Raw genomic sequence first — 57,671 nt, 5'->3', positions numbered from 1 at the left:
ATTTATGAATTTGAATCAGAGGATGACCTGCGCCTTACACTGGCACATGAACTGGGTCACGCCCTAGGTCTACAACATACCGATGATCCCCATGCACTGATGCATCCAGTCATGAAAGATCAGGATATTGCCCACTTTCGTTTAACCCAGGCAGACCGCGACCTACTGCTGGCAAGATAATCACCGCATAGTCCAACTCTATTAAAGGTGGAAATAGCTTAAGATTTTGGTGGACTTTAAATGTCACAAATAGGCAATATTTCACCAAAAAGTAAAAAATTATGCTGTTTTAAAGATAATTTACAAAAGTTAACAATTGAACGTTTTTTTGTTTTTTCAGCCAAATTTTTTCTTAATTTTTTCCACAACTCAGTTTAATCGCTTGATATTTTTCCAGTTATGATTAAAAAAGCAACCCTATTGCTGCTTTTTTAATTCTGTAAACCATCCAATTCATTTTTTTATTTATTAGAAAAAAATCACACTTTTTAGTTTTATTTATTAAATAGATAGCATTTTGACCTTTTTAAAATATTGCTCAAAAATAAGCCATATTTTGAGGAGTCTGGCTTATGCGTTATCTCAGTGTTGCGATGGTTACCGCGTGTTTATGCATGGGCTCCACCCAGTTCAGTTATGCTCAAAATGATCTACACAACATAAGTTCTCATCGCCATGAGGTGGTAAAAAAACCACTGTATTATCGTATCGCTGAAGTTGATCCACGCTTTAATTTAACTACCCAGCAGTTATTGGAACTCACCCAGCAAGCCGCAAAGATTTGGGAACAGGAGACAGGGCAACAGCACTTTATCTATGACCCTCAAGCTGAGTTTAGCATTAACTTGGTGTATGACGAGCGCCAGCAACATAGCTCAAATCGTATTCAGGGCCTGAATCAACTGAAACAGCAACAAAAGCAATGGGAAAACCAGAACCAGCAGTTGCAGCAGATCAAGGATGAGGTGCAAAGAACCACGGCTTTGATTGTCAGTAAGCAATCCCAGCTTACTGTCCAGTTTCAACAATACAACATGGAAGTGCAGCGTTTTAACCAGCAACGCTCATCCTCTAAAGATATGGCTGAGCAATTCAATCAGCGACAGCATGCGCTTGAACTCCAGTCTGCGGCACTACAGCGTGAAATCCAGCAACACAATCAAAAAACACAGCAACTCAATCAGGAAATTATACGTTTAAACCACAACAATCAGCAGTTGGTTGCATCGGCAAATCAATTTAACCAAGTCTTCCATCCTCGCCTATTCCATAAGGGCCTTTTTAATGGCAGACAGATTACGGTTTATGAATTCTCCTCTCTTGAGGACCTGCGCATGACCCTCGCACATGAGTTTGGCCATGCCTTGGGCCTACCCCATACCGATGATCCAAGCTCCTTGATGTATCCCGTCATTCAGAAACAGAATATCCAGAAATTCTCGCTCACTGATTCAGATCGGGAATTGGTGAAAGCAAGCTTGTAAAGCATAATTTTTACCAAATATCAGCCGTCAATTACTGACAAAAAATGACAGATTAGTATATTTTTCGTGCAAATTTAAAAAATAATTATGTGAAAAATATTATATTTTTACAATTATTTACACCTCTTGTTTATGTGAATTTTTATATAAATTAACAAGAATTCACAAAACAGCTATAAAAAATAAACATTTGTTCTGCCTCATTTTTTGATTATTTATTAGTCAACATCTGATTATTTATTCAACTTTTTTGCTCTATTTCCCTATGGGTATTTTTATTAATTTTCCAGAAATATTCTTCAAATTGATGATTTGTACAAAAATATATCAGTTTGACTCATGTATAAGTTTGGTTAAAATACGATCGTTTTCAAGCTTTTTTTTGTTTTTTATTATGCGCCTATTCTCTCTCCTATTGGCTACATGCTTATCCATGTTGGCCCATACAGCGGCTTGTGCCCAGGTTTCGCCCCATGCCGAATTCTCACCAGTGCGTTATAGTTCTGAGAATCCATTACGCTACCGCATTGCCGACCTTGATCCACGCCTAAATCTCAGCCAGCAGCAAATGGTTGAGCTGAGTAAACAAGCCGCCGCCATTTGGGAAAAAGACACAGGACAGAATTATTTTGTTTATGATCCTGAAGCGAAATTTGCCATCAACCTAGTGTTTGACCAGCGCCAGATTCGCAGCATGAAGCGTTCAGAAAACCTGAACCAACTGGAGCAGGAACAGCAAAACTGGCTGAATGAAAACCAGCAGTTAAAAACATTAAAAGATAATCTAACCCAATCGCAAACACAGCTTGAATTGCAAAAGAAAGGCTATGAAAGCCAGGTTCAGCAATATCAGCAGGCATTGGCGCAATTCAAGGCACAAGGTTCTCGTTCTGAGTTCGTGGCTGGACTTCAACAGCAGCAATCTCGTCTGGAGCAGCAGGCAGCCCAGTTACAGAGCCATATTGCGCAACACAACCAGCAGATCCAGCAATTTAACCAGCAAACAGAAAAACTTAAAAAGCTTCATCAACAAATGGCTGAGTCTGTTGCCCAGTTTAACCAGACCTTTAAGCCTGAAGTGCTTCACAAGGGACAGTTTGAGGGAAACCAGATTTCTATTTATGAGTTTTCCTCAGTTGATGACCTACGTTTAACGCTTGCACATGAATTTGGTCATGCATTGGGACTTAAACACACCCACGATCCAAAGTCCCTCATGTATCCACGTATCAAGGAACAGGATGCCAAGGACTTTCAGCTAACAGATACCGATCTAGAATTACTGGGTTTGTCCCGATAAGCCTAGTCCAAAAGTATCATGGATTTCCCGAATGATGTTTTTGAACAAGATAACAAGAATGGGTCGATTCTTTTGATTTATTCATGTTATTGTGTCGATAAAACATCATTTTAGTCTTAAGCGGAGATCAACATGAGTTATTATCATATCCTGATTGAGGTGAACGATCACATCAGTACGATTGAGCAGACTCGTGATATTGAAATCCTGGATATTCAGGATATTAGCCCTTATCTCCACTCTATTTTAATCCCTTATTTCAATGAGCAGGAAATCGAGCTTGAGGACGAAAACGTTGCTTATGACGAAATCCTGCATCTGGAAGTGAAACAGACCCTTTTACCCATTGAACACTTGATTGAAGAAGAACAAAAACAGTTGCCAAGTGACACTGATGTGACCATCACGGCCTATGAAATTTTTAATGACCGTGATTTAAGTCAGGATGTGACCGCGGTGATTTTTGACATTCTGGAAGCGGTTAAACTGGACGATGCGCCATAAGTAAAAAAGGTCTGCATTGATTTGCAGACCTTTTTTGATGAAAACATTATTATTGCATCATTTGTTTAGCTTGTTCCTGGCGAAAAGCACGGAGAATCTGCAGACCTGCCCGTCCTGTAGGGTTTAAGCCTAAACGGCTTTGTTCCTTTTGAATGGCCTGACGGCTTTTATCACCAATCAAACCATCTACGGCCCCAATGTCATAGCCCCGCTGAATCAGGAACTGCTGGATTTCACGACGTTCTGCACGTGAGGTGCCAGCATCATCTGTTGGCCAGGCAGTTAAAAACGGTGTTCCACCCCTTAAACGGTCGGATAGATGCGCAATTGCCAATCCATAGCTTTCCGCTGCGTTATAGCTATAAATCGCATCAAAGTTTTTAAACACCAAAAATGCTGGGCCATTGGCGCCCGCTGGTGTAATTAGCCCTGCTGGTGTGCTGCCTGACAAATTGCCCTGAATCAATGCCGTACCATCCGCACGGGTTACGCCCTGCGCAATCCAGCTATTCAGTGACCTTTTATTACGACGGCTTTCGCCTGCAACCGACATACCTTGTGGAATTTTCACCTCAAAGCCCCACGGCATACCTGTTTGCCACCCTGCCCGTTTTAGGAAGTTGGCAGTTGAAGCCAGAGCATCTGTGGTGCTTGAAACTAAATCACGGCGGCCATCCCCATCAAAGTCCACCGCCAGACGCTCATAGGTGGATGGCATGAATTGAGTATGACCAAAAGCACCTGCCCAGGAACCATAGAGTTGATCCTGGGTTAAATCACCGCGTTGTAAAATCCGCATGGTGGCAAAGAACTCGCCACGGAAATAACTTTGGCGGCGGCCCTCACAGCTCAGTGTCCCCAAAGCCTGCAATAAAGGATATTTACCTGAAATGTCTCCATAATTACTTTCCACACCCCACACGGCTACCACCGTTTCAGCAGGAACACCATAGGCCTGCTCCACACGGTTGAGTACCGCACGATGCTGGGCCAGTTTCTGCTGCCCAGCCTGCACACGCTCGTTATCCACAAGCCCAGACAGATAATCCCAGATCGGGGTCGAAAATTCAGGCTGATAATTTAATTTATCAATGACCGAATAGTCTGGTGCCAAATTTTGCGTATAACGATCATAGGTTAAGCCAGAAACACCTGAGGCAATTGCCTGGGAGCGTAAATTTGCCAGACAACCCTGAAAACTGGAATTTGACGTATAGCTGCCTGTTACAGGTGCCGCTGCCGTTGTGGTGCTCGCCACCTTTGCACCATTAATAATGAGTTCTGCGTGTGCTTGATTAAAGAAAGCAAATAAGGCAGTGCCTATAAATAAAGAAAAATGATGTTTCATGTCTTAACCAGAGTTTTTAAATTTAAATTTCTTGTTCACCTTAACATGCAACTGCACCATGTTCCGTTTGCAATCGTAACTTTGAATTCATTTATTGTCTTTTAAATTTAAAGTTCTCATTTTAAATTCAAAACCTGCAATCATTTTTGAATTCAAAATAGCCACAAACCAATTTATAAGTTTTAAATTCAAAAATACAGCCTACTTTTAAATTCATTTATAGAGTTCAATCTTTCTCAACCAAAGCCTGAACTCTTATGTTTTATAGAAACTTAGTTAATTTTTCTTGTTATAGGAGAAAACATAATCCACAAGCTGATCATTTAAATTCAAATAAAAGCACAAGCTAATTTTAAATTCAAAAGCCAACAGATTTTTTGAATTCAAAACTTATACAAAGGCATGTTGAATATCTTGAATTCAAATTTTATCCCGTACTTTAAATTCAAAAACACAAAATAAAGTTATTCACAATCCAGACAAAGCCCTAAATATGAATGTTCAACACCAAAAAGCAAAGCTTTTATCAAGCGTAATCCGAATAGTTTGAGTGAAGTTCACCTTGCAAAGCTTTAATTACTCACCATATAGATGGCAAATTTTTTCTTGGGTAATGTTGTAACTCATTTAGATAGTGACTCCTTTTTAGAATTAAAATATAAATTTAAAACATTGAAAATTATATTATTTTTATGAATTAACAACCTACTGCATACAAAAAAATAATTTTTATGATTTATATCAACTTATCCAATTTTTCTTGATACGGAAAGATATTCCCAGACTAATCACTTAACCTCAAATAAAAACACCATCCTGATTTTAAATTTAAAAACTGACAGATATTTTGAATTTAAACTGCAAATGATCCACTTTCATCGTTTTGAATTCAAATTACGCTCTCGGTTTTAAATTCAAATTTGTAAAAGAAACTTATCCACAAACCCAATATTTTTCATCCTTTTATGGTTTTGAATTTAAAACTTTAAATTTAAACATCAGCCAATAAAAAAGCGACCCGAAAGTCGCTCTGATTATAAAAATGAATTTAAATTTTCATTTCATCAGTCAGTGCCAATGGCACAGGTAGAATTTTGGCAAGTTGACGACACAGGTCCGTTAAATCATCACGGTTATTCGGCATCAACGTAATATGTCCCAGCTTACGGCCAGCACGTTCAGACTTATTGTAAAGATGTAAATGTGCGCCTTTGAGGGCCAGCACATCTTCCGATTTTGGATGCTGACCAATGATATTCACCATCACAGTTGGGCGAACCACATCAGTTGACCCCAATGGTAAACCTGCAACTGCACGGATATGGTTTTCAAACTGTGAGCAAATTGCGCCCTCAATCGACCAGTGACCCGAGTTATGCACACGACACGCCATTTCATTGGCGTAGAGGCCTTGTTCTGTCACAAACAGTTCAAGCGTCAGCACACCAACATAGTTAAGATGGTTGAGCAGACGGGTGATGTAATCCTGCGCGACAGGCTGTAAATCTGTGCTGTTTGGTGCAGGAACGATGGAGTGGGACAAAATGCCATTGTGATGGTGGTTTTCAGCAAGTGCCCAAGTTTTGACATCGCCATCCTGTCCACGCACCGCAATGATTGACACTTCACGGCTGAATTTCACAAAACTTTCAGCAATCAAGCTTTTAGCGGGACCAAGCTCAGTCCAAGCGGTATCAATCTGATCTTCGGAACGCAATACAAACTGGCCCTTGCCATCATAGCCACCTGTTACGGTTTTTAAGACGATTGGCAAGCCCAGATCAGCCACGGCCTGTTTTAAGCTGTCCAAGCTATCTACAGCACGGTACGGCGCAACAGGAATCCCTAGCTCATCGAACAAGCCTTTTTCAGCCAAACGGTTTTGGGCGGTTGCCAAAGCAAGGCGGGGAGGGTGCAATGTCTTGCTTTGTGTAAGCACATCCACATCGGCCACAGGCGTATTTTCAAATTCAAGGCTAAACACATCCGCACTGGCGATGAAATCCTGTAAACCCTGTGCATTTTTGCTTGAAAATACGGGTCCCAAAATCGCAGCAGGGCAATCGGTTTCCGCTTCAAAGAATGTGCATTGAATATTAAGTGGCAAAGCCGCTTGCGCCATCATGCGTCCAAGTTGCCCACCACCAAAAATGCCAATGGTTTTATTCATGATCAACTCCGTTAAACTTGACCAGGAATATTATTGCTCGACACTTTTTCGGTCTGTGCAGTACGGAAATCAGCCACATTTTTAGCGATATTTGGGCGAGTTAAACCTAAAATTTGTGCCGCCATAATCGCCGCATTGGTTGCACCTGCCTGACCAATTGCCAGTGTTCCCACTGCAATGCCTGCTGGCATCTGCACGATGGAAAGCAATGAATCAACACCATTTAAGATTGAGGATTTCACAGGCACACCCAGTACAGGTAAATCGGTCTTGGCTGCACACATGCCAGGTAAATGCGCCGCACCACCAGCACCCGCAATAATCACCTGAATGCCACGATCACGCGCTGTTTCCGCATATTCAAACAAACGGTCTGGGGTACGGTGCGCAGAAACCACTTCAGCTTCAAAAGGAACACCCAGTTGTTTGAGCATGTTCGCGGTATGTTCGAGTGTTGCCCAATCGGATTGAGAACCCATGATAATCCCGACTAAAGGTTGGCTATCTGTTGCGACCGCATTCATTGGCTTTTCCAAAACATGATAAAAATAGGGGAATGTCTCGACTCGCGCCAAGCACAAAGGAATAAATTGGCAAATATTATAGCGGTTTTTTCAGGCATCCCCAAATAAAGAACATCTGGGCAGTGTCCGAAAAATTAGCTTTGGTTACGGAACACAAAATAGACACAGCCCATCAAACAAAACATCGCCCAGACATAATCCAGTTTAAAAGGCTGCTTAAACAGGAAAATCATAAAAGGCACAAACACCAATAAAGTGACGACTTCCTGTGTAATTTTCATTTCCCCCAGACTCCAGCCATGCTGACTTAACAGTTTGGTTGCAGGAATCATAAAACTGTATTCCAGCAGGGCAATACACCAACTGAACAGGATCGCTTGCCAAAGTGGGGCATCATGTAAAATTTTAAGATGCCCATACCATGCCAAAGTCATAAAACAGTTGGAAATTATCAATAGGCATAACGCCAGCAGAGGGAAGCTCAACATAATGTCCTTTTATAGGAATACTATTTTAAAAACACTGGAATTTTATCATTCCTCAACGTCATTATAAGTAAAGAACAACAACGAATTTTGACTATCTTTTCCATAGCAGCCTTGCTATCTTTTGAGGCAAATTTTTAACTGCATAACACACGTTTTACGTGAATGAATAAAGCGAGATACAACATGCATCTGCATATTTTGGGTATTTGTGGCACGTTTATGGGGTCTTTGGCTCTATTGGCACGAGATTTAGGACATAAAGTCACAGGTTCAGATGCCAATGTTTATCCACCAATGTCAACCCAACTGGAAAATGCAGGCATTGAGCTGATGCAGGGCTATGACCGCAGCCATTTGCAGCCGCATCCTGATCTTGTGATTGTGGGCAATGCCATGAAACGTGGTATTGATGCCATCGAGTATATGCTAAACGAGGGTTTACCTTATGTTTCTGGCCCACAGTTTTTGGCAGATCATGTCTTGCAGGGCAAGCATGTGCTTGGTGTGGCGGGGACACATGGCAAAACCACAACCACGACCATGCTGGCTTGGGTGCTGGATCAGGCAGGTTTAAATCCTGGCTTTTTGATCGGTGGCGTACCGCTTGGTTTTAGCGAAAGCGCACGTTTAGGTGGTGGAAAATATTTCTGTGTGGAAGCGGATGAATACGACTCTGCATTCTTTGATAAGCGTTCCAAATTCGTTCATTACCACCCTAAAACAGCGATTTTAAACAACCTTGAATTTGACCATGCCGATATTTTTGATGATCTAGCTGCAATTCAAAAACAGTTCCACCATTTAGTGCGTACCATTCCAAGTGAGGGTCGTATTATTGCCCCGATTACTGAAACCAATATTGATGAAGTACTAGCACAGGGCTGCTGGACACCTGTAATTCGTACCAGTCTTGAAGCAAATAATCAAGCCGCTTTATCTGCTGAGTTGGTCAGTGCCGATGGCAGCCACTTTAACGTGCTGGAACATGGCAAGGTGATTGGCGAAGTGAAATGGAACATGACAGGGCAGCATAGTGTTGCCAATGCCTTAGCCACCATTGCCGCAGCCCAGCATGTGGGTGTAACGATTGAACAAGCCTGTGCAGCTTTATCCAACTTCGGTGGGGTCAAACGCCGTATGGAGCTATTGGGAACAGTTCGTGGCATCGAAGTCTATGATGACTTTGCCCATCACCCAACCGCAATTGAAACTACACTTGACGGCGCACGTAAGCGTTTACGCGAGCGTAAACTGTGGGCGATCATTGAACCACGCTCCAACACCATGCGTATGGGCAGCCATAAAGATGGGTTGGCACATTCTGCACGTTTAGCCGATGAAGTGATCTGGTATCAACCAGAGGGACTGGACTGGGATTTACAGCCCGTGATTGCAGCTTCATCAAACAAGGCCGAAGTCAGCCGTTCTTTAGACGAGATCATTGCCCGTGTGGTGAATGAAGCAGGTGAGGGTGATGCTGTGGTGATCATGTCCAATGGCGGGTTTGGTGGATTGCACCAAAAATTAATTACGGCTTTATCGTAATCGAGCTTTTCATAATTTTAGAACGGTATTCACTATCGTGACAGGCGGCATGGATGCCGCCCGTTGGACTGTGGTATAAGGATATACCATCAGTCCAACAAAGGATTTTTGTTACTTTTCATCCCTGAAAAGTAAGGAAATGCCTATACAAAAACAATTAAACCTATTCAGCCTATATAAGGCTGTGCAGCCTTTTCCAGATGAAATATATCCAAACTATTTATTGTAATTAACTCAATTTATTCACGAGTTTTAACGGCAAAATCTTCATGGCAATCCCCATTGGCAACCACGGCCACTGCGGTACATACGCTTTTACAGGTGCTTTTTCAATGGCTTTGACCAAAGCCTTGCAACCTGTTTTCTCATCCACCTCAAATGGCAGTTTTTTCGCACCCTCATTCATCTCGGTACGAATATAGCCTGGAAAAATAGTGGAGACCTTGATTGGCGTATTGAGCAGTTCCGCACGAATCCCCTCTGCCAAGTGTGCAACCGCCGCCTTACTGGCCGCATAGGTCGATAAATGCTTCGGCAAACCACGTAGTGCGCTCATTGAGGAAATCACCACCAAATGCCCTTTATTCTGCGCCCTAAAGATTTCAACAGCAGCCTCACACTGCGCCAATGCCGAAATAAAGTTGGTTTCTGCTGTTGCTCGGTTCACTTCAAAATTGCCCTTACCAATACGGCGACCATCACCCACACCCGCATTGACAATAATACGGTCAATCGTCCCGAACTCTTGCTGAAAGGCTTTAAACACCGTAAAAACATCATCGTAATGCGTCACGTCCAGTACCTTGATACCGACCTGCACCGAATGCTGGCTTTGTAGCTCCTGTTTGAGTGTTTCCAAACGTTCCAGCCGCCGTGCACACAACGCAAGATTATAGCCTTTGGCAGCAAACTCACGTGCCATACCTGCACCCAAACCTGAACTTGCACCAGTAATTAAAATCGTCTTTGCCATGTCTGCCACCTATTGTTTTTTTAAATCCATGTTAAAAGTTCAGCATCATGTGCCTTTAAGTAGTGATGCTCATTAAAACTGAGTAATTGCAAACGCCCATCCACCCAACGCAGCGTGGTGATACTGGCATTGGTGATGGACCAGTTCAGTGCAAAAATTTGTTTGGCATGCAAACCCAAGACCTTGCCCACAGCCACAGAAATCACGCCACCAGAACTAAACACCACTGCCTGACGCTGTTGGGTTGCATCAAGATGCTCACACAGGGTTTGCAAAGCAGTTTCTACACGGGTCTGAAAGCCCAACCAAGTCTCATGATATTCATGGTCATATTGCTCTCCAATCCAGCGATCTATCGCGCCATCAAAAATTTTGGCCAGATAGGCACGAGGATTAGCAACCAGTTCAACATCCTGTTTTAACAATTCAGGCTGATTAAAACGTGGTTCATATTGGGCAAACACATGCTGGTGATCAAACTCATTCCATGCCGATTCGGTTTGAATCAATGCATCATGGAAACTTTTCGACAAGGCCAACTGTGCGGTTTGCTGATGACGCTGCATTGAGCCCGCCACCACCAACGGTGTATGTTTCAGCGTTTGCTTAAAAAAATCACCCACCACCTGTGCCTGCTGTTCACCTTTGGCCGAAAGCTGGTCATAACTTGCCGCACCAAATGAGGCCTGTCCATGTCGCACCAGATAAATTGTGCTCATCGTTTTAAAATATCCTGTAGTTTTGCGCCATATTCAAGAATCAATTGCTGTGCTTCAGCATTGTTTGCTGCAATCAGTTTTAACGCCCGAATATGCAAAGCATGAATCAAAATCCAGAAATCCTTAAAGGCAGGATTATCGGTTTGCTGGTGGTAATAACGATAATAAATCTGCTGTGCAATCACCGCCAAACGGAACAAGCCAAACACTTCATAGAAAGCCCAATTTTCTGGTTGTAGGCCTGTTTTATCCAGATAGTAATCGACCACTTGCTGACGAGTCAGCATGCCTTTTAAATTGGTTGGCTGACGACGGCTGGATTTCATCAGGGCATCGTCATCATCCTGAATCCAGTAGGCAAGGGCGCTGCCCAAATCCATCAATGGATCGCCCAATGTCGCCATTTCCCAATCCAGTACACCAATCACTTGGGTCGGCTGGTTTGGATCGAGAATGACATTATCAAAACGCCAGTCATTATGAATCACACAAGTTTTAGAATCGGCTGGAATATGTTGCTGTAACCACTGACGCACAAAGGCAAAATCAGGCACATTCGGCGTTAAGGCTTTGGCATAACGACCATCCCAACCCTCCACCTGACGGCGGCAATAGCCATCGCCCTTACCCAGTTTTTCCAGCTCAGTTCCCTGATAAGGCACTTGATGCAACTCAATCAGCTTATCCAGCACATTCAAACACAGTTGCTGAACCTGTTGCTCATCCAGTTGTAATTCTTTGGGTAAATTGGCACGTGGAATAATGCCTTCAATCCGTTTCATCACATAGAAATCACAGCCAATTACACTGTCATCCTGACACAGTGCCAGCATTTCAGGCAAAACTGGATAGAATGGTGCAAGATAGTTCTGAACGTTATATTCACGTGCCATATCATGTGCTGACTTGGCTTTGGTGCCTTTCGGTGGGCGGCGTAAAATCAGGTCGGCGTTGTCATATTGCAGACGATAGGTCCAATTGGATGCGCCACCCGAATACTGGGTGACTTGTGCTTGCCCTTGTAAAGACACACCCTGATTTTTTAACCATGTTTCAACCACTGCAATATCCAGTTCCTCACCATGACGAACCTGACCACCCACATCAATCACTGTCATTTTCTTATATCCTTATCCACGACCATAACCACGTTTTTTAAGTTCCAGTTTGGCAATCATGCCTTTATGTACTTCGTCAGGTCCATCGGCTAAACGTAAACTACGTGCCTGATTAAAGAACGCAGTGAGGGGAGTATCGCGTGACACACCTTCTCCGCCGTGAATCTGAATTGCCATATCCACCACATTTTGTAGGACTGTCGGCGCAACCACTTTAATCGCAGAAATTTCGGTGAGTGCTGCCATATTGCCCAACGTATCCATCTTATAGGCTGCATACAGCGTCAATAAACGGGCTTGGTCAATTTGCACACGGGCTTCTGCCACACGTTCTAAATTCCCACCCAACTTTAATAGTTCTTTGCCAAAGGCTTTACGGGACATACCACGATCAATCATCAACTCTAACGCTTTTTCTGCTGCGCCAATACAACGCATACAATGATGAATGCGTCCTGGCCCTAAACGCCCTTGTGCAATTTCAAAACCTTGTCCCGCACCACCAATGAAGTTACTCACTGGCACACGCACATTGTCAAAACTGACCTGCCCATGTCCATGTGGCGCATCATAATCACCAAACACAGGCAACATTCGTTCAATGGTCACGCCTTGCGTTTCAATCGGCACAAGTACCATCGAATGTTGATGGTGACGGTCTTTGCTTGGGTCTGGGGTATAGGCCATAAAAATAATCACTTTGGCATTGGGATCACCCAAACCAGACGACCACCATTTACGCCCATTCAGTACAATTTCGTCCCCATCCACCACCGCGGTGGCCTGCATATTGGTGGCATCACTGGACGCTACCGCAGGTTCAGTCATACAGAATACCGAACGAATCTCTCCAGCGAGTAAGGGTTGCAGCCATTGTTGTTTTTGCGCTTCACTGCCATAACGCCATAATACTTCCATGTTGCCACTATCAGGCGCATTACAGTTAAAAACCGTTGGCGCGAGCAAACTACGTCCTGTCAGCTCAGCGATATGCGCATATTCCTGCACCGACAAACCTGTACCCAACTCAGCATCTGGTAAAAACATATTCCATAAGCCTGCGGCTTTGGCCTTATTTTTCAATTGTTGTAATTGTTCAGGCCATTGCCATTTGGTCCAGTCACCATCCACATTTAAATGATGCACCTCATCCCCAAATGCTTTTTCAATGGGTTCGATTTCTTGTTGAATAAAGGCTTGCGTTCGTGCAATAAAATCCTGTGCGCGTTCGGATAATGCAAACATCATCAGTTCCCTCAATGTAAAATATGGCGAATATTGATTCGCTGCTTTACATCACCATAAGCGAAATTTTATTATGAATGAAATGATTTTATTTTATGCATAACTATGAATCATATTCATAATACCAGCCCACTGGAAGTGGGACATTTTCATCGGATTGACATTAATCTCTATCCGCTTTTTATTGCCATTTTTGAACAAAAAAGCATTTCCAAAGCGGCGCAACTACTGTGTATCAGCCAGTCTGCGGTTAGTCATGCCTTACAGCGTCTACGCACACAGCTTGATGATGAACTGTTTGTCCGCAGTGGCCAGAAAATGCTGCCCACACCCTATGCCGAACAGATTTATCAGCCGATTCAAACCGCCTTATTGACTATTCAGGGTATTGCAGTGCCGCAACAGGACTTTGACCCAAGCATGCTACACAGCCTGAAAATTGCCATTCACGATGAAATCGAACCGATTATTTTTCCCCAGTTGGTGTATCACTTTACCCAACTCAATCTGGATATTCAGTTTTTGAGTTCCAAGCTGGACCGTAAAAATATGCTGGCTGATCTTGCAGCCCAGCAAATTGATTTTGTTATTGATCTGGTACAGCCTTATCAAGAAAACTTACAGTTTGAAAACCTGATTGAAGACCATTTTGTAGTGTGTACCCCACAGGCTGAAATGGATTTATCGCTTTATCTATCCTCACCGCATATCGGTGTATCCTCACGGCGTACAGGGCTGTTACTGGAAGATATTTATCTCAACCGCCAACAATTGTCCCGTCAAATTTTCCTGCGTTGCCAGCACTATGCAACCGCCTTGCAGGTACTGGCGCAATATCCGAATGCCATCCTGACTATTCCACAAAGTATCCTCAAACATCTGCATTATTCAACGGATTTGCATATCCATGCCTTGCCGATTGAACTGCCCAAAATCAGGATGGGCATGTACTGGCATGAGCATGTCAAACACAATCCACGACACCAGTTTTTACGAACTGAGATCTTAAAGATTTTTAATCCTGACTTATTTGATAGAGATTTGCACATTGTTTAAAAGTATGTAATTCTATGCACATCTTTGGATGTCATCATCCATACAGAATTTGACAAGGGGAGTAGCCTCCTCCAAATCTCAGTGCTGAAATCGTGGTACTCAGGTGTCAGAGCTCCGTCATTACACTTTGCAAAAAGTCGGACTCTGAGCATCATCCTTTAGGGTGATGTAGGCAAGACCTTGATCATGTTGAAACAGATGTTTTATTTAATTCATCTGGCAACTGGTCAAGGTTTTTTTATGTCCATTTGCCAGATAGGGAGTTGTGATGGAAACTATCGGCAATCTATGGCTGTATGTGGTGTTCTTCGGCATTGTGGCGGTCATGCTACTGGTCGATTTTTTAGGCTTTAAACAAAAACAGGATCAGGATGTCCCGATCAGGCAGGCTGCCTACTGGAGTGTGGCCTGGGTCACTGTGGCGGTGCTGTTTGGCGGGGGTTTGTGGCTCTATCTACAGCAAACCATCGGAACAACCATCGCCAATCAAAAAACCATGGAGTATTTCGCAGGTTATTTACTGGAAAAATCGCTGGCGATTGACAACGTCTTTGTCTGGCTGATGATTTTCGCCGCATTTGCCATTCCACCTGCACTGCAACGTAAAATCCTGCTGTATGGGGTACTCGGCGCAATTGTCCTAAGAACCATTTTTATCTTTATTGGGGCCTGGTTCGTACAGGAATTTTCCTGGGTACTGTATATTTTCGGTGCGTTCCTTGTCTATACAGGCTTTAAGTTCCTGAAAGGGCAGGATGAAGAAACCAATATCGAAGATATTAAATTACTTAAATGGCTGCGCGGGCACATGCGGATTACCCCACAGCTTGAGGGCAACAAGTTCTTCGTGCGTCAGAATGGCCTACTATGGGCAACGCCATTGTTTCTAGTCTTAATCCTGGTTGAGGCATCCGATGTGATTTTTGCGGTGGATTCCATCCCTGCAATCTTTGCTGTCACCAGTGACCCGTTCATTGTCCTGACCGCAAACCTGATGGCGATTCTAGGCCTACGTGCCATGTTCTTCCTGCTGGCTGGTGCCGCAACCAAACTGCATTACCTACCGTATGGACTGGGCATCATCTTATTGTTTATTGGTGCAAAAATGTTATTGCTGGATGTATTCCACATGCCAATCTGGATTTCATTGGGCTTTATCGTACTGGTACTCAGTATCACCGCTTATCTATCATTACGTCATAATAAAAAGCAGTTGCAATCTTAATCAGTTGAATTCAGGCATTTGATAAATTCAGGTGCCTGAACAGTTAAATCATAAAAATAGACTGTACATTAAAAAAACAGATCAATATCATATGGCGGCTTAAAGCTTTTATCTTTCCTAATCAGAAACATAATAAAACAAGGGCTGTTCACATCAATGTCGTTCAGGCCAATTAAAATGAGTGGGGTCTCATGCGTTCTAAAAAAATTAATCTTGTGGTGGTGCCATTGCTACTCAATGCATGTAGCCACAATGATGGCCCATTGGTGCAGGATGTCTACAACAACCAATATGACTGTGCAAGCGACTGGAACACTGAAACCTGTGAAGAGGAAAATAGTTCGGGTAGCGGTGGCTCAAGCGCTGGTGTGCGCTACTACGGCGGTTTTGGTTCTGGACGTTACCTCGGCCCACAGTATTATCAGGGCAATCGGGAAGTGTCTTTTCGCGGCAGCAGCCTACGTCCGCGCAGCAACCTCAGTGTTGGACAACCCATGATTTCGACCACAGCAAAAAGTTACTCCGCCTCCTCACCTGTTCGTGGTGGTTTTGGCCGCGGCGGTTCTTCATTTGGTGGCTGATCAGGAAAACTGAAATTTTGTATGAAAAGAAAAATCCTCGCACCGCGTACCGACTGGCAGTTTGAGCACCAAAAGATTGGTTTTGACTACTTTAACTTACCCTCACTGGATGGCTCAATTTATTGGTCAGAGGGCATTGCCTACGAATTTACCCTCAGGCAGATTGAACAGCTTGAAGATGCGGCCAATGAACTGCATCAAATGTGTTTATCTATTGCTGGCGACTTGATTCAGCGCGGTAACTATCCTGATTATTTCCAGATTCCACAGGCAGCGATTGCTCACATTGAACAGTCATGGCGACGCAATGCACCGATGCTGTATGGGCGTTTTGACTTTGCCTATGATGGACGCAACATCAAAATGCTGGAATACAATGCCGATACCCCGACAGGCCTGCTGGAAGCCTCTGTGGCGCAATGGCTGTGGATCGAACAAGTCTCAGGCATTCCCAACCGTGACCAGTTCAACAGCATCCATGAGGAATTGATCAAGCGTTGGCGAACCATTCTGCCAAGAGGTAGCCATGTGCATTTTGCCGCCTGTCAGGAAGCAGGGCGAGAAGATTGGGGCAATCTGGAATACCTGATGGATACCGCTTATCAGGCCCAACTACAGGTCTCTGAACTGTCGATGGAGAATATCGGCTGGGATGGGCAGGGTTTTGTTGACCTGAACAATCGCCCGATTCACAACCTGTTTAAGCTTTACCCATGGGAATGGATCTGGGAAGAGTCATTTTCAAAATATCTGACAGCACAAAGCAACTGGATTGAACCCTGCTGGAAAATGCTGCTTTCCAACAAGGCCATCTTGGTTGAGCTGTGGAAACGCTATCCACACCATCCGCTTTTGCTTGAAACCCGTGCCTTTGACCCTCAGCAACACCTTGCTGGCAAATGGGTGAAAAAGCCGATTTTGGCGAGGGAGGGAGCCAATATTCGCGTGTTGCAGGATGGTCAGGACCACGGCGCTGCATCTGGCAGTTTCTACTTTGATGACTATGACAAATACGGCTATATAGTACAGAAATGGGTGGATACGCCATTATTTGCAGGGCAGTTGCCCACCCTCGGTTTATGGATGGTTGGACATCAGTGTGCAGGCATGTCGATTCGTGAGGACTGCTACGACATTATTGGCAATGATGCCCATTTTGCCGCGCATTATTTTGTGGAGTAATTTGCAGATTGAATCATTCAAGCCTTAACATGAACTATAAGAACAATTTCCCCTTATGAAAATATTCTTTACCCTTAAATTTTAAAAAGGAAGAATAATTATCATCAATCATGATTCGAAGTGGCGCAGAAAAATACAAATCATCAAAGAATCCCATATCTTTACTTCTAAAGTATTGGAGTTTTCCTTGAGGAAATAAATGGCTTAAATTGGTCGGATAGCGATAGCTTACTTGCTCCATGGCTTGCCAGTACTCAATAATTTCTTTATAGGATTGATATGGGGCATACCACAATGCACCTTCTGCCCCGTAATCCAATTGAATCGGAATAATTAAAAATTTACTCATATCTTTTAATTCTTTAAATCTTATGCGCCGCCACTCGTTTCATATACGACACCAAACGTGTAAAGAATAAAATTTGCAAGAAAATCGTAAAGGCAGAGACACACCATTCATACCACATCTCAAATGCGGTCTGTGCCAAGCCAAAATATTGGTAAATTCCCAGTAACACCAGTCCAAAGACAACCCCAAACACTGTGTTCTGCATCAGGATGGGAAATGATAGGGCAGTGATCCGATTCAGGAAGTTCATCCCCTCATCGCCACCATTGGCCTGATAGGTACGCTGAATGCCGATCACCATAATCACCAGTGTCAATGCAGCCTCAACCCCAATCACGCGCATATCATAATAAGGGGAATACATACCGTAGTAGTACACCACACTGACAACCAACGCCGCCGCAAGATAATAGTTTTTATAGTGTTGCCTGCTCAAGGTATCTTCAGCCAGCTCATGCGCCAAAGCCTTGGTATTCCAGTAATACATATGTATTTTTCTCAAAAAAGTAGGGTCTGTTGACATTTCAGCCATGCATTGCGTTATAGGCTAAAACAACTTAAACAAGGCATGAAACGTAGGCAATGGCGACTCCCTTGTCAAGTTTCATAACGAAGTTTGGGGCAGTTTTAGCCATAACCCAGTGGGACAGGGACATTTTTTGCCGCTACTGCGTTATGCCTTACTCATTTAGAATAGCTAAATTTCATAAGTCATGCCTTGTATCGTCTAAAAAATGTCCTCTGTCGCAAGCATCTGTGAAATATCAACAGACCCTCATTATTGCTGACAATTTACCCATTTCCACTCAAAAGTAAAGTGAATTGATTCAATCCATTACTCACATTTATATACGTTTTAATGGCCTAAATTAGGCGAATAATCCAGTAAGCTGAATAAAATCGGGTACAATCAACGAAAAACATTGTAGGTTGTTATGACTTTGACTACTCCCATCACGGTCGTTCGTGGTCGCTTCTTGGATATCCAAAAAACCGTTTCCCAGGCAAAAGATATTATTGATCAGGTTCGTTATATCGAAGACGGCGTGCTGATCGCTGAACAGGGTAAAATTCGCTGGTTTGGCAGTTGGGATGATGCCCAAGCGCATTTACCTGCAAACGTTGAAATTCAGCATTATCCTGAGCAATTGATCATTCCAGGTATGATCGACACCCATATCCACTTCCCACAAACTGAAATGGTCGGAGCCTATGGTGAACAGTTGTTAAGCTGGCTGAACACCTATACTTTCCCCACTGAAATCCAGTTCAAGGACAAGGTCTATGCACAACAGATTGCAAAGTTCTTTGTACAGGAACTGCTTAAAAATGGTACAACAACTGCACTGGTGTTCTGTACCGTGCATCCTGAATCGGTGGATGCCTTGTTTGAAGCCGCAGCACAGCAGCAGATGCGCTTAATTGCGGGCAAGGTGATGATGGACCGTCATGCACCAGAAGCACTGTGTGACACGGCCGAGAGCGCCTATGACGATTCCAAGGCATTGATTGAAAAATGGCATGGTCAGGGGCGTGCCTTATATGCGATTACCCCACGTTTTGCACCAACCTCAACACCTGAACAATTAGAGCGGGCAGGGCAGTTAAAAGCCGAATTTCCTGATGTGTATGTGCATACCCATTTAAGTGAAAACAAGGATGAGATTGCATGGGTCAAGGATTTGTTTCCTGAGCAAAACGGCTATCTGGATGTGTATCATCATTATGGTTTAACAGGCAATCGTTCGGTGTTTGCACATTGTGTGCATTTGGAAGATCAAGAATGGCAATGTATGCATGATACCGACTCTGCAATTGCCTTTTGTCCAACCTCAAACCTGTTTTTGGGCAGTGGCTTGTTTCCATTGAAAAAAACATGGCAGCAGCAGGTTAAGGTCGGTCTCGGTACCGACATTGGGGCAGGGACCTCGTTTAGCTTGTTGCAGACCGTCAATGAGGCCTACAAGGTGCAACAGTTGCAGGGTGATAAATTGTCCGCATTTGAATCGCTATACCATGCGACACTGGGCGGTGCAAAAGCCCTCGACTTGGATGACAAACTCGGTAACTTTAATGTAGGTAAGGAAGCTGATTTTGTGGTGTTGAATCTCAAGCCAACCGCATTGCAGCAACTGCGTCAGTCACGTTCAAAATCAATCGAAGATAGCCTATTCGCCTTGTTTACCATGGGCGATGACCGAAATATTGAGGCAACCTATATCTATGGACAAAAAGCCTATAGCCAAAGCTAAAGTTTTGAATAAACGAAAAATTGGGTGGATATTATTGGCCATCGGCGGTGCTGTGCTACTGAGACGTGACAGCCATCAGCCGAAAAATGATACATTTTCTGAACCATCAAAAGGTGCATGAACGGTGATTTTGTTTTAAAATTCGCATATTCGCTCAAGATTTCGAGGTGTTGCAGGTCAACACCTTTTTTATTTCCCATTTTTTACGTTTTAGGAATCTGCCAATGACCATTGCAATGCGCATTATGATTTCCAGTGAAGAGATTCAAGCCAAAGTGAAACAACTCGGTGAGAAAATCAATGCACACTATGCTCAAAGTGACAAGGAACTGGTATTGATTGGTTTACTGCGTGGTTCAGTGATTTTTATGGCCGATTTATGCCGTGCCATTGAAAAACCGCATGAACTCGATTTTATGACCGTGTCCAGCTATGTCAACGGAACAACAGTTTCATCACGGGATGTTAAAATTTTAAAAGACCTTGATGGAGAAATTCGCGGTAAAGATGTGTTGGTCGTGGAAGATATTATTGATTCTGGACACACGCTAAGTAAAGTGATGGAAATTCTACAAACCCGTAATCCAAACTCAATTGAACTGTGTACGCTGGTAAGCAAGCCATCACGCCGTGAGATTGACCTGGAAGTGAAGTTTTTAGGCTTTGAGGTTGAGGACCGTTTTATTGTGGGTTATGGCCTCGACTTTGACCAGAAATACCGTCACTTGCCATTTATTGGTGAGATTGGTCTTTAAATCCATATTCCTGTGCGCGGCCAAAGGCCGTGCTCTACTCAGGGGCTGAAAAGCTCCTTTTTTTATATCGCCGCATTAATCAAACCCTGCTAAAGACTGCACAAAAATACGACATAAGTAGGCAATCCACTACAGACAAAAGCTGCTCTAATCAAGCAGGATAATTATAAATACCGTTGTTAAAACAAGGAGAAAAGACAATGTGGTCTCTAATTGTGGCAATTGTAGTGGGTTTCTTTGCGGGTCTGATTGCCCGTGCGTTACACCCAGGAGATGATAAGGCGGGCTTTATCGTGACCACCCTACTGGGTATCGCAGGTTCGTTGTTGGCAACCTACGGTGGCCGCTTGCTGGGCTTATACGGCGAAAATTCGGTGGCGGGATTTATTGCCTCCGTTATTGGTGCGGTGATTATTTTATTTATCTACAACCTGATCAGCAAAAAAAGCTAAGCCCATTGATACTCCCAATTCATGTTGTAATGGATTGGGAGCTGTTTTATTTATAATCCCAGTTCTTTCCAGATCAGCTGAATTTCCTCTGCACTGCGTCCTCCCGTCAGTTTAAAACCCGTCTCAAAAATCAGGGTAGGGGTTCCCTCAACACCCAGTTTGCGTCCCAGCGCCAGATTACGCTCAATTGGGTTGGCACAGGTTTTTTCTTTAGGCTGAACATTTTTTTGCAGCAGGTTTTTCCATGCATAGGCCTGATTCGGGTCACACCAAACTTGCTTAGACACTGCAATGGATTGGGATTTTAATGGATAGATAAAGGTGTAAATGGTTACATCATTCAACTTGTCCAGCTCCGCCTCCAGTTTTTTACAGTAAGGACAATTCGGGTCTGAAAACACGACAAGCTGACGTTTTCCTGTCCCCTTAACGGTTTTGATCGCATCCTTGAATGGAAGCTGCTTCCAGTCCACCGAGTTTTGCTGGAGCAGTAAATCCTTGGTCAGGTTCTTCTGGTCTTTTAAACGCACCATTGATCCAACCAGCATATATTGCGCATTTTCATCCAGATAAATAATCTGGTTATCCAGACTGGCGCTGTATAGACCTGGCATTTCCGTGGCCTGAATGTTGCTGACCTGAATATTGGGATAATGCCTGCTTAAATTGCTTTTTAATGTCTCCACATTGGCTAGGCTGATGGCTGAAACACAGCTCAATAATGAAAACATGGCAATTTTTTTTAACATGGATATTCACTCAGGCACTGTTACGCTGGTTATTGTAATCCAGCTCCATTTCACAAACAGCCAAATTTACCGAGCAGCAACCAAAAACCAAACAGGAACATCAAGGTTTCACGTGGAACGTTGCATCTGCTTAAATCCGTCCCACCTCAAAATAGGGAATTCGTGCAAGGTCAAACAATGGTCTTGGGTCTTGTTGATAGCTTAAAAAACCATGCATGCCAGTAAGCAGTTCACCCTTATAAAACTGATTCAGTTTCTGACGTGGGTCCTGATGCGACAGGGTAAATGAAATGCAGCCAACGCCTTGTTGTCTGGATAATTTTAACGCATCCCTCAACATATGGTCGTGCAGGAGGAGATCATTGGGATTGCATAACAGTGAATGCAGGGCATGATATTTAAATGATTCACCAATTTTAGGCAGGGTCATGAGTCCAGCCCATCTCGCCAAAAAATTATATAGTGGTCTCATCAAACCGATTGACCAGTGATAATGCAGAATCTTGCTTTGCTTGAATGCAGACTGTTTCCATAAACCAAACATGCCAACGATTTCACCGTCCAATAGGTAAAGCTGAAAGTCGTGTAGGCTTAAGCCCTGAAAATATTCATTTTTTAGTAATAGACCATAAAAATCATAGGCAGGAATAAAGTTATAGAACTGCGCCATTTTTTGCACAAACTCATTCATTTGCTCAATATACTGTGGCTGTGCAGTGACTCGTTTCACCCTGGAAAAATCAAGCTGACCCGCTGTCTGTGTCTGCATAATCTCTGGATACTGGGCTGTTTTAAATCCTGTCAGGGTCAGCGTTTCCACCAATCCCTCATCATAATAGTCAGGTAATCCTGTCCTACCTGTCTGCAAGGCGGTACGTGCGGCATAATTGTCATTAAAAATAATGATCTGGTTAAAGTTGGGATTATGCATGGTGGCGTTTAAATGCTGGCCCAGCAACTTCAGCAGGGTTTTGCCACGGTATTGCTGGTCAACCCTTAAATCACAGGCATAACGCATTGGAAAAACATGCCCATTGACATAGCAGCGGCGATAGCCATTGCCATAGCATGCCAATAGTTCTTTGGTGGTTTTATCCTCAATCACCGCATGGTCATTGACCTCATAAATGACCTTGGCCGCCTGAAAATAACTGGGCTCACGCTGAAAGCTCAGCATGACACCACGGGTGGTCATCGGTACTGCCACCAATTGGCGTAATGCCTGATCATCTTCTGGTGTGGCTTCCCTGACCACCAGATAGGGTGCCTTTTTCTCGGTCGTTTGCATCCTGTTTACTCCTTTAAACATAGGCGGCTATCAGCAAATCATTTGCTGTTATTTACAGCGTTCAGCCCACCCATCTGATCCAGCAATTGATAAACTAACACCACCTCATCCTGATCATTCAGGACTTGCTGGGTCTGCATATCGAATAGGGTTTGTTCTGCGGTGAGTTCATCAAAGGTGGTCTTGGTACCAACTTCCTGTTCTTTTTTGATGTATTGCAAGGCCACTGTGGCAGACTGAACTGCTTCCTGAATCGCCAGCCTATTTTGTCGGATGGCTTCAAGCTGGGCATAGCTGGTCTGAATGTCCTGCTGCAAATTTTGTTTAAGGGTTTGTGCCTTTTGCTTTGCCAGATCAACATCAGTTAACGCTTTTAAGCGATTGGCGCGATTTAACCCATCATCAAATAGTGGAATTTTCAGTTGCGCACTGACCGAGTAATTTTCACTTTTGCTGTTTAGGGTTTCGAGCTAATCCTGCACACCCGCCCGACTATTCAGCATCAACATCGGTTTAAGTTCTAATTTGCTGAGTCGATACTGTTGCTGTGCGGCCTGTTGTTCATACTGCGCCTGTCGTAATAGGGGATGTTGTTCTAATTGCCTCAAAGCGGTTTCAACATTGGCTGGAATCGTGGGTAAGTTGGCAATTTGTTTTAAGTCTTGTGCCACTTGACCCGTCACCAGATTAAACTGGGTCTGCGCTATTTTAAGGTTGGACTGTACGCTGACTACATCAGCAATGCCTTGTGCATACTGCGCCTGTACCTGCGCCAAATCAGCTCGGGTAATCATGCCGACCTTAAAACGTCGTTCCGCTTCATATAAGGACTGCTTTAAATTAGACCGCATCTGGATTTTCAAGTCCAGTAAGGCCTGCTGTTTCAGCACATGACAATAGACTTTTACCGTTTGCAGTATCGTGCCAGAACTTTGCCCAGCCATAGCCTGTTCACGGGCCGCCATCTGCATTTTGGCGGCATTGACACCTGTACGATAACGCCCAAAGGTATACAGTGGATAGTCAAATTGCAGCTCCGCACCATGAAAATTTCTGGAACCCTCGGTCGGGACATACACCCCTTGTGGTGTCACCACCTTTTCATGGCCATACTGTCCCACCAGATTGACATTGAGGCCATATTGCTGTTTGGCCTGTTGCAACATGGCCTGCCCCTGAGCCAAATTCAACTGACTCAGCTTTAACTGGCTTTCATGATCCAGTGCCGCATCAATGGCCTGATCCAGTGTCAGGGCAAAACTTGTGGGCGCAATGCTTAAACTGCCCATCAACAACAGGAGCTTGAGTTTAATCATTCAATATGCTCCCTGTTTGTGGCCGCCTGAAAACGCTGGAGGCTGGCAAAACTGATTTTCTTTAATGGCTCTGGCTTGATATTGCCCTCAATCATGCCATCCCGCATCACCAACTGTTTGTAGGCTTCCCAGCCATTGTCAGCCTCACAGCATTGTGGTGGGGCGAGTTGTCCCAAGTCCCGTGCCAGTTCATAGTGAAAATTCTGCCTTAGCAGTAGATCAAGCTGAGCAGAAAATTGTGCCATTTGTGCCTGACTAAATTGTCCCTCAATCAAGACACAGTAAAACGGTTTTTCAGGTTGTTCGGTTTCAATCGCCAATAGAGAAATAGCCTGTAGCTGTTTCTCAGCAAACATGGCGATCACTTGCTGCGCAATTTCAGGTGATAATTTTTCACCGACCAGATCAACCCCAAAACGTCGTCCCTGAAATTCAAAACAGGGCACTTGCCCAAAAAGGCTGGTCACTTTCAGGCAATCATCCAGACAGTAACGCAACAGGCCATTGCCACTGCTTAAAATCGGGCTGACCACATCCCCGATTTGCAATTGCCATGACGGAATAATCTGCCCAATCTGTTCACCTGCCAGATATTCAAACTCATAAAAATGACTGTGATAGGCAAGCGGATACATGCCCTCATAGGGAATGGTTACCACCCCCTCAGTCGCCCATAACCCCTTACCCTCAAACTGGGCAAAGGGCAGGGCTGCCTGTAAATGTTGCGCCCATTTTTTGGAACCCGCAGTATCCCAACTGGACACAAAACTCAGCTTTTCCCATAACTGGGCAATATCGGTTGCGCCAGCCTGCTGCCATTGCTGTAACACTTTGGCACGTTGTGGCGCATAGGGTGCCTTGACTGCCTGCAATGAGTCCTGTCGATGTCCCCATTGTCCATGTGCCAGCACCTGCGCAATTTCTTCCGCATACTGTTGAAGTTGATCGAGTAATTGCAGGGCAAAGGTCGGACTCCACACGGAAATCATGCTTAAATTCCGCTCTGCCACCAGATAACAGAGGGTGGCAAACATGGCATCCTCAGCATGGGCAGCAAAAGCAATTTCACTCGGCACTGCCTGCGTAAACTTGGCTAAAATCCGTTTGCCAATGCCCAATAATGCGCTGTCATCATTCAGGTTGTCATCCTTTAAGATTTCCCGCTGGCTTTCAGGCAGCCATGACACCGACCAGTAATGCTTGCCCTGTGCCAGTTGCGGACATCGCCGATACATACTTGACAGCCACGGCGCAATCGCATGATCCAGCTCATCCAAAAAAGCCTGCGTATAGGGAATAAACTTGATCTGTTCACTGGAACCGCTGGTCGGTTGATAACGCACCAGTTTGCTGGCGGATAAGGGTTGTTTTTGTGTCCGCCATTGCTGGATTGGTGCTTTCCAGTCAGCATAGCGTGTTGGCTGGAATTGCCGACAAAATCCCTCATAATCAGTAACGTTATGCTGTTTTGCCAGACTGGACTGTGCCAATACCTGTGCCAGCCGTTGACGCTGCACCGCTTCAAGCTGATTGTTCTGCTGCTTAAAACGCTGGTCTGCGCCACGACAAAACCATTGCAACATCAAGTGAGCGGTTGAACTCAACCATGCAATCGCCATCAGCATCCACCCTGTTTATTGCACAGCCTTGCCTCTAGTTTTCCCTTGCTGATCGGCTTACTGAAAAAGCGCAACGGATAACGCATGATGTCACCCCAGCCCAGATAACCAATACAAGGCAACTCTGTCCCTTGCTCCCAAGTTGGATTCATTTTGGCAAAATAATCAATCTTCGGATTATCCAGACGCATTTTGGCAGTAATCGGTGCCACCTCACCTTTAAGCGGTTGGTAGTCCTCACCAAAATTCAGCAAATGTCTCATTTCATTATAATATTTAGGGAAAAACTTCTTGCAGTAATATTCCAGTACAGGCGCAAGCTGCTGATGCTTACCCTCAACATTTGGATAATACACATAGTAATTATTGGCCATGAGCAAATAGGTTTTATAGCCTTTAGAAATCAGCAGCCAATAAAACTCATCACGTGGATACTGAAAACGTAGACGCATCACCAGCTTAACAAAGGTCGCCTGCAAGGCACGGTTGCCCCAGAACTCACGTTTCACTACGGTATCGCCACTAAACAGGAACGTATAACGCTGATGCCCAAATTCAAACTGGTGAATCGCCATCGTAGAAAAACCCACAATGTCCTGAGTTTTAGGGTGGAAAATCAGGATCGCCCCATGCTTGTTGCTAAAGTCATCTAAAAATAGCGGGAAATTGGTATTGTCATAATATTGCGCATAAATTGCATACATTTCTTGGAGTTGCTGCATACTAATTTTGCGACGTTCCAGATATTTTCCAAAAGGTTCTTGCTTCACCTGTGGCTTTTTCATTTTCGCCTTAACCAACTTCATCACCATAACATTTCATCCCTAAAATAATTTACATTTCACCTTTTCAATCTGCCTAATCAACTGTGGCTGATTTAAACTTTTTCAATTTCAATTCACTAAATTGACATTTTGCGTGAGCGATCCATCCATAGTGTTAACAAGGCTGCACCCAGCATTAGCAGGGACAGCAGCTTTAACAGGTCATTAAAACTGGCGGTCAACGCCTGATAGTGCACATCCCGATAAATGCTGCTGATCGCCAGTTGTTGCGCCTGTTCGCCCAGTTCGGCATATTGCGCAGTCAGTTGATCCAGACGTTCCATAAACACAGCATTGGCAGGCGTAAGCGCACTATTTAGTTCAGTGACATGCCATGCGGTCAACCAGTCCAGTGACGAGTTAATCAACGCCAGCCCAACCGCACCACCAATGTTGCGCATCACGTTATAAATCCCACTGGCATCGGCAATCTTATGCATAGGCAGGGTGTCCATCGCCAGATGTGACACCACAATCAGGCAAATCATCAGACCAATACCCCGATAAATCTGTGGCCAAAACATAAAGTCGTAGTCACTGTGAATGGTTAAATGCGCATTCAGCCACACCCCAAAAGCGGCCAGCAACATGCCAACAAACACTGTTTTACGGGTATCAAAATTTGGAATCAGCCAAGCCAAAAGTGGGGCAAAACAGAACATGACAATGCCCGTCACCATCATGATGTGACCGATCTGGCTGCTATTCATTTCCCGAACCTGCCCCAGAAACACAGGAATCATGTAGCCCAGCCCATACAAGGCCATGCCAATCACAAAGGTAATGATGGCACTTAGGGTAAAGTTCTTATTTTTAAAGACACTCAAATCCAGCAGGGGATTCGGCGAGGTAAAACTACGGTAGAAGAAAATCATTGCCCCTGTGATAGAGGTAATAAATGCCGTCCGTACTGCCACATCGGCAAACCAGTCATGGCGGGCGCCCTCATCCAGAAAATATTCCAGTCCACCCAGAAACATCGCCATGCCAATCAAACTCAACCAGTCCAGTTGCTTGATCAAGTTATGTTGCGGCTGGTCAATTGCCTGATTGCTATACACAATGGTGGCGATCAAGATGCCTGGAATGATATTGATCAGGAACATCCAGTGCCATGAAAAATGCGTGGTCAGATAGCCACCAATGGTCGGGCCAATGGCTGGACCTAAGGTACTGACCATGCCAAACAGCACCAATGGAATCGCCCGTTTATGATCTGGAAACAACAAATACAGTGCAGTCATGGAGGTCGGAATCATACCGCCACCTGTAAAGCCCTGAATAGCCCGAAACATCAGTAAACTTTCCAGATTCCACGCCAAAGCGCACAGCAGGGAACTGATGGTAAAACCAACCGCACACAAGGTGTAATAAACACGAGTTGATAAAATCCGTGCCACAATACTGGACATGGGAATGGCAATAATTTCCGCAATTAGGTAAGTCGTTTGTACCCAAGTCACTTCATAGCGACTGGCACTCATCCCTGCCTGAATTTCATTCAGCGAACTGGCTACAATCTGGATATCCAGAATCGCCATAAAATTGCCAAAAATCATGGCAGTGAAAATAACCCATGCGGTTTTGGGAGAAAATTTCCATTCCTGTGCAGCCATATCCATTATCCCTGATCTAGCTGATTAATTACGTAGATCAACTTGGGCCACCACCGATAAACCAGGCTTAACCAGATCCAGTTGCGGATGAGGCTGAATCGCAATGCGCACAGGAATGCGCTGTACCACCTTGTTGAAATTTCCTGTGGCATTGTCAGGTGGCATCATGGAAAAGGTGGCGCCCGAAGCAGGGGCAAAGCTTTCAATCTTGCCCTGAAAAGTCAGGCTCGGATAAGCGTCCAGCGTCAATTCTACCCGCTGCCCAATCCGCATTTTCTCAATCTGGGTCTCCTTAAAGTTGGCTTCCACATAGACGCTGTGGTCTGGAATAATTGCCATTAAACGGGTCTGTGGTGAGACACGCGAACCGAGACGTACTGCAATGTTGCCGACTTTTCCAGAAACTGGGGCGACCACCTGCGAAGAACTCACATCAATCTGGTTAAATTTTGCTGAAGCTTTGGCACTGTTCAGGTCGGCCTGCATCTGCATACGGGCAGCCTTGACACTTTCAGTCTGTGCCTGTGATGCGTAAACCACAGCCACTGCATGCTGATATTGCGCCTTTGCCGACTGAACCGCAGCTAGGGCATTTTGGTAATTTGCCTGTGCACTTAGATACTGGGCACGAATAGATTCAAATTTTTGTTGGGTAATTACTCTATCATTCAATAACTGCTGATAACGGACATGCTCAGCCTGTAACCGATCCAGTTCAGCCTTGCTGGTTTCCACAGATGACTGCGCCTGAGTAATGCTGGCCTGAGCAGCATCAACTGAAGACTGGGCCTGAAAAACACCTGCCTCTGCCGCTTTTTCATTCTGGTTCTGTACCGCAAAACTGGCTTGTTTAGCCGCAACCATCGCCTGTGACTGCTCATAACGGGCCTGCAAATCCCGATTGTCCAGCACCGCCAGCAACTGACCCTGTTTCACGGTTTGATTATCTTTCACCTGTAATTCGGTCACGGCACCTGAGACACGAGGCACAATCCAGGTTAGGTCAGCCTTGACATAGGCATTATCCGTGCTCTGGTAATAGCGATACACCAGCATGTAATAGCCCAGACCCACCAGCAAACCGATCAATAGAATCCCAAAAACCAGCCATGCGACTTTTTTTCGGTGATGAAAATCTGGCTCCTCCACCACAACTGGGGAAAGCTCATCCATGATAAAAATCCTTTATTCCTTCAACGCATTTCTCTGCCAGACATTGCTCAGTTCAAATTAAAGATGTAGTGAATGGGGAGGGCAATCTTGCTTTGCCAGACCTCAAAATTGATATATAGAAAGCGATTCATTCACCACAAATACGGAACATATGTATAGCAATCATCATTAAGACAATTTTAGGAAATCAAGACAATGATAATTGCTGGAGAAAAATTGATACTTTATGGAGTACCAAACCGTAAAATTTCTTATAATTTTTTGTGTTTCAGGGAAATAATCAAAAATACCTGATCAATTCATATGGCCGAAATTTTTTATGTTCCACGTGAAACGTTTTATTTGAATCTCAAATAACTTTCTTATTCCATCTCCATTTTGGTAATAAATTGACAATAAATATCACACCATTTTGACATATAAATATAAAACCAGAATAAGGTGGATCATCGCATTAAATTTTGGAATAATTCCGCCACAACCGATCATTGCGTCATATCCAGACTCACAATGATGCTTAAAATTCGTTTTGATAAAGCCTATTTTCAAGGAAGCTCATTTTAGAGAAACAGGGAGATGTTTTTTGCACAATGAGATTCAAGCCCAGATCACCTGATTATTTTCAATTTTATCCAGTTTAGGTATAGCAATGTACAACGCGGAACTACTAGAAGAAGCCAAAACCTTTATGTTTCACATGCTCACCAAGGTGGTGGAGTATGGAGGCTCGGATTTATTCATTACGGCGGACTTTCCCCCAAGCATTAAATTGCAGGGACTCATGCGTCCTTTGGGACAGCAGGCCCTAACAGCGGAAAAAACCAGGTTGTTTGCCTATAGCCTAATGAATGAAAAGCAGCGGCAGGAATTTGAAAATGAATGGGAATGTAATTTTGCTATCAATGTTCCCAACGTTTCACGCTTCCGTGTCAATGTGTTTAAGCAGCAACTCCAGACAGGAATGGTGATTCGAACCATCACTTCCGAAATTCCAACGTTTCAAAAGCTGAAACTTCCAGAATCACTGAAGAACGTCATGCTGGAAAAGCGTGGCCTGGTCTTGGTGGTGGGAAGTACAGGCTCAGGAAAATCAACCTCCTTGGCTGCAATGATTGACCACCGTAATGAGAACTCAGCAGGGCACATCATTACCGTTGAAGACCCAGTGGAATATGTGCACAAGCATAAAAAATCGATGGTGACCCACCGTGAAGTTGGGGTTGATTGCCATACATGGCATCACGCCTTAAAAAATACCTTACGACAAGCGCCTGACGTGATCCTGATTGGCGAAATCCGTGATACTGAAACCATGGAGCATGCGATTGCCTTTGCCGAAACAGGGCATCTCTGCCTGGGTACGCTACATGCCAACAATGCCAACCAGGCCCTTGACCGTATTATCAACTTCTTCCCTGAAGAACGTCGTAACCAACTGCTGATGGATCTTTCATCCAACATGAAAGCCATTATTTCCCAGCGTTTGGTACGCACCCAGGATGGTAAAGGCCGCCGTGCAGCGGTAGAAATTCTACTCAACACCCCCTTGATTGCCGAAAATATACTCAAAGGCCATTTCCATAACCTGAAAGAGATTATGACCAAATCCCGTGAACTGGGTATGCAAACATTCGATCAGGCGCTGTTTGATTTATACAATGAGGGAGATATCAGCTACGATGAGGCATTGCGCAATGCCGATTCCGTGAATGAATTGCGTCTACAGATTAAGTTAAAAGGCAATCGCCCAGAAACCTCAGTTGTCATGACACCCCTGAATATGGTGAAAGAAGAAACTGAACAACAAGAGCCTTAAAAGTAAAACAGCTTAGATAAGCATGATTTATCTAAGCTTTTATTTATTGATTTCAATAATTACTTTCCAATACAGAATGAACCAAAAATCTTACCCAAAAGATCATCGGCACTAAAGTCACCCGTGATTTCTCCCAAGGCATTCTGTGCCAAGCGCAGTGACTCTGCCACCAGCTCACCCGCATTAAATACCACCAACTGCTCACGAGCTTCTGATAGATAACGCTGGGTGCGCTTCATTGCGTCTAAATGACGTGTTCTTGCAATAAAGGTGTCTTCCTCAGGCTGGAAGCCCGCATGCGCTGTAATCGCGTCTATGAGCGCCTGTACGCCCATATCTTGCTTGGCTGAAACGCTGATGTGACGAAAACCCTGATAATCTGTCATTTCCGCCTGCTGACCTGTTAAATCACATTTATTGCCAATCAACAGCAAACGTTTGGGTTCAAGATGATCGGCAAAATATTCGTGGGCAAGTTGTAACGGTTCATCGCTTTGGTTCAAGTCATACACTAACAGCAATAAATCTGCCTGTTCAATCTCCTTGATCGCACGACGAATGCCTTCCTGCTCAACGATATCGCCCGTTTCACGTAGTCCAGCGGTATCAGTTAGGGTAATCGGTAAGCCATTGAGGCTAATCTTTTCATGTAACACATCACGGGTGGTTCCCGCAATATCAGTGACAATGGCACGCTCATGCCCCGCCAACGCGTTTAACAGGCTGGATTTACCCGCATTTGGCTTACCTGCGATCACCACCTGCAAACCCTCACGTAATAGCTGTCCCTGGCGTGCGGATTGCTGCACCGCCTTGACTGAGTCCTGCACATCATCCAACAAAGCCAAAATCTTACCGTCAGCAAGGAAATCAATTTCTTCTTCTGGGAAATCAATCGCGGCTTCAACATGCAAACGCAAGTGAATCAGCTTTTCTAAAACCGTATTAATCTTGGTGGAAAAAGCACCCTGTAATGAACGAACCGCTGAACGGGCTGCGGCCTGTGAGGTGGCATCAATCAAGTCAGCAATCGCTTCCGCCTGCACCAGATCCATTTTGCCATTTTCAAAGGCGCGCATGGAGAACTCGCCTGCCTTTGCTGCGGTCGCACCCAAATCAAGTAAACGTGCCAACAGGGCATTCTGAATGACTGGGCCGCCATGTCCCTGCAACTCCACAACATTTTCACCCGTAAAGGAATGTGGGTTCGGAAAGCATAATACAATGCCTTCATCCATCACCGAGCCATCGGCATCACAAAACTGACGAAAACCTGCCATGCGTGCCGCAGGAAGCTTTTTCTGGGTCAGTTGCTCTGCAATCGCATAGGCTTTCGGCCCAGAGAGTCGAATCACCCCCACACCACCACGACCTAATGGGGTCGCAATCGCAGCAATTGTGGTTTGATGTTGCATGTTGAATTCACCTAAAAAACGAAAGGTTTGCTTGATTCAAACCTGAAAGACAGACAAAGAAAAATCCGCCTAAGATTACCATCTTAAGCGGATTTATTCAGTAAAAGTTCGAACTTAAGAACTCGATTCAACCTTGTTGAGACGGTCTTTTTCGACACCTTTGTTAATAAACCATTGTTGCAAAATGGTAATACTGTTGTTGACGATCCAGTAAAGTACCAAGCCCGCAGGAAAGAACAACATGAATACCGTAAACATGATTGGCATGATACGGAACACTTTTGCCTGCATTGGATCAGTTGGTTGTGGGTTCAACATTTGCTGAACGAACATGGTCACACCCATGATCAACGGCAAGATAAACCATGGATCCATTGCAGATAAGTCTTGAATCCAGCCTAACCAAGGTGCATGACGCAGTTCAACCGATTCCATCAATACCCAGTACAGGGCCAGGAAAATTGGCATTTGCAATAGCAATGGCAAGCAACCAGACAGAGGGTTAACCTGTTCACGCTTATAGAGCGCCATCATTTCTTGCGAGAAACGCATGCGGTCTTCACCAAATTCTTCTTTCATGCGTTGCATTTCTGGTGCAATCACACGCATTTTCGCCATCGAACGATAACTTTTTGAAGAAAGTGGCCATAAAATCAATTTCACCAAGATCGTCAACAGGATAATTGACCATCCCCAGTTACCAATGATGTTATGGAAGAACTGTAAGCCTAGAAACAGTAATTTCGCAATCGGCCATAACCAGCCATAATCTACAGTCTGGTTTAAACCATCCGCCAAATCCTTAAGTTCAGACTGAATTTTAGGACCAGAATATAGTTTCGCATCCACTTCCATTGAGGTACCCGCAGGTACATTGATCACTGGAGAGGTGAAGCCCATGATATTCATGCCATCAGCTGACTGGCGTGACTCCAGCTTAGCGTTGTATGGCTGACCATCGGCCTGGGTCAGTTTTAGGTTTCCAGGAATCCAGGCACTGACAAAGTAGTGCTGAACCATGGCAACCCAGCCACCCTTGGCCTCAACATTCAGTTTTTCATCATTAAAATTACTGAATTTTAACTTGTTGTAATGCTCATTTGGTGTACCCCAGGCACCGCCAAGATAAGTTCCCAAGGTGAAGATACCCTGAGAGGATTTACCTGGATCATCAGAATTGTCACGCTTTAACTGACCAAACATTTGGCCTTGCCAGTTTTGCTGGCTACGGTTAATGACCTGATGTTTTACCGTAATTGGATAATCACCCTGTGTGAAAGTGAACGACTTGATCACTTCCACACCTTCTGGTGTTTTAAAGACCAATGGCACCGTCAACACCTGATGGGTCTTGCCATCCTTGGACACGACACTTTTTGCATCAGCCAAGGTATACGCTGTTTTTTCAACATCATACATTGGGCGTCCGCTACGGCTGCTATCTGGTCCATTTAAACCAATTAAACCCGATTGAGCGACATAAGTACGTTTCGCGTCACTTTCCAGCATAACGAACGGTTTTTCACTGTCCTTGCTTTCATCATGGCTTAACAGTTCAACACGAACGATATCACCACCTTTTGGGTTGATCCAAAGATGATAAAGATCTGTTTGAACTGAAATCAGTTGCTGACTCACAGAACTATGTTCTGTGGTTTGTGATGCAGTCACATTTGCTTGTGGCAGGTCTGAAGCCGCGGTTGCATTTTGAGCATTTGGCAAATCTGCTGACACATCATGCGCACTGACCACCACCGCTGGTTGTTGCGGTGCTGGTGCAGCATGACCATAGTCTTTTTGCCAAGCCAAAATAAGCAAATATGCGGTAACAAACATGGCTCCAAGAATTGCAAATCTGGCCCATTGTTGCATATCTATTATCCCAAATGGTTAGAGAGATTTTGCTTGAATAAACGATCACGAAAGGGTACAGCAACGTGATGCTTTTGAGAATCTATTTGATGAAACGAAATAAAACGAAGTGATTTGCGTGGTACGGGATCATAGCCTGAACCACCCCAAGGATGACAACGGCAAATCCGCTGAGTCGACAGCCATACGCCCTTGACCGCACCATGTGTCTGCAATGCTTCAATCGCATACTGTGAGCATGTGGGAATATAGCGACAACGAGGACCTAATAATGGACTTATTGTAATTTGGTAACATCTGATCAACCAATGCAGTAAACGTACCATTGGCGGTCTCTAATTCTGGAGGGGTGTCACAACGACTTTGGAATGCTTCTTGGCTAAGCGTTGTAATTTTTGCCAAGCAAAATCCAATTGTTGATATAATTCTTGATTGGTAATTGCCTCTATGCCCACCTTTGGCATCACCACAATATCGATATCAGCATTAAATTGTGCCTGATGTACACGGAAGCTCTCCCGAGCCAGACGTTTTACCCGATTTCTTTCATGAGCACGACGCACCTTTTTTTTGGCAACAACAATACCCAAACGGCTTTTTGGCTGTTCGGTTAATTTTGCTAAAAAAAGGAAATGGGGCTGATGCACTTTAAAAAGCGCACCATCAAACACACTTTTATAATCTGCAGCACAGCGAATACGGGATTCAGTGCCGAAACTGTAAAGTGACATCACCCAAGTCTGGTCAGCTTAACAGTATTAAACGGTTAAGCTATGACGACCTTTTGCACGACGACGAGCTAAAACCTGACGACCTGCTTTAGTAGCCATACGAGCGCGGAAACCATGAACGCGTTTACGCTTTAATTCAGATGGTTGGAAAGTACGTTTCATTTCGAAACTCCAAAATGATCTTTCTATAAAGGTCCGCGATTTTATTGTGCAATGTTTACGCTGTCAATGAAAAATCGAAAACTTTACATTTTGTTTGTTCTGTTTTGAAGCAATAAACCTGCATGCAGTTACATGCTTTTATTGAAAACAAAAAATATACACAAGCTATCTGTTTAAATTATATCGGTATTCGTTTATATTCACAGCTTACAAACAATCTTATCAACAACCCATCTCCTAATTTAAATTTAATTCTTGGATTTTGAATTTAAATTTCGATATGCTCAGTTATCCACAATTCAGGTCAACCCTATAAGTAAATTCAAATTTTAAAATTTAAATTTATTCTTATTAGTGTTGGTTTATTCTGTGGAAAGTCATGTTTTTTTATGGATAAACATGAGTTTATGTTGTGGATAAGCATGTTTTTATCAATTTTATAGTTTGTGGATAACTTTGAGCTTAAAACTATCCACAGTTTGTGCAAAAAGTTATACACATGCAGTTTTGAATTTAAATTTATAAACGAGTGCTGTCTTTTTCAGCGAAAGTCCCATAAATTGTCCTGACAGATGTGGATAACTTGGTTAGAATGGCGACCCCTTTGAAAGCTGAGGGTAACAGTTTTTATTTTTGAATTTAAAATGGATAGATAGGGGATGCACATGCTCTGGACAGACTGCTTAACTCGCTTGCGACAAGAGCTCTCTGATAACGTCTTTGCGATGTGGATTCGTCCCTTGGTTGCTGAAGAAGTGGATGGAGTAATGCGTTTATATGCACCCAACCCTTATTGGACACGCTATATTCAAGACAATCATCTGGAACTCATTTCAATTTTGGCGGAACAGTTGTCTGAAGGGCGGGTTCGTCAGGTTGAGATATTGGTTGATTCCCGTCCTGGTACCATTTTGTCTTCCAGTGAGCAGCCAGCAACCACGACTGCCGCTTTAAATACCCAGATAACTCCAACACGTATCAAGAAAGAACCTGATTTGGTCCAGCCAAGTCAAAATACTGCGAAAATATCAAAGAAAAGACAGCTCAACCCGCAATTCACTTTTTCATTGTTTGTGGAGGGGCGTTCCAACCAGATGGCTGCGGAAACCTGCCGCAAGGTTTTGACCCAGCTTGGTGCGTCTCAGCACAACCCTTTATTTTTATATGGTCCAACAGGCCTAGGGAAAACCCACTTGATGCAGGCGGTGGGTAATGCACTTTTGCAAGCCAAGCCAAATGCCCGTGTGATGTATATGACCTCGGAAAGTTTTGTACAGGACTTTGTCAGTTCACTACAAAAAGGTAAGGTTGAAGAATTTAAGAAAAATTGTCGCTCTTTAGATTTGTTATTGGTCGATGATATTCATTTACTCGCAGGAAAAGAAGCCAGTCTTGTTGAATTCTTCTATACATTCAATGCATTGTTGGATGAATCTAAGCAAATTATTTTAACTTCAGACCGTTATCCAAAAGAACTCACGGAACTGGATCCGCGTTTGGTGTCCCGTTTTTCATGGGGATTGTCGGTGGGAGTTGAACCACCCGATATTGAAACCCGTATTGAAATTCTATTGAAAAAAGCTGAAAACAGTGGTGTGGATTTACCCCGCAACTGTGCCCTGTTTATTGCCCAGCAAGTGGTTGCCAACGTACGTGAGCTTGAGGGGGCACTGAATAAGGTGGTGGCCATTTCCCGTTTCAAGGGGACAGCCATTGACTTGGATGTGGTGCGTGAGTCCTTGAAAGATGTGTTGGCAATTCGTGCCCGTACCATCAGTGTGGAAAACATTCAGCGTGTGGTCAGTGAATATTTCCGTATTCCACTCAAGGAACTGGTGGGGCCAAAACGTACCCGTATCTATGCACGCCCACGCCAGCTGGCAATGGGGCTGGCGCGTGAACTGACAGGCGACAGTTTTCCAGAGATTGGTATGGCATTTGGTGGGCGCGACCACAGTACCGTGATGCATGCCTGTGAAAAAGTGGCCAGCCTGCGTGAGGAAGACCCAATTTTTAATGAAGACTATAAAAACCTGCTGCGTCTTTTACAAAGTTAATTCATTTTTCAGAGTTGCAAACTGCTTTTAAGTGCAGCATAGTACACTGCTAACATTCATATCGGCTTCTGTTGTAAGAGGAATAAATCGTGCGTTTGAAAATCGCTAAAGAAAGTTTACTCAATGTTTTATCGCATGTGGTGGGGGCGGTTGAACGTCGTCACACCTTGAATATTCTTTCCAATGTCAAAATTCAAACCACTCAACAGGCTTTAACCATTACGGGTTCTGATCTGGAAGTTGAACTGGTGGCAAGCACCACGCTGGCTGAGGGTGCCTGTTTACAGGCGGGCGAAACGACTGTTCCAGCACGTAAACTGGTCGAAATTTGTAAATCGCTCCCTCCAGCAGCCTTGATTGACCTACAAATTACTGAAGACCAGCGCTGTATCTTAAAGTCGGGCAATAGCCGCTTTGTTCTGGGTACGCTTCCTGCCGAGGATTATCCATTACTGACGACTGAAAATAGTCAGGGTACACAGGTGCAGGTCACACAGCGTGAATTAAAAAGATTGTTTGAAAAAACCTCTTTCGCCATGGCGGTTCAGGATGTTCGTTTCTATCTGACGGGTACATTGTTGGAAATTGATCAAAATCAATTGCGTACAGTCACAACAGATGGACACCGTTTGGCATTGTGTGAAGTGTCGGCTTCATCGACAGCATCCGCATCGATTCAAGCCATTGTTCCACGCAAGGCGGTTGGTGAATTACAGCGTTTACTCAGCATTGAGGATGAGCAACTGACCTTGTTGATTGGCCGTGAACTGTTGAACGTCACCATTAATACCCCAAGCCGTGATAAGGAGCAGGGTGATATCACTGTTCGTTTTACCACCAAGCTGATTGATGGCAAGTTCCCAGATTATCGCCGTGTGATTCCACGGGGCGGTGATAAGCATGTGCTGATTGCCCATGATGTGTTTAAACAGTCACTGCAACGCGTGGCGATTCTGAGTAATGAGAAGTTGCGTGGGGTTTTCCTGAATTTCAGTCAGGATACCTTACAGTTGCGTGCCAATAACCCTGAGCAGGATGAGGCCAGTGAAGATCTGGTCATTCAATATCAGGATACACCGCTGGAAATGTCATTTAATGCACAATATATCTTGGATGTTTTGAGTGTATTGGATGGTGATGATGTTAAGATGAGCATGACCGAAGCCAATCAGTCGGTGCTGGTGCAAGACCCAGCCCATCCAGACCAAACCTATGTCGTGATGCCGATGCGGGTTTAATTGCGATTGATGGTTTGAGTTTTAAAACATGCAAATCACGCGTTTGAACATTGAGCGTGTACGTAATTTAAAGGCGGTTGCACTCAGCGAGTTACAACCGTTTAATATTTTTTATGGGGCGAATGGTTCTGGAAAGACCTCAGTTCTGGAAGCGATTCATTTATTGGCGACAGGCCGTTCATTTCGCACTCATATTCCCAAACATTACATCCAGTACGAGGCCGATGATGCGATTGTATTCGCGCAGTCGGCGAGTGAACGGATTGGCATGCAAAAGCTGGCTTCGGGTGAGCAACTGATCAAGGTCAATGGCGATACCATAGCGACGCAGGGGCAGTTGGCAAAACTTTTACCCTTACAGCATATTGATCCGCAAAGCACCGATATTATTGACCATGGCGCCAAGCCTAGACGGCAATTACTGGACTGGTTGATGTTCCACGTGGAACCAGAGTTCTATTTTGCCTGGCAGTATTATTCTCGCGCCTTAAAGCAGCGTAATAGTTTGCTCAAGACACGGCGTAACCTCAGTCTGGCGGATTTAGAGCCGTGGAACAAAATGCTGAGTGATTATGGTGAAATTTTGCATTCGCAAAGGCTGGGGATTGTGGAACAATGGAACCAGTTCTTTCAAGAAGATTTACAGCAATTATTGCCAAACCTTCAAATTGAACTGGAATACCATGCCGGTTTTCATACCGAACAGGGGCTGTTGCAGGACCTGATCCAACAGCATCAAAGAGACCAGGAGCGTCGTTATACCGAGTATGGTCCACATCGGGCAGATTTACGCTTGAAAACCCCGTATGGCAATGCTGATGACGTGTTGTCGCGTGGACAAAAAAAGTTGTTAATCATGGCATTAAAACTGTCACAAATTGCAATGCTGCATGCGAGTAACAAGGAAACTGTGGTATTATTAGATGATCTGACAGCAGAGTTGGATTTAGCTGCACAACAACGTTTAATTGAGCGATTGAGTCAGTTAGGAAGTCAGGTTTTTATGACGACCTTAGACCATACGTCGGTATTAAAACACTTACATGATTTGTCGATTTCCTTTCAATTGTTTCACGTTGTCCAAGGCCAAGTCAGTCTTGCTGCGCCATAATTTTATTTCCTCATCTTTGGATAGATTAGATATTTACTAGGGAGTAACCATGAGTTCAGAGTCTCAATCAGTCTCTCAAACAGAACAAACAAATGAAAAGGCTTATGATTCCTCTAGTATTAAAGTATTACGTGGATTAGACGCGGTTCGTAAACGTCCTGGCATGTATATCGGTGACACCGATGACGGTACAGGTTTGCACCATATGGTGTTTGAGGTGGTGGATAATGCCATCGATGAAGCTTTAGCGGGCCATTGTGACGAGATTATAGTGACCATTCATGAAGATGAATCGGTGAGTGTCTCGGATAACGGACGTGGTATTCCAACCGACATACACCCTGAAGAGGGAGTGTCTGCGGCAGAAGTGATCCTGACCATCCTGCATGCGGGCGGTAAGTTCGATGACAACAGCTATAAGGTGTCGGGTGGCTTGCATGGTGTGGGTGTATCGGTTGTAAACGCCTTGTCGAAAAAACTACAGTTGACGATTTATCGTGCGGGTCAAATACATGAACAGGAATACCAGCATGGTGATTCACAATATCCGTTAAAGGTGGTGGGTGAAACAGATAAAACAGGAACAATAGTACGTTTCTGGCCAAGTGAGTTGACCTTTAGCCAGACCATTTTCAATGTTGATATTTTGGCACGCCGTTTAAGGGAGCTTTCATTCCTGAATGCGGGTGTACGGATTGTATTGCGTGATGAACGGATTAACCTCGAACACGTCTACGATTATGAGGGTGGCCTGTCTGAATTTGTTAAGTACATCAACGAAGGCAAGACCCATCTCAATGATATTTTCCATTTCACGGCTGATGCTGAAAATGGGATTACTGTTGAAGTTGCCTTGCAGTGGAATGACAGCTATCAGGAAAATGTACGCTGCTTTACCAACAACATTCCACAGAAAGATGGTGGTACACACCTTGCTGGTTTCCGTGCGGCGCTTACCCGTGGCTTAAACAGCTACATGGAAAATGAAAACCTGCTGAAAAAAGAAAAGGTTGCCGTGACAGGTGATGATGCCCGTGAAGGCTTGACCGCGATTATTTCAGTGAAGGTGCCTGATCCAAAATTCTCTTCACAGACCAAGGAAAAACTGGTGTCGAGTGAAGTAAAACCTGCGGTGGAGCAGGCCATGAACAAGGAGTTTTCAGCGTATTTGCTGGAAAATCCACAGGCGGCTAAATCAATTGCAGGCAAAATTATTGATGCGGCGCGTGCTCGTGATGCGGCGCGTAAGGCCCGTGAAATGACCCGTCGTAAGAGTGCGCTGGACATTGCGGGTTTGCCTGGCAAATTGGCGGACTGTCAGGAAAAAGATCCAGCCTTGTCTGAACTGTATCTAGTCGAGGGTGACTCTGCGGGCGGTAGTGCCAAGCAGGGCCGTAACCGTAAGATGCAGGCGATTTTGCCGTTGAAAGGTAAAATCCTCAACGTTGAGCGTGCCCGCTTTGATAAGATGATTTCCAGTCAGGAAGTTGGCACCCTGATCACGGCTTTAGGCTGTGGTATTGGGCGCGAAGAATATAATCCAGATAAGTTACGTTATCATAAAATCATCATCATGACCGATGCGGACGTGGATGGTTCACATATCCGTACCTTGTTGCTGACGTTCTTCTTCCGTCAAATGCCAGAACTGGTTGAGCGTGGTTATATCTATATTGCCCAGCCACCGCTGTACAAATTGAAGAAAGGCAAGCACGAACAGTACATCAAGGACAATGATGCACTGGAAGAGTTTTTGATCTCCAATGCGATTGATGAGTTGGCGTTACATATCAGTGCGGAAGCACCTGCAATTACTGGTGCGGCATTGGCGAGTGTGATTGCGGATTATCAGGTGTCACAGAAGAGCTTGCAGCGCCTCACCCAGCGTTATCCTGCGAGCCTGCTGGATGGCCTGCTTGAGCTGGAGGCATTTAAGGCTGACCACAACCATGAGCGTGACTATGTGGAATCCTGGGCTGAGCAATTGCGTGTGGCAATTGAAAAATTACAGCCAAGTTTGCGCCCTGAAATTACCTTGGAATCATTTGAACGTGAAAACTCCCTGGGTGAAAAATCGGCACACTACTGGCCGCGTGTCACGGTATACGTGCATAACTTGCCACATGCCTATTTGCTGGATGCAGGTCTGCTCAATTCTGCTGAATATGCACGTTTGCTGAAAAATGCCAAGAGCTGGTTCAAGCTGCTTGAGGAGGGGGCTTACCTGCAAAAAGGTGAGCGCCGTATTCAGGTCAACAGTTTCCATCAGGTATGGCAGCATATTTTGCAGGACTCACGCCGTGGCATGATGATCCAGCGCTATAAAGGTCTGGGTGAGATGAATGCCGAGCAGCTTTGGGAAACCACGATGGACCCTGAAAACCGCAATATGTTGCAGGTCACCATTGATGATGCGATTGAGGCGGACCGTATGTTCTCATGTCTTATGGGTGATGACGTGGAACCACGTCGTGCATTCATTGAGGAAAATGCGTTGAATGCCGATATTGATGCTTAAGTAAGTTAGGCATTTTTCAAATTTATTTTAAAGGCGGGGCTAATCATTTTAGCCCCGCCTTTAAGTCTTCTGCTTTATTGAAAATTATTGAAAGGTTTGCGGCTTATTTTTTATTTCTTTGCAGAACATAGGCTCGCCATATCGCAATCAAAATGGGAAAAAGCGTCACCACCAGAAAAATAAAATCGGCTACACCCTCCATCAACAGCATCCCGACAATCCCTGAAATACTGCATAGTGCAAGCAACCATAAGGTGCTGAGTTTATTCCACAGTTGCATTGCCTACTCCTTTTAAGCCCTTTTGTTGACGTTTGGCCCACCATAACCATGCACCATTCAGCGTGATAAACAGTGTTAGCAGGGTACACAAGGTCCAGAGGATCTTAAGGGGCATACCACCATAATTACCAAAATGGAGAGGCTGTGACAGTAAAATGGCCTTGAGATAGGTTGGCAGTTCTTCCACCGTATCAACCTTGCCCGTTTCCGCATTGACCAAGGCAACTTTCAGCATTTTTTCATTCAGGCCCTCATTTCCCTGTAACAGCACCATGTAGTGGCCTTGGGTTGAATATTCTGTTTTAGGATAAAAGACACTGGTTGGATGCCAGCCAGACTCACCCTTTTGTGCCGAGGCATAGATGGTATCAAGATCAAGCTTTGGATTGATGACAGTGGTATGCTGATACTTTTCTTGCAGTGCTTTAAGTTCTGTGATTTGCCACACGCCAATCGCCACCGTTCCAAAACCTAACAGAAATCCCGTAAATGTCACCACCAGGGCCCAGCCCAACACTGCCGAGCCAATCAGGTTATGTAAATCCAGTTGCAATAGGCGCTGGCCTCTTCCGATACGGATAATGCCAAACAGGAATTTTTTGACATAGGGTGCGTACACCACCAAACCTGAGATCAGGGATAGCAACACTAAAAATGCAATCAGCGCACCAATCAGTTGTCCAATAAATCCCAAAAACCAGTTGGCATGTAGCTCAAGCAGGAAACCTGTCAGGGTCTCGCGTTCATTCGGTTTCTGGATCAGGCTGGCAGAACCAATATCTGCAAACAGCCAGCGTGCCTGTTCAAAACCCTGATTCGGCTTTGCCATGCCAATCAGCAGTACCCCAGGGTGGTGTTCTGGATCATAGCCTGTACTGATGACCTGTTCATTGGGGTAGGTTTTTTGTGCAGTTGCGATTGAATCTTCCAATGGGCGTTGCTGGGATGAGCTTAGGGCAGTGGGTTCCACCCCAAGTGCGTGATCAATTTCTTCATGGAAAATAAGAATCACACCTGTAATTGACAGGATCGCGAACGGAATCACCACCACAAGACTGACCCAGCGGTGAATCCATAGATTGAGACGGAACCAGCGTGAATTGGTTTTTTTAACGGAAGATAAGCTTTGGCGCATAGCACGTTATCCAATGAAAATAATCATTGGTTTTCCTAAGAGGGATATTTGCTTAGATATTAATTTAAGTGATAATTATTTGCATTATTATTTTAATATTTTGTTTCACGTGGAACATCGGTTTATTTGCTTTGCAAACTACAAATTCCAGCATGACAGACATTTTTTGTCCAAGATTGATTGATGAAATCAGTTCTATAAAAATTGATTTAGTTATCGACCAGATCACTGACCTGAATAATTGCATGGCCGAATATGTAGCCTGCACTGAGTAATAAACTAATCCAAAGTAACGCACCTAAAATATTATACAGACAGAAGCTTAAGTACTTCATGTTGCTGGAACCTGCCGCCAGAGGTGCAAAGGAGCGGGCAAAGGGAATAAAACGTGCAAGCAGAATGGTTTTGCCACCGTGACGCAGGAAAAACGTGTTGGTCTTTACCAGATATTCCTGTTTGATAAAACGTGATTCCATATTAAAGATACGGTCACCAAAATGACGGCCAATATGGTAATTGACCATATAACCCAAGGTTGCGGCAACAAAAAGCAAACTGATCATATAACCAAGATGCATGATCTCGATCATGGAGCACAAGGCACCTACAGTCAGCAACAGGCTGTCGCCTGGCAAAAAAAACATAAACACAAAAGCTGTTTCTAAAAAAATAATCAGGAACAGGATGGCATAAATCCATAAACCATATTCCTGAATCAGGATGGGAAGGAAATGTTCAAAATTAAAAATAAAGTCGAAAGAACTCATGCAGTTTGTTCGATCCAAAATAACGTACCAACCAAACATGGGGTACAAAAAATTAAAATAAATTTAACCCTCTGGTTTCATTAGAAAGTTTCAACTTTAAAATGATACTCGTCGAGTATAACGGGCCTGAACCCAAAGCTCAATTTTCTGGGAAAATTACAACTTTAGCTTAGCCTAATTTTTTTGTTGTTTCATGACATCTTTATTGGTATTTAAGTAGCCTCAACCTAACCAGACGATGTTGCCCAGTTAGGTTGATATTTTTTTAGTTTTTAGGTTTCGAATGAGCTTTCCAGTTCCTCCAGCTCCATCATCAGTTCCAAAAGCTGTTCTTCGAATTGTTCTAGTTTTGCCTTTAAATCATTTTGCTCATTCATGAGTTTGATCAAGTCATCTTTTCGATTCGCTTCATACAGGGCACTATCCGCCAAAGCCTGTTCAATCTCAGCTAAACGCGGTTGAACCTTGTCAATCTGTGCCTCAACCTTTTCGATGTTCTTGCGAATCGGGCGGGTCAGTTCACGGCGACGGGCAGCCTCTTTTCGCTGGGCTTCCTTATCCACTTTTGCAGTTGAGGCGGGTGCATTGCTGCTTTGTTGCTGTAGGGCATTTTGAGCGTTGATCTGCTGTTGGCGCGCTTCACGCAACCATTTCGCATAATCCTGTAAATCGCCCTCAAACTCTGTGCATTTGCCTGCATGAACCAACAGTAAATCATCGCAGACGCTGGCAATCAGTTGGCGTTCGTGCGAGACCAACACCACAGCACCCTCAAAGTCCTGCAATGCCATACTCAGGGCATGACGCATATCCAGGTCCAGATGGTTGGTGGGTTCGTCCAGAATCAATACATTTGGGCGTTGCCATACGATTAGTGCCAATGCCAGACGTGCGCGCTCACCACCTGAAAAGCTCTCGCATGGGGTGTCCATACGTTCACCACTAAAACCAAACCCACCCAGAAAGGCGCGCAAGGAAGCTTCACTGATTTGTTTATCTGCAATGCGGGCCAGTTGCAGCATTGGACTGGCATTGGCATCCAGTGCATCCATTTGATGCTGGGCAAAATAACCGATGTTCAAGAGTTCAGAGGCTTTGCGCTCGCCTGCCAAGAGCGGTAAATCACCCACCAATGTTTTGATCAGGGTTGATTTACCTGCACCATTCATCCCCAACAAGCCAATGCGTGAACTTGGCGTGATTTGCAGGCGGATTTTTTCAGCAATGATTTTATCGCCATAGCCAATTGTCGCCATATCCAGACTTAACAGCGGTGAACTCATTTTGCTGGGTTCACGGAAGCTAAAGGTAAATGGCGTGTCCACATGCGCAGGCGCAAGCTGTTGCATGCGCTCTAGCTGTTTAATACGACTTTGTGCCTGACGGGCTTTGGTGGCTTTTGCTTTAAAGCGGTCAATAAATTTTTGTAGATGTGCACGGGTTTCCTGTTGTTTCTCAAACGCCTGTTGCTGTTGTGCCAAGCGTTCGCTACGGGTGGTTTCAAAGGTGGAGTAGTTGCCTGTATAGAGCATGAGTTCCTGATTTTCGATGTGCAGGATATGGTCGGTAATGGCATCAAGGAAGTCACGGTCATGTGAAATCAACACCAGCGTGCCCTCATAGGCTTTAAGCCAGTCTTCCAGCCACAGAATTGCATCCAGATCCAAATGGTTGGTGGGTTCATCCAGCAACAGTAGGTCTGAGCGGCTCATCAGCGTGCGTGCCAGATTGAGGCGCATACGCCAGCCACCTGAGAAGCTTGCCACATTTAAACGGATTTGATGGTCCAGAAAACCCAGACCCGCCATAAGCTGGGCAGCCTTGGCAGGTGCGGCATAGCCGTGAATCTCATCAAAACGGCCATGTAGTTTTGCCAAATCATCATTGCTGAGCTGTTCAGGGTGTGCCAGTTTTTCCTGAATCTGCCAATATTCCTCATCCCCTGACAGCACAAAGTCCAGTGCAGGCATTTCCAGCGCCTTAATTTCTTGTGCCATATGCGCCACCGTCCAGACAGCGGGACGGCTCAGGTTGCCTTCATCTGCAACAAGGTCACCCAAAAGTGCGGCAAACAAGGTCGATTTACCCGCACCATTCACACCTGTAAGGCCAATTTTCCAGCCAGGATGGAGCTGCATCGATGCTTTCTGAAAGAGGACTCGCCCACCACGGCGTAATGAAACTTGGTCAAACTGGATCATGAGCATGCAAAATTACAAATAGTTGGCTGCATTTTAAGGTGAACGTGCATGAAAGCAAATTTTTATCTGGCAGCCATTCAATATTCATTCATAAATTGCATTCTGGCCTCAAACTTCGTTGGGTTTGGTATGAAATATAAATACAGCAATGCATCTGCCCTAAAGATCAATTCGATTGAATCCAGCAATTCAATCAGTAAAAATAGAGTTTTTACTCTATTTTTGTGATGGAAATCAGATTATTATTTAGTTTTAATGAAAAAATAAGCAACAAGATTAGAAGTATAGTGACAGGATTAGGGATGAGGAAAGGGATTCTTGCCGTGGGGGCAATGCTGATGCTGGGGGCAAGTATGCAGACCAACGCAGACGCTAAAATTTGTGTTTTTGACTTGTTGGGAAAATCTGGCGAGGCCTATAAGGCAATGGAGGAATGGGCTCTGGCTGCCAAAACATGGCGTAGTGACATCACTTTACTGAGTTACCAGAATGAGGCCCAGGCCCAGAATGATTTTGAGCAGGGCAAATGCGATGGCGTGTACATGACCTCCATGCGGGCGCGGAGTTATAACAAGTTTGCGGGATCAGTGGATGCAATCGGTGCGGTTCCCAGCTATGCGATTGCCCAAAAGGCGATTAGTTTCGCGTTAGACAGGCGTAACCAGCGCCGTCTAAACAGCCGTATTGGCAAGCAATCCTATGAGGTTGCAGGTATTTCACAGATTGGTCTGGCCTATATCTTTGTAAAAGATAAAAACATGAACACCATTGAGCAGATCAAGGGTAAAAAATTTGCGGTACTGGCTTATGACGAGGCACAAAAGATCGTCGTAAAAAGCCTGGGTGGGCAGGCGGTCCTTTCCGATATTTCGGATATTGCCAAAAAGTTTAACAGTGGTGAGGCGGACATTATGGCGGCACCTGCTTATGCCTACAAGCCACTGGAATTATATAAGGGGCTGGGAAATGACGGGGCAATCATTCAGTTTCCAGCGGTGAATATGACCATGGACCTGATCATTCGACCAGAAAAATTCTCCAGTGGTTTTGGCCAACATTCGAGGGCCTGGTTCATTAACCGCCTCAATACCAACTTTGCCCTGATTCAGCGGATTGAAGCGGAATTACCCGCCAAATATAAAATGAATCTGAGCAATGAGGACAGGACACGTTATCAGCAAATCCTGCGTGAGGCACGTATTGGCTTGACCTCACGTGGCATTTATGACGCCACCATGATGAATGTACTCAAGCGTGCGCGCTGTACGGTGGATCGGACCAATTTTGAATGCACCCTTGGTGGTGAATAGATTTTTTAAGTTTTTTTGTGCGTTTGATAATTTTTATAGGGAAATGAAATGAATAAGGGGTTGTTTGCTTTGGCTGCCGTGGCGTTGTTGAGTGTTGCAGGGCAAACTCAGGCAAAGCAAAAAGTATGTGTTTTTGATTTGCTGGGCAAGGCTGGTGAGACATTCAAGGTGACTGAGGAATGGGCTGTCACGGCAAAGGATTGGCAGGCAGATATACGCCTGATTCCCTATCAGGATGAGGCCAAGGCCCAGAATGATTTTGAGGCAGGCCTTTGTGATGCGGTGTATATGACCTCCATGCGCGCCCGAAAATACAACCGTTTTGCGGGTTCGATTGATGCGATTGGCGGTGTCACCAGTAACCATGTGGCCCAGAAAGCCATCAGCTTCGCTTTGGACAAGCGTAACAAGCGCCGTTTGCTGGCAACGGTTGAGGGAGAAAACTACGAGGTTGCAGGGATTTTGCAGTTTGGTCTGGCCTATGTTTTTGTGCGCGACAAAAATGTAAATACAATTGAGAAAGCCAAGGGCAAGAAGTTTGCCTATTTACAATATGACATTGCCCAGAAAACCATTGTGGACAGTCTGGAAATGGTCTCGGTGCCTTCAGAGATCTCAGATTTTGTGAAGAAGTTTAACACTGGTCAGGTCGATGTGATTGCCTCTCCTGCCTATGCCTACCGTCCCTTGGAAATTGAGAAAGGCATTGCCAAGAGTGGCGCGATGTTTACGTTTCCTGTGGTCAACATTACGGGTGACCTGATTATTCGTCCTGAGAAGTTTCCAAAAAATTTTGGTGTGCAGTCACCGGAATGGTTCGTAAAACAGGTTCCAAAGAGCTTTACCATGGTGAAACGGCTTGAGGCTGGAATTCCCGCAAAATACATCGTGCAGTTGCCGAAAGAGGATGAGGTACGCTATCAGAAAATTCTGCGCGAGGGGCGAATTAACCTGACCAAACAGGGCGTTTACGACCCAGTCATGATGAGTGTACTCAAGCGTGCCCGCTGTACGGTGGAACGAACCAGCTTTGAATGTTCACTGGGTGGTGAATAGATTTTAAGTTGTTGAGTATTCAATAATTTTATAGGGGAATGAAATGAATAAAGGATTATTCGCTTTGGCTACCGCAACATTGCTCAGTGTTGTGGGGCAAACCCAGGCAAAACAGAATATTTGTGTTTTTGACCTGTTGGGTAAAGCTGGAGATGCTTTTAAAATCACCGAGGACTGGGCAATTACGGCAAAAAACTGGCAGGCTGATATTCGTTTGATTCCTTATCAGGATGAGGCCAAGGCCCAAAGTGACTTTGAGGCAGGGAAATGTGACGGCGTGTATATGACCTCCATGCGTGCCCGTAAATATAACCGTTTTGCAGGTTCGATTGACGCGATTGGCGGTGTGACCAGTAACCATGTGGCGCAAAAGGCAATTCACTTTGCACTGGATAAACGCAATAAATCTCGTCTATCTACCGTAGTGGATGGACAAAACTACGAAGTTGCGGGAATCTTACAGTTCGGTCTGGCCTATGTTTTTGTGCATGACAAAAACATGAATACAATCGAAAAATTCAAGGGAAAAAAGTTTGCCTATCTGCAATATGACGAGGCGCAAAAAGAAGTGATCAATAGTTTGGAAATGATCGCAATTCCCTCTGAAATTTCAAATTTTGTGAAGAAGTTTAACAGTAATCAGGTCGATGCGATTGCAGCACCTGCCTATGCCTTTAAACCACTTGAAATTGAGAAAGGCATTGAAAATGGTGGCGCAATGTATCTTTTCCCTGTGGTCAACATTACAGGTGACCTGATTATTCGTCCTGGAAAATTCCCTGCCAATTTTGGCGTCCAATCACGTCAATGGTTCATACAACAGTTACCGAAAAGCTTTGCGATGGTGAAACGTCTTGAAGAAGACATTCCAGCAAAATACAAAGTCAGTTATCCCAAGGAAGAACTGGTTCGTCATCAAAAACTGTTACGTGATGGACGAATTAGCCTGACCAAACAGGGGATTTATGACCCAATCATGATGAGTGTACTGAAACGTGCCCGCTGCACTGTGGAACGGACCAGTTTTGAATGTTCGTTGGGAGGGGAATAAAATCTTAATCAAAGTTGAATTGCATGGTGATTTGGAAAAATGATCAGGCATTGGAAATAGATATTTCATCAAGGAATAAAATGTGATGAGTGCTATTAAAAATCACTAAAACCCGACGTATGTAAATAAAAGGACTAGGCTTTTAGTCAAAATCTGACTATATTTGTCTCTCGCTGGTGGAAAAATATGCAAAAACAGCAAATAAGGGAAAACAAGATGAAAAAAGGACTTTTGGCATTGAGTGCTGCGACTCTATTTGTCATGACCACTCCTGTACAGGCAAAACAAGAAATTTGCGTATTCGATTTGTTGGGAAAAGCTGGGGAGTCTTACAAACTGATTGAGGAATGGAAGCTGGCCGCCAAAAACTGGCAGGGTGATGTCGAGCTAATTCCTTATCAGGATGAGGAAAAGGCTGAACAGGATTTTGATGCGGGCAAGTGTGACGGTGTCTATATGACTTCCATGCGTGCCCGTAAATACAACAAGTTTGCTGGTTCAATTGATGCGGTTGGTGCGGTCACCAGTAATGCCATTGCCCAAAAAGCCATTACCTTTGTGTTGGATAATCGCAATAAACACCGTTTAACTGCATCAGTCGGTGGTGAGAAACACGAAGTTGCAGGAATCATTCAGGTTGGACTGGCCTACATTTTTGTTCGGGACAAAAATATCGACACCATTGAAAAGGCCAAAGGTAAAAAATTCGCCTACCTCCACTATGACCAGGCACAAAAGGCGATTGTTGAAAGCATCGACCTGGTTGCCGTACCCTCCGACATTTCAGACTTCGTGAAGAAGTTTAACAGTGGCCAGGTGGATGTGATCGCCGCTCCTGCCTATGCCTACAAACCTTTGGAAATTAGCAAGGGTTTGGCAAATGGGGCATTGTTCAACTTTCCAGTGGTCAATATTACAGGTGATTTAATTATCAAGCCTGGAAAATTCCCTGCAAATTTTGGTACACAGTCACGTCAATGGTTCATCAACAAATTACCAGGCAACTTTGCAACAGTACAACGTCTAGAGGCTGGCATGGATGCGAGAAGAATCACCCTGTCCAATGAAGACAAGATCCGCTATCAGAAACTACTGCGTGATGGACGCATGAATTTGACCAGACAGGGAGTGTACGATGCCAGCATGATGAACGTGCTGAAGCGTGCGCGTTGTACGGTGGAACGGACCAATTTTGAGTGTTCACTCAGCGGTGAATAAAACCATTGTGATACCTCAAATAAACCCGTTTATAAACAAATTGTGCTGTTTATAACAAATTTGCCTATGAAAATAAGCGAATGAGATAAAACAGGACAAAAAATCAACAATATTGATATAAAAATAGAGTACAAGCTCTATTTTTTTCCAAGAAACATGATTAATATTTGCTTCGAACAAGGAGACAAACATAAAGTTTGTGAAAGGATGAAAAATATGAAAAAAATTGCATTAGCTATTGCAACAACTTCAATCTTAGGTGTATCTGCCTCAACTCAGGCGGCAGTTGATGTGTGTGTATTCGACTTATTAGGAAAGTCAGGTGAATCATACAAAATGATGCAGGACTGGGCACTGGCCGCAAAAAGCTGGGGGGCTGATGTTAACCTTCAGGCGATTACCGATGAACAGGTTGCAGACAACAACTTTAAAGCGGGTAAATGTGATGCTGTGGCAATGACAGCAATGCGCGCCCGTCCGTACAACAAATTTGCTGGTTCTGTTGACTCATTGGGCGGTGCGCCAAGCAATGAAACAGCTCAGCGTGCAATTACCTATGTACTGGATGCACGTAATGCAGCAAAAATGACCACCAATCTTGGTGGCAACAAATACGAAGTTGCGGGTATCTCTCCACTAGGTGCTGCGTACATTTTCGTACGTGACAAGAGCATTAACTCAATTGAAAAGGCAGCGGGTAAAAAATTCGCGGTATTGGGTTACGATGATGCACAAAAAATCATGGTTCAGCGTGTAGGCGCTCAGGCTGTACTATCTGACATCTCTAACTTTGCCGCTAAATTTAACAACGGTCAGGTAGACATGGTGGGTGCGCCTGCTTATGCATACAAGCCATTGGAATTAAGCAAAGGTTTGGGTGCAAATGGTGCGATGTTTAACTTCCCAGTATTACAGGTGACTGCGGATCTTATTATTCGCCCAGAGAAGTTCCCTGCAGGTTTTGGTCAAAAATCTCGTGATTACTTTGTAAAATCCTTACCTAAGAGTTTTGCAATGATCAAGCGTTACGAATCTGAGATTCCAGCAAAATACAAAATGAACCTAAGTGCTGAAGACACTTTAAAATACCAAAAATTGTTGCGTGATGGTCGTATGGACTTAACTAAACGTGGTATTTACGATGCAGGCATGATGTCTGTATTGAAGAAAGCTCGTTGTTCAGTAGACAAGGCGAACTTTGAATGTGCTTTACCTGGTGAATAATCAGTAATTGCTAAAGCAAACACTTAAAGCCTAGATTTATCTAGGCTTTTTGTTTTTTAAGCATTGTCATTTAAGTCATTGTCTTTAGCTGCTAAGATCATGATTATACAGAGACATAAGAAATCAAATGGAATCTTGAGGATTTAAGAATATATTGAAGCCATTAGGAGGAATGATGGTTGATTTCAAATCTATTGTTCATTTGAAAATATTGGAAAGATATAACGCAACTTTTTAGTTTTGGATGTTATGTAACAACAATCACCATAGATGCAAAGGAAAAAATAAGATGCAATGGTTTAAAACACTACTACTGGCGTCAGGTATTGCTGCGGTATCTGCGGGCGCTCAGGCACAACAGACCATTTGTGTATTTGACATTGTCGGTAAAAGTGGCGATGTCTATGCACTGATGAAAGACTATCAGCTTGCCGCAAAAACCTGGGGTGCGGATATTGAGTTGAAAGTGGGGACCAATGAAGCGGTGATAGCGGAAGATTTCAAGGCAGGTAAATGTGATGGGGTCAGTATCACAGGCATGCGTGGTCGCCAGTTTAACCAGTTTACAGGCTCATTGGATGCGATTGGTGCGATCACAGACCTGAAGCTTGCGGTAAAAGTGATGCAGGGATTGGCAAGCCCAACATTTGCCAAGGCCATGGTGAATGGTAAGTATGAAGTTGTAGGCGTGATCCCGATTGGTGATGCCTACCTGCTGGTCAATGACCGTAATATCAATACTGTCGCCAAAGCGGCAGGTAAGAAAATCGCTGTTCTGGACTATGATGAAGCACAAAAAATTATGGCTTCTCAGGTAGGTGCCCAAGCGGTCAGTTCTGACATCACCAACTTTGGTGCGAAATTCAACAATGGACAGGTCGATATCATTGGTGCGCCAGCAGCAGCATTTAAGCCTTTAGAGCTTTACAAGGGCTTGGGCACCAAGGGTGCAATTGTAAATTATCCAATCTTGCAGGTGACGGGTAACCTGATTATCCATCCTGAGAAATTCCCAGAGGGTTTTGGACAGAAATCAAGAGAATGGGTAAAGGCGCAGTTACCACGTGCTTTTGGTATTCTTGGCAAGATGAAAGCGGATATTCCACAAAAATACTGGATGGAAGTTCCTGCGGCTGACAAGCCTGGCTATCAAAAGCTGATGCGTGAAGCACGTATCAACCTGACTGCAAAAGGCATTTATGATAAGCGTATGATGAAATTGTTATGGCAATTCCGCTGTCGTGAAGATGCCAAGAACTTTGAGTGTGCGCTACAAGATGAAAACTATAAATAATCTTGTAAAAAGTCTTTAAACGCACTTTAAACTTCAAATACAGACCCGATATTGAGTATGCTATACTAAATATCGGGTCTTTTATTTTTTTAAAGACATACTGAAGTCTGAGGAACATCATCATGAACGCCCAAGCTCTTGAATTGTCAGATAATGCTGCCAAAAAAGTTCGCCAGTTACGCGAGAGTGAGGGGAATAACGATCTCATGTTGCGTGTTTATGTCACGGGTGGTGGATGCTCTGGATTCTCTTATGGCTTTAATTTTGCTGAAAGTGTCAATGAAGATGATGCTGAATTTAGCAATGGTGATGTAAAAATGTTGGTTGATTCCTTGAGCTATCAGTATCTGGTAGGTTCAGTGGTTGACTATCTTGAAGGATTGGAAGGTTCTCGTTTTGTGGTCCAAAACCCGAATGCCACCACGACCTGTGGCTGTGGTTCATCTTTCTCGATTTAATAGAATATAAATATAAAAAGGCTTCTCAAAATTGAGAAGCCTTTTTTATTGCTTTGGCCTTAAACAGCGGTGATAGTTCCCAGGATACGATCACCTGACGCGCCTGTAACAGCGGGTAAATTGCCACTGAGTTGCTGAACAAAGCGCATGGCCAACCATGCAAAAGCGGTTGCCTCCACCCAGGTTGGTGCTAGCCCTAAAGCATCAGTGGTTTGCACAGACCAATTGTGCTTGCGTAACCGCCAGCGTAACTGTTCCAGTAAATGTGAGTTGTAGGCTCCGCCACCGCAGACATAGATTTCACCTGTAGGCATCAGCTCCTTGCTACGGTAGATGGCTTTCTTAATCGCCCGCGTTGTCAGTTTCATCAATGTGGCCTGCACATTCTCAGGTGTATCTTCCAGCTCATCATAATCAAGGCCATTACGCCAGTCGCTCAGCTGTTCATCCAGCCATTCCAGATTAAAATCTTCCCGTCCCGTACTTTTTGGGGGTTCTTTGGCAAAGAACTCGTGGGTTTGTAGGCGATCCAGCAATGAACGGATCGGATTGCCATAGGCTGCCCAGTCGCCATTTTCATCATACGGATGCCCCGTATGACGATGACACCATGCATCCATCAAGATATTGGCTGGGCCTGTATCAAAGCCATAGACGCCGTTTAGGTTATTGGCAGGCAACATACTGACATTAGCAATACCGCCCAGATTCAAAATTACCCGATGGATACTGTCATGCTGAAACAGTGCCTGATGGAATGCAGGAACCAGAGGTGCACCCTGTCCACCTGCCGCTATATCACGACGACGGAAATCAGAAACAACAGGAAGTTGCGTGATCTCAGTGATGATGTTAGGATCACCAATTTGCAGGGTAAAGCCATGTTCAGGGCGGTGGCGAATGGTTTGCCCATGTGAACCGATGGCCTTAATTTGAGTGCGGTCTAAATTATTCTTTTCAATCAGTTCATTGATACCCTGACCAATCATTTGCGCCAGAGCCACATCCGCTTTGCCCATGCGGTCAATTTCATTGTCATCAGGTAAGCTCAGTGCCATCAGCTCATCACGTAGCTCAGGTTCAAAAGGCACAGTCAGCGTGGCGTGTAGCGTGAGCGGCCCAAATGAAGCTGCGACAATATCCACACCATCCATGCTTGTGCCTGTCATTACACCAATATAGATTGCGTTCACCGCAACTTCTCCCTGCAACACGCTGAAAAAATGTTAGTATATCGCACAAATTGAATAACTGATGTGTTTAGGTTTTGTGATGTCAAATTTCTTGCCCGCCGAAGAACAGCTTGCTCTCATTCAACGAGGCACGCACGAAATTATTTCTGAAGAAGATTTATTGAAAAAACTCAAGGAAAATCGCCCACTCCGTGTGAAAGCAGGTTTTGACCCAACGGCTCCCGATCTACATTTGGGACATACGGTCCTGATTAATAAACTCAAAACGTTCCAGGATTTGGGACATGAGGTTTATTTCTTGATCGGTGACTACACTGCAATGATCGGTGACCCAACAGGTAAGAGTGCAACACGCCCGCCGTTGTCCCGTGAACAGGTTGAAGCCAATGCCAAAACCTATCAGGAACAGGTATTTAAAATTCTTGATCCAAATAAAACCAAGGTTGTCTTTAACTCGGAATGGTTCAACCAGAAATCAGCTGCTGACCTGATTCAATTGGCAAGTCAGCAAACTGTTTCACGTATGCTGGAGCGTGATGACTTTACCAAGCGCTATAGCAACCACCAACCGATTGCGATCCATGAGTTCCTCTACCCATTGGTTCAGGGTTATGACTCGATTGCGCTTGAGGCGGATGTCGAGCTGGGTGGTACAGACCAGACCTTTAACCTGCTGATGGGACGTACTTTACAGGGCCGCTACGGTCAGGAATCACAAGTATGTATCACTGTGCCAATTCTTGAAGGTTTAGATGGCGTCAATAAGATGTCTAAATCTTTAGGCAACTATATTGGCGTATTTGACACACCAGGCGCGATGTACCAAAAAATCCTGTCTATGCCAGATAGCCTGATTGAGCGTTACTTTGATTTGCTCAGCTTTAAGTCACTGGACGAAATTCAAGGCCTGCTGGATGAAATGGCTGAGGGCCGTAACCCACAAGAGATCAAACGTATTTTGGCGCTTGAGTTGGTTGAGCGTTTCCATGATGTAGAAGCAGCGGAAAATGCACATAAGAGCGCAGGCAACCGTGTTACTGAAGGTGAAGTACCAGAAGACACGCCTGAAGTGACTATTTCCCGTGCTGAGTTTGGCGGTGAATTGTTCATTGCAACCATTCTTCGTGTGGCAGGCCTAAACCCAAATGCTGCAGCTGCGAAAGATGCAGTTGGCCGTGGTGCTGTTAAAGTCGATTGGAATGTGGTGGATATGGGCTACTCTGTAAAAGAGAATGTCACTTTGATTATCCAGTCAGGCAAAAAAGCGATTGCACGTGTGACTTTTACTGACTAAATCAAAACTTTAAAAATAAAAAGCAGGCCATGAGCCTGCTTTTTATACATAAATAGATGATAAAAACACCGAAAACATCACTTTTGTAGAAAAAAGAAACATGCAAAAGAAAATAATAAAAAAGGGGGTTGTATTGGTTCGGGAATGCTGTAGAATGCCCACTCATCGGCGGTGATGCGGATAAAAACTTGTTGATAAACAATGATTTGATTGAGGTGGTCTAGGTTGTAGGCTGGATTGCTCAGGTTTGTTTAGATTAAGATAAGTTTTAAAAAATCCAAATTATTAGTTGACTTTAAAGAGATTTAGGGTAACATAGCCGACCTAGCTTGATGATGACGAATCATCGAGAAGATCATTAAGAGAATAGAAGAACAACTTGTGTGGATTTTTACTGGTTGATCGATCGAAAATA

General features: G+C 44.3%; 51 protein-coding genes and 1 pseudogene (1 of these 52 running past the window's edge). 25 read left to right on the top strand and 27 right to left on the bottom strand.

Annotation, left to right across the window (positions count from 1 at the left end; translation table 11 throughout):
• The 4 genes from QTA56_RS16955 to QTA56_RS16940 all read left to right on the top strand — a co-directional run.
• Positions 1-180: the 3' end of a matrixin family metalloprotease gene (locus QTA56_RS16955; RefSeq protein ID WP_267982153.1), read on the top strand. Its footprint begins 732 nt before the window's first position; the window shows 180 of its 912 coding nt (coding positions 733-912); its start codon lies beyond the left edge, outside the window; the stop codon is at positions 178-180.
• A 392-nt stretch (positions 181-572) separates the two neighbouring features.
• Complete coding sequence (locus tag QTA56_RS16950; protein WP_267982152.1) at positions 573-1,484, top strand: matrixin family metalloprotease; 912 nt, start codon at positions 573-575, stop codon at positions 1,482-1,484.
• 394 nt (positions 1,485-1,878) lie between these two features.
• Positions 1,879-2,784, top strand: a complete 906-nt coding sequence (locus QTA56_RS16945) for a matrixin family metalloprotease (RefSeq protein WP_267982151.1) — start codon at positions 1,879-1,881, stop codon at positions 2,782-2,784.
• A gap of 132 nt (positions 2,785-2,916) precedes the next feature.
• A complete protein-coding gene (locus QTA56_RS16940) occupies positions 2,917-3,288 on the top strand; it encodes a hypothetical protein (protein ID WP_267982150.1) in 372 nt (123 codons plus the stop codon).
• A gap of 49 nt (positions 3,289-3,337) precedes the next feature.
• On the opposite strand, the gene QTA56_RS16935 is transcribed toward QTA56_RS16940, so the two are convergent.
• The 4 genes from QTA56_RS16935 to QTA56_RS16920 form a co-directional block, all read right to left on the bottom strand.
• Positions 3,338-4,636: a lytic murein transglycosylase gene (locus QTA56_RS16935; RefSeq protein ID WP_267982149.1), complete on the bottom strand. Its 1,299-nt coding sequence runs from the start codon at positions 4,634-4,636 to the stop codon at positions 3,338-3,340.
• 1,048 nt (positions 4,637-5,684) lie between these two features.
• Positions 5,685-6,806 (bottom strand): 5-(carboxyamino)imidazole ribonucleotide synthase, encoded by a 1,122-nt coding sequence (locus QTA56_RS16930; protein WP_267982148.1) that lies wholly within the window; start codon positions 6,804-6,806, stop codon positions 5,685-5,687.
• Between the two features lie 11 nt (positions 6,807-6,817).
• On the bottom strand, positions 6,818-7,330 hold the full coding sequence (purE, locus tag QTA56_RS16925; protein ID WP_267982147.1) for a 5-(carboxyamino)imidazole ribonucleotide mutase: 513 nt from the start codon (positions 7,328-7,330) through the stop codon (positions 6,818-6,820).
• A gap of 134 nt (positions 7,331-7,464) precedes the next feature.
• Positions 7,465-7,818 carry a DMT family protein gene (locus tag QTA56_RS16920; protein ID WP_061517215.1) on the bottom strand — a complete coding sequence of 118 codons (354 nt, stop codon included), beginning with the start codon at positions 7,816-7,818 and terminating at the stop codon, positions 7,465-7,467.
• A gap of 183 nt (positions 7,819-8,001) precedes the next feature.
• Between QTA56_RS16920 and mpl the strand changes: the two genes are divergently transcribed.
• Positions 8,002-9,363 carry a UDP-N-acetylmuramate:L-alanyl-gamma-D-glutamyl-meso-diaminopimelate ligase gene (gene mpl, locus QTA56_RS16915; RefSeq protein WP_267982146.1) on the top strand — a complete coding sequence of 454 codons (1,362 nt, stop codon included), beginning with the start codon at positions 8,002-8,004 and terminating at the stop codon, positions 9,361-9,363.
• A gap of 229 nt (positions 9,364-9,592) precedes the next feature.
• Here mpl and QTA56_RS16910 read toward each other — a convergent pair whose 3' ends face one another.
• Genes QTA56_RS16910 through QTA56_RS16895 form a run of 4 tightly spaced genes read right to left on the bottom strand, consistent with a single transcriptional unit; the run spans position 9,593 to position 13,418 of the window.
• A complete protein-coding gene (locus tag QTA56_RS16910) occupies positions 9,593-10,336 on the bottom strand; it encodes an SDR family oxidoreductase (protein WP_004675409.1) in 744 nt (247 codons plus the stop codon).
• 20 nt (positions 10,337-10,356) lie between these two features.
• Positions 10,357-11,055, bottom strand: coding sequence for a histidine phosphatase family protein (locus QTA56_RS16905; RefSeq protein ID WP_267982145.1), 699 nt, complete (start codon positions 11,053-11,055; stop codon positions 10,357-10,359).
• The gene (locus QTA56_RS16900) at positions 11,052-12,173 is read right to left on the bottom strand and encodes a phosphotransferase family protein (protein ID WP_267982144.1); all 1,122 of its coding nucleotides are present in this window, start codon (positions 12,171-12,173) and stop codon (positions 11,052-11,054) included. Before QTA56_RS16900 ends, QTA56_RS16905 begins: the two co-directional genes overlap by 4 nt.
• Before the next feature lie 12 nt (positions 12,174-12,185).
• Complete coding sequence (locus tag QTA56_RS16895) at positions 12,186-13,418, bottom strand: acyl-CoA dehydrogenase family protein (protein WP_267982143.1); 1,233 nt, start codon at positions 13,416-13,418, stop codon at positions 12,186-12,188.
• A gap of 105 nt (positions 13,419-13,523) precedes the next feature.
• Between QTA56_RS16895 and QTA56_RS16890 the strand changes: the two genes are divergently transcribed.
• From QTA56_RS16890 to QTA56_RS16875, 4 genes are all read left to right on the top strand, one after another.
• A complete protein-coding gene (locus tag QTA56_RS16890; RefSeq protein WP_267982142.1) occupies positions 13,524-14,474 on the top strand; it encodes a LysR family transcriptional regulator in 951 nt (316 codons plus the stop codon).
• A gap of 268 nt (positions 14,475-14,742) precedes the next feature.
• Positions 14,743-15,699, top strand: coding sequence for a TerC family protein (locus QTA56_RS16885; protein WP_267982141.1), 957 nt, complete (start codon positions 14,743-14,745; stop codon positions 15,697-15,699).
• Between the two features lie 191 nt (positions 15,700-15,890).
• A complete protein-coding gene (locus tag QTA56_RS16880) occupies positions 15,891-16,280 on the top strand; it encodes a hypothetical protein (protein WP_267982140.1) in 390 nt (129 codons plus the stop codon).
• 21 nt (positions 16,281-16,301) lie between these two features.
• Complete coding sequence (locus tag QTA56_RS16875; protein WP_267982139.1) at positions 16,302-17,462, top strand: glutathionylspermidine synthase family protein; 1,161 nt, start codon at positions 16,302-16,304, stop codon at positions 17,460-17,462.
• Positions 17,463-17,496: 34 nt separating this feature from the next.
• On the opposite strand, the gene QTA56_RS16870 is transcribed toward QTA56_RS16875, so the two are convergent.
• Positions 17,497-17,811, bottom strand: a complete 315-nt coding sequence (locus QTA56_RS16870) for a hypothetical protein (RefSeq protein WP_267982138.1) — start codon at positions 17,809-17,811, stop codon at positions 17,497-17,499.
• A gap of 13 nt (positions 17,812-17,824) precedes the next feature.
• Entirely contained in the window at positions 17,825-18,298 is a 474-nt protein-coding gene (locus tag QTA56_RS16865; protein ID WP_267982137.1) for a hypothetical protein, read from the bottom strand.
• A gap of 448 nt (positions 18,299-18,746) precedes the next feature.
• Between QTA56_RS16865 and guaD the strand changes: the two genes are divergently transcribed.
• The 3 genes from guaD to QTA56_RS16850 all read left to right on the top strand — a co-directional run bounded on the left by guaD (position 18,747) and on the right by QTA56_RS16850 (position 21,270).
• Positions 18,747-20,063: a guanine deaminase gene (gene guaD / locus QTA56_RS16860; protein ID WP_267982136.1), complete on the top strand. Its 1,317-nt coding sequence runs from the start codon at positions 18,747-18,749 to the stop codon at positions 20,061-20,063.
• A gap of 224 nt (positions 20,064-20,287) precedes the next feature.
• Positions 20,288-20,818 (top strand): hypoxanthine phosphoribosyltransferase, encoded by a 531-nt coding sequence (gene hpt / locus QTA56_RS16855; RefSeq protein ID WP_267982135.1) that lies wholly within the window; start codon positions 20,288-20,290, stop codon positions 20,816-20,818.
• 200 nt (positions 20,819-21,018) lie between these two features.
• Positions 21,019-21,270, top strand: a complete 252-nt coding sequence (locus QTA56_RS16850; RefSeq protein ID WP_267982134.1) for a GlsB/YeaQ/YmgE family stress response membrane protein — start codon at positions 21,019-21,021, stop codon at positions 21,268-21,270.
• Between the two features lie 50 nt (positions 21,271-21,320).
• Here QTA56_RS16850 and QTA56_RS16845 read toward each other — a convergent pair whose 3' ends face one another.
• The 7 genes and pseudogenes from QTA56_RS16845 to QTA56_RS16810 all read right to left on the bottom strand — a co-directional run bounded on the left by QTA56_RS16845 (position 21,321) and on the right by QTA56_RS16810 (position 29,855).
• Positions 21,321-22,019, bottom strand: coding sequence for a DsbC family protein (locus QTA56_RS16845; RefSeq protein ID WP_267982133.1), 699 nt, complete (start codon positions 22,017-22,019; stop codon positions 21,321-21,323).
• A 130-nt stretch (positions 22,020-22,149) separates the two neighbouring features.
• On the bottom strand, positions 22,150-23,307 hold the full coding sequence (locus QTA56_RS16840) for a GNAT family protein (protein ID WP_267982132.1): 1,158 nt from the start codon (positions 23,305-23,307) through the stop codon (positions 22,150-22,152).
• Positions 23,308-23,345: 38 nt separating this feature from the next.
• A pseudogene (locus QTA56_RS16830) lies at positions 23,346-24,623 on the bottom strand (TolC family protein).
• Positions 24,620-26,248 (bottom strand): GH3 family acyl-acid amido synthetase, encoded by a 1,629-nt coding sequence (locus tag QTA56_RS16825; RefSeq protein WP_267982130.1) that lies wholly within the window; start codon positions 26,246-26,248, stop codon positions 24,620-24,622. Before QTA56_RS16825 ends, QTA56_RS16830 begins: the two are co-directional and overlap by 4 nt.
• Entirely contained in the window at positions 26,242-27,048 is an 807-nt protein-coding gene (locus QTA56_RS16820; RefSeq protein ID WP_267982164.1) for a hypothetical protein, read from the bottom strand. Before QTA56_RS16820 ends, QTA56_RS16825 begins: the two co-directional genes overlap by 7 nt.
• Positions 27,049-27,143: 95 nt before the next feature.
• Positions 27,144-28,688: a DHA2 family efflux MFS transporter permease subunit gene (locus QTA56_RS16815; RefSeq protein WP_267982129.1), complete on the bottom strand. Its 1,545-nt coding sequence runs from the start codon at positions 28,686-28,688 to the stop codon at positions 27,144-27,146.
• A gap of 18 nt (positions 28,689-28,706) precedes the next feature.
• Positions 28,707-29,855, bottom strand: a complete 1,149-nt coding sequence (locus QTA56_RS16810) for an HlyD family secretion protein (RefSeq protein WP_267982128.1) — start codon at positions 29,853-29,855, stop codon at positions 28,707-28,709.
• A 649-nt stretch (positions 29,856-30,504) separates the two neighbouring features.
• Between QTA56_RS16810 and QTA56_RS16805 the strand changes: the two genes are divergently transcribed.
• On the top strand, positions 30,505-31,671 hold the full coding sequence (locus QTA56_RS16805) for a PilT/PilU family type 4a pilus ATPase (RefSeq protein ID WP_267982127.1): 1,167 nt from the start codon (positions 30,505-30,507) through the stop codon (positions 31,669-31,671).
• Positions 31,672-31,730: 59 nt separating this feature from the next.
• Here QTA56_RS16805 and mnmE read toward each other — a convergent pair whose 3' ends face one another.
• The 5 genes from mnmE to rpmH all read right to left on the bottom strand — a co-directional run bounded on the left by mnmE (position 31,731) and on the right by rpmH (position 35,851).
• Positions 31,731-33,086 (bottom strand): tRNA uridine-5-carboxymethylaminomethyl(34) synthesis GTPase MnmE, encoded by a 1,356-nt coding sequence (mnmE, locus tag QTA56_RS16800; protein ID WP_267982126.1) that lies wholly within the window; start codon positions 33,084-33,086, stop codon positions 31,731-31,733.
• A gap of 114 nt (positions 33,087-33,200) precedes the next feature.
• Positions 33,201-34,958 carry a membrane protein insertase YidC gene (gene yidC / locus QTA56_RS16795; protein WP_267982125.1) on the bottom strand — a complete coding sequence of 586 codons (1,758 nt, stop codon included), beginning with the start codon at positions 34,956-34,958 and terminating at the stop codon, positions 33,201-33,203.
• Between the two features lie 5 nt (positions 34,959-34,963).
• A complete protein-coding gene (gene yidD, locus QTA56_RS16790) occupies positions 34,964-35,284 on the bottom strand; it encodes a membrane protein insertion efficiency factor YidD (protein ID WP_267982124.1) in 321 nt (106 codons plus the stop codon).
• Positions 35,285-35,293: 9 nt separating this feature from the next.
• Positions 35,294-35,689: a ribonuclease P protein component gene (gene rnpA, locus QTA56_RS16785; protein WP_267982123.1), complete on the bottom strand. Its 396-nt coding sequence runs from the start codon at positions 35,687-35,689 to the stop codon at positions 35,294-35,296.
• A gap of 27 nt (positions 35,690-35,716) precedes the next feature.
• The gene (gene rpmH / locus QTA56_RS16780; RefSeq protein ID WP_000831329.1) at positions 35,717-35,851 is read right to left on the bottom strand and encodes a 50S ribosomal protein L34; all 135 of its coding nucleotides are present in this window, start codon (positions 35,849-35,851) and stop codon (positions 35,717-35,719) included.
• 665 nt (positions 35,852-36,516) lie between these two features.
• Here rpmH and dnaA point away from each other — a divergent pair.
• The 4 genes from dnaA (at position 36,517) to gyrB (ending at position 42,775) form a co-directional block, all read left to right on the top strand.
• On the top strand, positions 36,517-37,908 hold the full coding sequence (dnaA, locus tag QTA56_RS16775; RefSeq protein WP_267982122.1) for a chromosomal replication initiator protein DnaA: 1,392 nt from the start codon (positions 36,517-36,519) through the stop codon (positions 37,906-37,908).
• A gap of 89 nt (positions 37,909-37,997) precedes the next feature.
• Positions 37,998-39,146 (top strand): DNA polymerase III subunit beta, encoded by a 1,149-nt coding sequence (gene dnaN, locus QTA56_RS16770; protein ID WP_267982121.1) that lies wholly within the window; start codon positions 37,998-38,000, stop codon positions 39,144-39,146.
• 28 nt (positions 39,147-39,174) lie between these two features.
• A complete protein-coding gene (recF, locus tag QTA56_RS16765) occupies positions 39,175-40,257 on the top strand; it encodes a DNA replication/repair protein RecF (protein WP_267982120.1) in 1,083 nt (360 codons plus the stop codon).
• 49 nt (positions 40,258-40,306) lie between these two features.
• Positions 40,307-42,775 carry a DNA topoisomerase (ATP-hydrolyzing) subunit B gene (gyrB, locus tag QTA56_RS16760; RefSeq protein WP_267982119.1) on the top strand — a complete coding sequence of 823 codons (2,469 nt, stop codon included), beginning with the start codon at positions 40,307-40,309 and terminating at the stop codon, positions 42,773-42,775.
• A 103-nt stretch (positions 42,776-42,878) separates the two neighbouring features.
• Here the strand turns inward: gyrB and QTA56_RS16755 are convergent, their stop codons facing one another.
• The 4 genes from QTA56_RS16755 to QTA56_RS16740 all read right to left on the bottom strand — a co-directional run bounded on the left by QTA56_RS16755 (position 42,879) and on the right by QTA56_RS16740 (position 47,158).
• Positions 42,879-43,055 (bottom strand): hypothetical protein, encoded by a 177-nt coding sequence (locus tag QTA56_RS16755; RefSeq protein WP_267982118.1) that lies wholly within the window; start codon positions 43,053-43,055, stop codon positions 42,879-42,881.
• A complete protein-coding gene (locus QTA56_RS16750; RefSeq protein ID WP_267982117.1) occupies positions 43,039-44,190 on the bottom strand; it encodes a PepSY-associated TM helix domain-containing protein in 1,152 nt (383 codons plus the stop codon). Before QTA56_RS16750 ends, QTA56_RS16755 begins: the two co-directional genes overlap by 17 nt.
• A gap of 209 nt (positions 44,191-44,399) precedes the next feature.
• The gene (locus QTA56_RS16745; protein ID WP_267982116.1) at positions 44,400-44,957 is read right to left on the bottom strand and encodes a VTT domain-containing protein; all 558 of its coding nucleotides are present in this window, start codon (positions 44,955-44,957) and stop codon (positions 44,400-44,402) included.
• Between the two features lie 272 nt (positions 44,958-45,229).
• Positions 45,230-47,158: an ATP-binding cassette domain-containing protein gene (locus tag QTA56_RS16740; protein WP_267982163.1), complete on the bottom strand. Its 1,929-nt coding sequence runs from the start codon at positions 47,156-47,158 to the stop codon at positions 45,230-45,232.
• 302 nt (positions 47,159-47,460) lie between these two features.
• On the opposite strand from QTA56_RS16740, the gene QTA56_RS16735 reads away from it, so the two are divergent.
• The 7 genes from QTA56_RS16735 to erpA all read left to right on the top strand — a co-directional run bounded on the left by QTA56_RS16735 (position 47,461) and on the right by erpA (position 54,769).
• On the top strand, positions 47,461-48,468 hold the full coding sequence (locus QTA56_RS16735; protein WP_267982115.1) for a putative solute-binding protein: 1,008 nt from the start codon (positions 47,461-47,463) through the stop codon (positions 48,466-48,468).
• 48 nt (positions 48,469-48,516) lie between these two features.
• Positions 48,517-49,524, top strand: coding sequence for a putative solute-binding protein (locus QTA56_RS16730; RefSeq protein ID WP_267982114.1), 1,008 nt, complete (start codon positions 48,517-48,519; stop codon positions 49,522-49,524).
• 43 nt (positions 49,525-49,567) lie between these two features.
• A complete protein-coding gene (locus tag QTA56_RS16725; protein ID WP_267982113.1) occupies positions 49,568-50,575 on the top strand; it encodes a putative solute-binding protein in 1,008 nt (335 codons plus the stop codon).
• 216 nt (positions 50,576-50,791) lie between these two features.
• Positions 50,792-51,793, top strand: coding sequence for a putative solute-binding protein (locus QTA56_RS16720; protein ID WP_267982112.1), 1,002 nt, complete (start codon positions 50,792-50,794; stop codon positions 51,791-51,793).
• Between the two features lie 216 nt (positions 51,794-52,009).
• The gene (locus QTA56_RS16715; RefSeq protein WP_267982111.1) at positions 52,010-53,017 is read left to right on the top strand and encodes a putative solute-binding protein; all 1,008 of its coding nucleotides are present in this window, start codon (positions 52,010-52,012) and stop codon (positions 53,015-53,017) included.
• 289 nt (positions 53,018-53,306) lie between these two features.
• A complete protein-coding gene (locus QTA56_RS16710) occupies positions 53,307-54,311 on the top strand; it encodes a putative solute-binding protein (RefSeq protein WP_267982110.1) in 1,005 nt (334 codons plus the stop codon).
• Between the two features lie 122 nt (positions 54,312-54,433).
• Positions 54,434-54,769, top strand: coding sequence for an iron-sulfur cluster insertion protein ErpA (erpA, locus tag QTA56_RS16705; RefSeq protein ID WP_004675453.1), 336 nt, complete (start codon positions 54,434-54,436; stop codon positions 54,767-54,769).
• A gap of 59 nt (positions 54,770-54,828) precedes the next feature.
• On the opposite strand, the gene QTA56_RS16700 is transcribed toward erpA, so the two are convergent.
• Positions 54,829-55,962: an anhydro-N-acetylmuramic acid kinase gene (locus QTA56_RS16700; protein ID WP_267982109.1), complete on the bottom strand. Its 1,134-nt coding sequence runs from the start codon at positions 55,960-55,962 to the stop codon at positions 54,829-54,831.
• Positions 55,963-56,023: 61 nt separating this feature from the next.
• Between QTA56_RS16700 and tyrS the strand changes: the two genes are divergently transcribed.
• Positions 56,024-57,256, top strand: coding sequence for a tyrosine--tRNA ligase (tyrS, locus tag QTA56_RS16695; RefSeq protein ID WP_267982108.1), 1,233 nt, complete (start codon positions 56,024-56,026; stop codon positions 57,254-57,256).
• The last annotated feature ends 415 nt before the right edge of the window (positions 57,257-57,671 follow it).

Origin of the sequence: Acinetobacter thutiue, assembly GCF_030385805.1 — a bacterium.
GTDB classification, from domain to species: Bacteria; Pseudomonadota; Gammaproteobacteria; order Pseudomonadales; family Moraxellaceae; genus Acinetobacter; species Acinetobacter corruptisaponis.
This window is presented reverse-complemented; position numbering and strand designations above follow the sequence as displayed.

Bases quoted from the DNA above. Each gene is read 5' to 3' on its own strand.
- QTA56_RS16950 (WP_267982152.1), top strand. From the start codon at position 573: ATGCGTTATCTCAGTGTTGCGATGGTTACCGCGTGTTTATGCATGGGC.
- QTA56_RS16945 (WP_267982151.1), top strand. From the start codon at position 1,879: ATGCGCCTATTCTCTCTCCTATTGGCTACATGCTTATCCATGTTGGCC.
- QTA56_RS16940 (WP_267982150.1), top strand. From the start codon at position 2,917: ATGAGTTATTATCATATCCTGATTGAGGTGAACGATCACATCAGTACG.
- QTA56_RS16935 (WP_267982149.1), bottom strand. From the start codon at position 4,636: ATGAAACATCATTTTTCTTTATTTATAGGCACTGCCTTATTTGCTTTC.
- QTA56_RS16930 (WP_267982148.1), bottom strand. From the start codon at position 6,806: ATGAATAAAACCATTGGCATTTTTGGTGGTGGGCAACTTGGACGCATG.
- purE (WP_267982147.1), bottom strand. From the start codon at position 7,330: ATGAATGCGGTCGCAACAGATAGCCAACCTTTAGTCGGGATTATCATG.
- QTA56_RS16920 (WP_061517215.1), bottom strand. From the start codon at position 7,818: ATGTTGAGCTTCCCTCTGCTGGCGTTATGCCTATTGATAATTTCCAAC.
- mpl (WP_267982146.1), top strand. From the start codon at position 8,002: ATGCATCTGCATATTTTGGGTATTTGTGGCACGTTTATGGGGTCTTTG.
- QTA56_RS16910 (WP_004675409.1), bottom strand. From the start codon at position 10,336: ATGGCAAAGACGATTTTAATTACTGGTGCAAGTTCAGGTTTGGGTGCA.
- QTA56_RS16905 (WP_267982145.1), bottom strand. From the start codon at position 11,055: ATGAGCACAATTTATCTGGTGCGACATGGACAGGCCTCATTTGGTGCG.
- QTA56_RS16900 (WP_267982144.1), bottom strand. From the start codon at position 12,173: ATGACAGTGATTGATGTGGGTGGTCAGGTTCGTCATGGTGAGGAACTG.
- QTA56_RS16895 (WP_267982143.1), bottom strand. From the start codon at position 13,418: ATGTTTGCATTATCCGAACGCGCACAGGATTTTATTGCACGAACGCAA.
- QTA56_RS16890 (WP_267982142.1), top strand. From the start codon at position 13,524: ATGAATCATATTCATAATACCAGCCCACTGGAAGTGGGACATTTTCAT.
- QTA56_RS16885 (WP_267982141.1), top strand. From the start codon at position 14,743: ATGGAAACTATCGGCAATCTATGGCTGTATGTGGTGTTCTTCGGCATT.
- QTA56_RS16880 (WP_267982140.1), top strand. From the start codon at position 15,891: ATGCGTTCTAAAAAAATTAATCTTGTGGTGGTGCCATTGCTACTCAAT.
- QTA56_RS16875 (WP_267982139.1), top strand. From the start codon at position 16,302: ATGAAAAGAAAAATCCTCGCACCGCGTACCGACTGGCAGTTTGAGCAC.
- QTA56_RS16870 (WP_267982138.1), bottom strand. From the start codon at position 17,811: ATGAGTAAATTTTTAATTATTCCGATTCAATTGGATTACGGGGCAGAA.
- QTA56_RS16865 (WP_267982137.1), bottom strand. From the start codon at position 18,298: ATGTATTACTGGAATACCAAGGCTTTGGCGCATGAGCTGGCTGAAGAT.
- guaD (WP_267982136.1), top strand. From the start codon at position 18,747: ATGACTTTGACTACTCCCATCACGGTCGTTCGTGGTCGCTTCTTGGAT.
- hpt (WP_267982135.1), top strand. From the start codon at position 20,288: ATGACCATTGCAATGCGCATTATGATTTCCAGTGAAGAGATTCAAGCC.
- QTA56_RS16850 (WP_267982134.1), top strand. From the start codon at position 21,019: ATGTGGTCTCTAATTGTGGCAATTGTAGTGGGTTTCTTTGCGGGTCTG.
- QTA56_RS16845 (WP_267982133.1), bottom strand. From the start codon at position 22,019: ATGTTAAAAAAAATTGCCATGTTTTCATTATTGAGCTGTGTTTCAGCC.
- QTA56_RS16840 (WP_267982132.1), bottom strand. From the start codon at position 23,307: ATGCAAACGACCGAGAAAAAGGCACCCTATCTGGTGGTCAGGGAAGCC.
- QTA56_RS16825 (WP_267982130.1), bottom strand. From the start codon at position 26,248: ATGCTGATGGCGATTGCATGGTTGAGTTCAACCGCTCACTTGATGTTG.
- QTA56_RS16820 (WP_267982164.1), bottom strand. From the start codon at position 27,048: ATGAAGTTGGTTAAGGCGAAAATGAAAAAGCCACAGGTGAAGCAAGAA.
- QTA56_RS16815 (WP_267982129.1), bottom strand. From the start codon at position 28,688: ATGGATATGGCTGCACAGGAATGGAAATTTTCTCCCAAAACCGCATGG.
- QTA56_RS16810 (WP_267982128.1), bottom strand. From the start codon at position 29,855: ATGGATGAGCTTTCCCCAGTTGTGGTGGAGGAGCCAGATTTTCATCAC.
- QTA56_RS16805 (WP_267982127.1), top strand. From the start codon at position 30,505: ATGTACAACGCGGAACTACTAGAAGAAGCCAAAACCTTTATGTTTCAC.
- mnmE (WP_267982126.1), bottom strand. From the start codon at position 33,086: ATGCAACATCAAACCACAATTGCTGCGATTGCGACCCCATTAGGTCGT.
- yidC (WP_267982125.1), bottom strand. From the start codon at position 34,958: ATGCAACAATGGGCCAGATTTGCAATTCTTGGAGCCATGTTTGTTACC.
- yidD (WP_267982124.1), bottom strand. From the start codon at position 35,284: ATGGTACGTTTACTGCATTGGTTGATCAGATGTTACCAAATTACAATA.
- rnpA (WP_267982123.1), bottom strand. From the start codon at position 35,689: ATGTCACTTTACAGTTTCGGCACTGAATCCCGTATTCGCTGTGCTGCA.
- rpmH (WP_000831329.1), bottom strand. From the start codon at position 35,851: ATGAAACGTACTTTCCAACCATCTGAATTAAAGCGTAAACGCGTTCAT.
- dnaA (WP_267982122.1), top strand. From the start codon at position 36,517: ATGCTCTGGACAGACTGCTTAACTCGCTTGCGACAAGAGCTCTCTGAT.
- recF (WP_267982120.1), top strand. From the start codon at position 39,175: ATGCAAATCACGCGTTTGAACATTGAGCGTGTACGTAATTTAAAGGCG.
- gyrB (WP_267982119.1), top strand. From the start codon at position 40,307: ATGAGTTCAGAGTCTCAATCAGTCTCTCAAACAGAACAAACAAATGAA.
- QTA56_RS16755 (WP_267982118.1), bottom strand. From the start codon at position 43,055: ATGCAACTGTGGAATAAACTCAGCACCTTATGGTTGCTTGCACTATGC.
- QTA56_RS16750 (WP_267982117.1), bottom strand. From the start codon at position 44,190: ATGCGCCAAAGCTTATCTTCCGTTAAAAAAACCAATTCACGCTGGTTC.
- QTA56_RS16745 (WP_267982116.1), bottom strand. From the start codon at position 44,957: ATGAGTTCTTTCGACTTTATTTTTAATTTTGAACATTTCCTTCCCATC.
- QTA56_RS16740 (WP_267982163.1), bottom strand. From the start codon at position 47,158: ATGATCCAGTTTGACCAAGTTTCATTACGCCGTGGTGGGCGAGTCCTC.
- QTA56_RS16735 (WP_267982115.1), top strand. From the start codon at position 47,461: ATGAGGAAAGGGATTCTTGCCGTGGGGGCAATGCTGATGCTGGGGGCA.
- QTA56_RS16730 (WP_267982114.1), top strand. From the start codon at position 48,517: ATGAATAAGGGGTTGTTTGCTTTGGCTGCCGTGGCGTTGTTGAGTGTT.
- QTA56_RS16725 (WP_267982113.1), top strand. From the start codon at position 49,568: ATGAATAAAGGATTATTCGCTTTGGCTACCGCAACATTGCTCAGTGTT.
- QTA56_RS16720 (WP_267982112.1), top strand. From the start codon at position 50,792: ATGAAAAAAGGACTTTTGGCATTGAGTGCTGCGACTCTATTTGTCATG.
- QTA56_RS16715 (WP_267982111.1), top strand. From the start codon at position 52,010: ATGAAAAAAATTGCATTAGCTATTGCAACAACTTCAATCTTAGGTGTA.
- QTA56_RS16710 (WP_267982110.1), top strand. From the start codon at position 53,307: ATGCAATGGTTTAAAACACTACTACTGGCGTCAGGTATTGCTGCGGTA.
- erpA (WP_004675453.1), top strand. From the start codon at position 54,434: ATGAACGCCCAAGCTCTTGAATTGTCAGATAATGCTGCCAAAAAAGTT.
- tyrS (WP_267982108.1), top strand. From the start codon at position 56,024: ATGTGTTTAGGTTTTGTGATGTCAAATTTCTTGCCCGCCGAAGAACAG.